The sequence below is a fragment of the Paraglaciecola psychrophila 170 genome (assembly GCF_000347635.1).
Lineage (GTDB): Bacteria > Pseudomonadota > Gammaproteobacteria > Enterobacterales > Alteromonadaceae > Paraglaciecola > Paraglaciecola psychrophila.
Map to the genome: position 1 here is coordinate 4844404 of NC_020514.1, position 57671 is coordinate 4902074.

60 protein-coding genes and 2 pseudogenes (1 of these 62 running past the window's edge) are annotated in these 57671 nt (G+C 40.1%); 45 read left to right on the forward strand and 17 right to left on the reverse strand.

Annotation, left to right across the window (positions count from 1 at the left end):
* The first annotated feature begins 672 nt into the window (after positions 1-672).
* A complete protein-coding gene (locus C427_RS21230; protein ID WP_007641336.1) occupies positions 673-1551 on the forward strand; it encodes a GGDEF domain-containing protein in 879 nt (292 codons plus the stop codon).
* Between the two features lie 113 nt (positions 1552-1664).
* Here the strand turns inward: C427_RS21230 and add are convergent, their stop codons facing one another.
* From add to C427_RS21245, 3 genes are all read right to left on the reverse strand, one after another.
* Positions 1665-2672 carry an adenosine deaminase gene (add, locus tag C427_RS21235; RefSeq protein WP_007641337.1) on the reverse strand — a complete coding sequence of 336 codons (1008 nt, stop codon included), beginning with the start codon at positions 2670-2672 and terminating at the stop codon, positions 1665-1667.
* Positions 2673-3011: 339 nt separating this feature from the next.
* Positions 3012-4706 carry an NAD-dependent malic enzyme gene (locus C427_RS21240; protein ID WP_007641339.1) on the reverse strand — a complete coding sequence of 565 codons (1695 nt, stop codon included), beginning with the start codon at positions 4704-4706 and terminating at the stop codon, positions 3012-3014.
* Between the two features lie 78 nt (positions 4707-4784).
* Positions 4785-7418 carry a penicillin-binding protein 1A gene (locus tag C427_RS21245; RefSeq protein ID WP_007641340.1) on the reverse strand — a complete coding sequence of 878 codons (2634 nt, stop codon included), beginning with the start codon at positions 7416-7418 and terminating at the stop codon, positions 4785-4787.
* Between the two features lie 137 nt (positions 7419-7555).
* On the opposite strand from C427_RS21245, the gene pilM reads away from it, so the two are divergent.
* The 9 genes from pilM (at position 7556) to C427_RS21290 (ending at position 16404) form a co-directional block, all read left to right on the forward strand.
* Positions 7556-8629 (forward strand): type IV pilus biogenesis protein PilM, encoded by a 1074-nt coding sequence (gene pilM / locus C427_RS21250; RefSeq protein ID WP_007641341.1) that lies wholly within the window; start codon positions 7556-7558, stop codon positions 8627-8629.
* On the forward strand, positions 8617-9201 hold the full coding sequence (locus C427_RS21255; RefSeq protein WP_007641344.1) for a PilN domain-containing protein: 585 nt from the start codon (positions 8617-8619) through the stop codon (positions 9199-9201). Before pilM ends, C427_RS21255 begins: the two co-directional genes overlap by 13 nt.
* Complete coding sequence (locus C427_RS21260) at positions 9198-9815, forward strand: type IV pilus inner membrane component PilO (RefSeq protein ID WP_007641345.1); 618 nt, start codon at positions 9198-9200, stop codon at positions 9813-9815. Before C427_RS21255 ends, C427_RS21260 begins: the two co-directional genes overlap by 4 nt.
* On the forward strand, positions 9812-10351 hold the full coding sequence (locus tag C427_RS21265) for a pilus assembly protein PilP (RefSeq protein WP_007641346.1): 540 nt from the start codon (positions 9812-9814) through the stop codon (positions 10349-10351). Before C427_RS21260 ends, C427_RS21265 begins: the two co-directional genes overlap by 4 nt.
* Positions 10344-12107: a type IV pilus secretin PilQ gene (locus tag C427_RS21270; RefSeq protein WP_007641347.1), complete on the forward strand. Its 1764-nt coding sequence runs from the start codon at positions 10344-10346 to the stop codon at positions 12105-12107. The genes C427_RS21265 and C427_RS21270 overlap by 8 nt, the downstream gene beginning before the upstream one ends.
* 229 nt (positions 12108-12336) lie before the next feature.
* Positions 12337-12852 carry a shikimate kinase AroK gene (gene aroK / locus C427_RS21275; RefSeq protein ID WP_007641349.1) on the forward strand — a complete coding sequence of 172 codons (516 nt, stop codon included), beginning with the start codon at positions 12337-12339 and terminating at the stop codon, positions 12850-12852.
* A 39-nt stretch (positions 12853-12891) separates the two neighbouring features.
* Positions 12892-13959: a 3-dehydroquinate synthase gene (aroB, locus tag C427_RS21280; RefSeq protein WP_007641351.1), complete on the forward strand. Its 1068-nt coding sequence runs from the start codon at positions 12892-12894 to the stop codon at positions 13957-13959.
* A gap of 71 nt (positions 13960-14030) precedes the next feature.
* The gene (locus C427_RS21285; RefSeq protein WP_007641352.1) at positions 14031-15497 is read left to right on the forward strand and encodes an SPOR domain-containing protein; all 1467 of its coding nucleotides are present in this window, start codon (positions 14031-14033) and stop codon (positions 15495-15497) included.
* 73 nt (positions 15498-15570) lie between these two features.
* Positions 15571-16404 carry a Dam family site-specific DNA-(adenine-N6)-methyltransferase gene (locus tag C427_RS21290; RefSeq protein ID WP_226991245.1) on the forward strand — a complete coding sequence of 278 codons (834 nt, stop codon included), beginning with the start codon at positions 15571-15573 and terminating at the stop codon, positions 16402-16404.
* A gap of 22 nt (positions 16405-16426) precedes the next feature.
* Here C427_RS21290 and C427_RS21295 read toward each other — a convergent pair whose 3' ends face one another.
* Positions 16427-16750, reverse strand: coding sequence for a hypothetical protein (locus C427_RS21295; protein ID WP_007641354.1), 324 nt, complete (start codon positions 16748-16750; stop codon positions 16427-16429).
* Positions 16751-16910: 160 nt separating this feature from the next.
* On the reverse strand, positions 16911-17555 hold the full coding sequence (locus C427_RS21300) for a TorF family putative porin (RefSeq protein ID WP_007641355.1): 645 nt from the start codon (positions 17553-17555) through the stop codon (positions 16911-16913).
* Positions 17556-17875: 320 nt separating this feature from the next.
* On the opposite strand from C427_RS21300, the gene rpe reads away from it, so the two are divergent.
* The 8 genes from rpe (at position 17876) to C427_RS21340 (ending at position 26410) form a co-directional block, all read left to right on the forward strand.
* The gene (gene rpe / locus C427_RS21305; RefSeq protein ID WP_007641356.1) at positions 17876-18547 is read left to right on the forward strand and encodes a ribulose-phosphate 3-epimerase; all 672 of its coding nucleotides are present in this window, start codon (positions 17876-17878) and stop codon (positions 18545-18547) included.
* Positions 18548-18596: 49 nt separating this feature from the next.
* Positions 18597-19601, forward strand: coding sequence for a tryptophan--tRNA ligase (gene trpS / locus C427_RS21310; protein WP_007641357.1), 1005 nt, complete (start codon positions 18597-18599; stop codon positions 19599-19601).
* 24 nt (positions 19602-19625) lie between these two features.
* Entirely contained in the window at positions 19626-20258 is a 633-nt protein-coding gene (locus C427_RS21315; RefSeq protein WP_007641358.1) for an anthranilate synthase component II, read from the forward strand.
* Positions 20259-20406: 148 nt separating this feature from the next.
* On the forward strand, positions 20407-21570 hold the full coding sequence (locus C427_RS21320) for an HDOD domain-containing protein (RefSeq protein ID WP_007641359.1): 1164 nt from the start codon (positions 20407-20409) through the stop codon (positions 21568-21570).
* Positions 21571-21826: 256 nt separating this feature from the next.
* Entirely contained in the window at positions 21827-23047 is a 1221-nt protein-coding gene (locus C427_RS21325; RefSeq protein WP_007641362.1) for an aspartate aminotransferase family protein, read from the forward strand.
* Between the two features lie 10 nt (positions 23048-23057).
* Positions 23058-24092 (forward strand): arginine N-succinyltransferase, encoded by a 1035-nt coding sequence (gene astA, locus C427_RS21330; protein WP_007641363.1) that lies wholly within the window; start codon positions 23058-23060, stop codon positions 24090-24092.
* A 2-nt stretch (positions 24093-24094) separates the two neighbouring features.
* Positions 24095-25567: a succinylglutamate-semialdehyde dehydrogenase gene (gene astD, locus C427_RS21335; protein WP_007641370.1), complete on the forward strand. Its 1473-nt coding sequence runs from the start codon at positions 24095-24097 to the stop codon at positions 25565-25567.
* 24 nt (positions 25568-25591) lie between these two features.
* A complete protein-coding gene (locus tag C427_RS21340; RefSeq protein WP_007641371.1) occupies positions 25592-26410 on the forward strand; it encodes a DUF1338 domain-containing protein in 819 nt (272 codons plus the stop codon).
* A gap of 101 nt (positions 26411-26511) precedes the next feature.
* On the opposite strand, the gene erpA is transcribed toward C427_RS21340, so the two are convergent.
* On the reverse strand, positions 26512-26856 hold the full coding sequence (gene erpA, locus C427_RS21345) for an iron-sulfur cluster insertion protein ErpA (protein WP_007641372.1): 345 nt from the start codon (positions 26854-26856) through the stop codon (positions 26512-26514).
* Positions 26857-26969: 113 nt separating this feature from the next.
* Entirely contained in the window at positions 26970-27728 is a 759-nt protein-coding gene (locus C427_RS21350) for a DUF6776 family protein (protein ID WP_007641373.1), read from the reverse strand.
* Between the two features lie 132 nt (positions 27729-27860).
* Between C427_RS21350 and C427_RS21355 the strand changes: the two are divergent.
* From C427_RS21355 to C427_RS21400, 12 genes and pseudogenes are all read left to right on the forward strand, one after another.
* A pseudogene (locus tag C427_RS21355) lies at positions 27861-29565 on the forward strand (chloride channel protein).
* An 8-nt stretch (positions 29566-29573) separates the two neighbouring features.
* Positions 29574-30002 carry a CopD family protein gene (locus C427_RS21360; protein WP_007641375.1) on the forward strand — a complete coding sequence of 143 codons (429 nt, stop codon included), beginning with the start codon at positions 29574-29576 and terminating at the stop codon, positions 30000-30002.
* 46 nt (positions 30003-30048) lie between these two features.
* On the forward strand, positions 30049-30234 hold the full coding sequence (locus C427_RS21365) for a hypothetical protein (RefSeq protein WP_007641376.1): 186 nt from the start codon (positions 30049-30051) through the stop codon (positions 30232-30234).
* Between the two features lie 143 nt (positions 30235-30377).
* Positions 30378-30932, forward strand: a complete 555-nt coding sequence (folE, locus tag C427_RS21370) for a GTP cyclohydrolase I FolE (protein WP_007641377.1) — start codon at positions 30378-30380, stop codon at positions 30930-30932.
* Positions 30933-31947: 1015 nt separating this feature from the next.
* Positions 31948-32967, forward strand: a complete 1020-nt coding sequence (locus tag C427_RS21375) for a 5'-methylthioadenosine/S-adenosylhomocysteine nucleosidase family protein (protein ID WP_007641380.1) — start codon at positions 31948-31950, stop codon at positions 32965-32967.
* Positions 32968-33115: 148 nt separating this feature from the next.
* Positions 33116-33325 carry an ATP-binding cassette domain-containing protein gene (locus tag C427_RS28365; RefSeq protein ID WP_015431314.1) on the forward strand — a complete coding sequence of 70 codons (210 nt, stop codon included), beginning with the start codon at positions 33116-33118 and terminating at the stop codon, positions 33323-33325.
* Between the two features lie 83 nt (positions 33326-33408).
* Positions 33409-33645, forward strand: a complete 237-nt coding sequence (locus C427_RS28925; protein ID WP_015431315.1) for an ATP-binding cassette domain-containing protein — start codon at positions 33409-33411, stop codon at positions 33643-33645.
* Positions 33636-33893, forward strand: a complete 258-nt coding sequence (locus tag C427_RS21385; RefSeq protein WP_007641382.1) for a hypothetical protein — start codon at positions 33636-33638, stop codon at positions 33891-33893. The genes C427_RS28925 and C427_RS21385 overlap by 10 nt, the downstream gene beginning before the upstream one ends.
* Before the next feature lie 82 nt (positions 33894-33975).
* Positions 33976-34158, forward strand: a complete 183-nt coding sequence (locus C427_RS21390; RefSeq protein ID WP_007641384.1) for a hypothetical protein — start codon at positions 33976-33978, stop codon at positions 34156-34158.
* A 67-nt stretch (positions 34159-34225) separates the two neighbouring features.
* The gene (locus tag C427_RS28370) at positions 34226-34360 is read left to right on the forward strand and encodes a hypothetical protein (protein ID WP_007641386.1); all 135 of its coding nucleotides are present in this window, start codon (positions 34226-34228) and stop codon (positions 34358-34360) included.
* Positions 34361-34365: 5 nt separating this feature from the next.
* Positions 34366-34701, forward strand: a complete 336-nt coding sequence (locus C427_RS21395; RefSeq protein WP_034899997.1) for an ABC transporter permease family protein — start codon at positions 34366-34368, stop codon at positions 34699-34701.
* 17 nt (positions 34702-34718) lie between these two features.
* Positions 34719-35120 carry an ABC transporter permease family protein gene (locus C427_RS21400; protein ID WP_034900000.1) on the forward strand — a complete coding sequence of 134 codons (402 nt, stop codon included), beginning with the start codon at positions 34719-34721 and terminating at the stop codon, positions 35118-35120.
* Between the two features lie 79 nt (positions 35121-35199).
* Here the strand turns inward: C427_RS21400 and C427_RS21405 are convergent, their stop codons facing one another.
* Positions 35200-35922, reverse strand: a complete 723-nt coding sequence (locus C427_RS21405) for a YebC/PmpR family DNA-binding transcriptional regulator (RefSeq protein WP_007641388.1) — start codon at positions 35920-35922, stop codon at positions 35200-35202.
* A 136-nt stretch (positions 35923-36058) separates the two neighbouring features.
* Positions 36059-37165 carry a cell division protein ZapE gene (gene zapE / locus C427_RS21410; protein WP_007641390.1) on the reverse strand — a complete coding sequence of 369 codons (1107 nt, stop codon included), beginning with the start codon at positions 37163-37165 and terminating at the stop codon, positions 36059-36061.
* A gap of 184 nt (positions 37166-37349) precedes the next feature.
* On the opposite strand from zapE, the gene C427_RS21415 reads away from it, so the two are divergent.
* From C427_RS21415 to C427_RS21425, 3 genes are all read left to right on the forward strand, one after another.
* The gene (locus C427_RS21415; RefSeq protein WP_007641396.1) at positions 37350-37787 is read left to right on the forward strand and encodes a ZapG family protein; all 438 of its coding nucleotides are present in this window, start codon (positions 37350-37352) and stop codon (positions 37785-37787) included.
* A 66-nt stretch (positions 37788-37853) separates the two neighbouring features.
* Positions 37854-39218: a DegQ family serine endoprotease gene (locus C427_RS21420; RefSeq protein ID WP_007641397.1), complete on the forward strand. Its 1365-nt coding sequence runs from the start codon at positions 37854-37856 to the stop codon at positions 39216-39218.
* A 108-nt stretch (positions 39219-39326) separates the two neighbouring features.
* Positions 39327-40379, forward strand: coding sequence for a trypsin-like peptidase domain-containing protein (locus tag C427_RS21425; RefSeq protein ID WP_081589053.1), 1053 nt, complete (start codon positions 39327-39329; stop codon positions 40377-40379).
* Between the two features lie 21 nt (positions 40380-40400).
* Here the strand turns inward: C427_RS21425 and murA are convergent, their stop codons facing one another.
* The 7 genes from murA to C427_RS21460 are packed head-to-tail and all read right to left on the reverse strand — an operon-like array spanning position 40401 to position 45029.
* Positions 40401-41663, reverse strand: coding sequence for a UDP-N-acetylglucosamine 1-carboxyvinyltransferase (murA, locus tag C427_RS21430; RefSeq protein WP_007641400.1), 1263 nt, complete (start codon positions 41661-41663; stop codon positions 40401-40403).
* Positions 41664-41710: 47 nt separating this feature from the next.
* Positions 41711-41968, reverse strand: a complete 258-nt coding sequence (locus C427_RS21435; protein WP_007641401.1) for a BolA family protein — start codon at positions 41966-41968, stop codon at positions 41711-41713.
* Positions 41969-41996: 28 nt separating this feature from the next.
* Entirely contained in the window at positions 41997-42302 is a 306-nt protein-coding gene (locus C427_RS21440) for an STAS domain-containing protein (protein ID WP_007641402.1), read from the reverse strand.
* Positions 42299-42970, reverse strand: a complete 672-nt coding sequence (locus tag C427_RS21445; protein ID WP_051075203.1) for an MlaC/ttg2D family ABC transporter substrate-binding protein — start codon at positions 42968-42970, stop codon at positions 42299-42301. The genes C427_RS21440 and C427_RS21445 overlap by 4 nt, the downstream gene beginning before the upstream one ends.
* A gap of 3 nt (positions 42971-42973) precedes the next feature.
* On the reverse strand, positions 42974-43441 hold the full coding sequence (gene mlaD / locus C427_RS21450; protein ID WP_007641410.1) for an outer membrane lipid asymmetry maintenance protein MlaD: 468 nt from the start codon (positions 43439-43441) through the stop codon (positions 42974-42976).
* An 11-nt stretch (positions 43442-43452) separates the two neighbouring features.
* Positions 43453-44232: a lipid asymmetry maintenance ABC transporter permease subunit MlaE gene (gene mlaE, locus C427_RS21455; RefSeq protein ID WP_007641411.1), complete on the reverse strand. Its 780-nt coding sequence runs from the start codon at positions 44230-44232 to the stop codon at positions 43453-43455.
* Positions 44229-45029 carry an ATP-binding cassette domain-containing protein gene (locus tag C427_RS21460; protein ID WP_007641412.1) on the reverse strand — a complete coding sequence of 267 codons (801 nt, stop codon included), beginning with the start codon at positions 45027-45029 and terminating at the stop codon, positions 44229-44231. Before C427_RS21460 ends, mlaE begins: the two co-directional genes overlap by 4 nt.
* A 418-nt stretch (positions 45030-45447) precedes the next feature.
* Between C427_RS21460 and C427_RS21465 the strand changes: the two genes are divergently transcribed.
* From C427_RS21465 to C427_RS21515, 11 genes and pseudogenes are all read left to right on the forward strand, one after another.
* Positions 45448-46404, forward strand: a complete 957-nt coding sequence (locus C427_RS21465) for a calcium/sodium antiporter (RefSeq protein WP_034900002.1) — start codon at positions 45448-45450, stop codon at positions 46402-46404.
* A 24-nt stretch (positions 46405-46428) separates the two neighbouring features.
* Positions 46429-47388: a KpsF/GutQ family sugar-phosphate isomerase gene (locus C427_RS21470; protein ID WP_007641414.1), complete on the forward strand. Its 960-nt coding sequence runs from the start codon at positions 46429-46431 to the stop codon at positions 47386-47388.
* Entirely contained in the window at positions 47388-47942 is a 555-nt protein-coding gene (gene kdsC / locus C427_RS21475) for a 3-deoxy-manno-octulosonate-8-phosphatase KdsC (RefSeq protein WP_007641415.1), read from the forward strand. The genes C427_RS21470 and kdsC overlap by 1 nt, the downstream gene beginning before the upstream one ends.
* Positions 47939-48505 carry an LPS export ABC transporter periplasmic protein LptC gene (gene lptC, locus C427_RS21480; RefSeq protein WP_007641418.1) on the forward strand — a complete coding sequence of 189 codons (567 nt, stop codon included), beginning with the start codon at positions 47939-47941 and terminating at the stop codon, positions 48503-48505. Before kdsC ends, lptC begins: the two co-directional genes overlap by 4 nt.
* On the forward strand, positions 48468-49016 hold the full coding sequence (lptA, locus tag C427_RS21485; RefSeq protein WP_007641419.1) for a lipopolysaccharide transport periplasmic protein LptA: 549 nt from the start codon (positions 48468-48470) through the stop codon (positions 49014-49016). The genes lptC and lptA overlap by 38 nt, the downstream gene beginning before the upstream one ends.
* Positions 49016-49741: an LPS export ABC transporter ATP-binding protein gene (gene lptB, locus C427_RS21490; protein WP_007641420.1), complete on the forward strand. Its 726-nt coding sequence runs from the start codon at positions 49016-49018 to the stop codon at positions 49739-49741. The genes lptA and lptB overlap by 1 nt, the downstream gene beginning before the upstream one ends.
* Before the next feature lie 179 nt (positions 49742-49920).
* Positions 49921-51413 (forward strand): annotated as a pseudogene (locus tag C427_RS21495) (RNA polymerase factor sigma-54).
* A 25-nt stretch (positions 51414-51438) separates the two neighbouring features.
* A complete protein-coding gene (gene hpf, locus C427_RS21500) occupies positions 51439-51726 on the forward strand; it encodes a ribosome hibernation promoting factor (RefSeq protein ID WP_007641429.1) in 288 nt (95 codons plus the stop codon).
* 34 nt (positions 51727-51760) lie between these two features.
* Entirely contained in the window at positions 51761-52204 is a 444-nt protein-coding gene (gene ptsN, locus C427_RS21505) for a PTS IIA-like nitrogen regulatory protein PtsN (protein WP_007641431.1), read from the forward strand.
* Complete coding sequence (gene rapZ, locus C427_RS21510; protein ID WP_007641433.1) at positions 52205-53050, forward strand: RNase adapter RapZ; 846 nt, start codon at positions 52205-52207, stop codon at positions 53048-53050.
* Positions 53051-53053: 3 nt separating this feature from the next.
* Complete coding sequence (locus C427_RS21515; protein ID WP_007641434.1) at positions 53054-53329, forward strand: HPr family phosphocarrier protein; 276 nt, start codon at positions 53054-53056, stop codon at positions 53327-53329.
* Between the two features lie 211 nt (positions 53330-53540).
* On the opposite strand, the gene C427_RS21520 is transcribed toward C427_RS21515, so the two are convergent.
* Positions 53541-56039: an ExeM/NucH family extracellular endonuclease gene (locus C427_RS21520; protein WP_007641446.1), complete on the reverse strand. Its 2499-nt coding sequence runs from the start codon at positions 56037-56039 to the stop codon at positions 53541-53543.
* Positions 56040-56577: 538 nt separating this feature from the next.
* On the opposite strand from C427_RS21520, the gene mgtE reads away from it, so the two are divergent.
* Positions 56578-57671, forward strand: the 5' portion of a protein-coding gene (mgtE, locus tag C427_RS21525; RefSeq protein ID WP_007641453.1) for a magnesium transporter. It continues 262 nt past the right edge of the window; the window shows 1094 of its 1356 coding nt (coding positions 1-1094); it begins with the start codon at positions 56578-56580; its stop codon lies off the right edge, out of view.

Consider the following 57671-nt stretch of genomic DNA (forward strand, 5'->3'; position numbering starts at 1 on the left):
GGTAATTATATCGATTCTAACGCCAGCCAATGTAACTGCGATGATCTTTGGTTATTCACAGTGAGGAGCAACCATGAAAACATTTTTACTTTTGTACATCACTTTAGCTTTTATTAGCCAATTTCTATTATTCAGTCCTCTACGGAATATGCTTTTTACTTTATTAAGTGTGGTGTGCATACCCATCATTACTGCATATGCCCTAAAGTGGTTTTTTAGTATTTCGATCAGACCGAGGCCTTATCGCTAATTAGGTTTTCACTCTTCGTAACACCTATATTGTTTATGGAAGCCCTTTCTCAATTTGCCTCTTATTATTTTATTCTTACTTTTTCATGCAAATTTTTTATTACCAACCAATGACTCAAATGTTAGGGCTCTATGTTAGATGTTTGCAAGTTACACCTTTAACAACATCAAAAAAAACCTGAAGATTAAAATTAAATATAATTAAAACAATAAGTTAAAAATAGAAGATTACCAGAAGGTAGTAAGGTGAATTTTTCTTTAGAGTGTTTGATATCAGGTTGATGCCGTAAACACACTAAGGATTTATTGATGACTCCAGCTAACAATTCAAGACAAGATAACAGCCATAAGTCGGACTCATGTTCAGTGATTGAGAAATTCTCTATTTCCCTTTCCAACGAAAAAATAGGTGCATTTATCAACATGATAAATGTTATTGCGGAAGGTATTTTTATTGTCAATGCTGATGGTGTCATAGAAGTCATCAACCCAATGGCAGCGAAATTTTTTGGTGATTCCCAAGACGCTTTAGTTGGGCAGCGGTGGTTTCACTTTTTACACGATCGCCATCGGGAACAATATGAGTATATCTTCCTAAACTGGAAAGATAATAAAAATCAGCCGTTAAGTCATGGTCCCAAAGAAGTGTTATTAACCCGAGCGGATAGCACTTGGTTGGAGGCGGACTTATCTATTTCTTGCTTACCGGAATCACTAACTCAAGGCAGCCCAATGTTTGTTGGGGTGTTACATAACTTAACAGAACATAAGGCAGAATATAGCGAACTGCGTAAGCAAGCCAGTACCGACCATTTAACGGGTTTGGCGAATCGTTATAATCTTGAAAAAACGCTGAACAAAAGCTGGAATGACAGTATTGTGAATGGCCAACCCATTAGTTTAATCCTCATAGACGTGGATTATTTCAAACACTTCAACGACCAGTTTGGCCATGTTAATGGCGACAAATGTTTGCAAAAAATAGCGAAGGTTATCGATACTTGTTTGCCTTCGAACGATAGCTTAGCAGCACGCTATGGTGGAGAAGAGTTTGCCGTTATTCTGCCCCGTAGTCATGCGGCAGATGCCGTGTTAGTTGCAAAGCAAATACAACAGCAAATCAACATCATCAATTTTAGTGAGTTAGGTCTACCTTTAACTCTCAGAGTCAGTGTCAGTCAAGGTATTTCATGCGAACACAGTGGTCAGTATCGCACTCCCGAGGCCCTTATCTGCTCAGCAGATACCGCGTTGTACCGCGCTAAAGCAGAAGGAAGAGACAGAATTAATCTCAGTTTGTAACAGTTGACGTTCCTTGGCCAAGAGGACAGAATAAAATTTTAAACTGCCCCTTGGTCTTTTCACCCTCTCTCTAAAATAAAAATCTCAATAACCTTAGAACCAACATCAAACTGTTAAGAGTGTTCGCTTACATAGCGTTGTAATTGCTGCAAATAACCGTTCTGGGTCGCATCATCTAACCAAGCGACTTTAAAAGCATTGCCCACAAGGGTTACAATTTGTTCCTGAGAAAATTTGCCTTCTTTTTGTAATTGGACCAAGTTTTCATTTAAGTACGCCCTAAAATAAGCAGGATCATCAGAATTAATCGTAACTAACATATCTTTTTTAAGCATTTTGTGGATTTCAACAGAGGTAAGCGACTGCACCACAAACTGATTAGAAACAGGGCACACAGTTAGCCCCAATTTTTTATCTTTGATTAGCTCGCACAACTCCTCGCTTTCTAGTGAGTTAATCCCATGATCGATACGATCTACCTGGATATCACTAATACACTGTTTAATATGTATCAGGCTATCTTGCTGATTAACATCGCAGTGCATAGTGAGCTTTAAGCCCATTGCTTTTGCTTCTCTAAATACATCATAAAATTTTATCGGGGGGTTGTCTCTCTCATCAGAATCTAGTCCCACCCCTACCAATAAGTTACGATAAGGTTTAGCTAACTCTAAATGTTGCATCGCAGACTCAGCACTCATTTCTCGTAAAAAACACATAATTAATTGGCTTTTAATACCCAGTTTTTTTTCTGCATCAACTTGGGCTTGGTGGATACCAGTTATCACGGTATCAAAGCTGACACCTCTGGAGGTATGAGCTTGTGGGTCAAAGAATAGCTCTGCATATATGGTTTCTTGGCTTCTGGCTTTGACCAAGTATGCGTAGGTCAATTGGTAGAAATCATCCTCTTCCACCAGCACATTCATGCCTGCATAATAAATAGCTAAGAATGATGGCAAGTCATAAAAATCGTAGGCAGCCACTAAGGCCTCAGGTGTTTCATAGGCCAACACAACACCGTTTTTGTTGGCTAGTGCAAAGCTTAACTCTGGTTCGAGCGTGCCTTCAAGATGCACATGTAGTTCTGCTTTAGGCATTTTTTCTATAAAATGTTGCATGTCATACTCGCTGAATATTTATTAAGTGTTAACAATCTAAGCAACTTTTATACCCATAAGCTCACACGCTATTTTACTGTGCTAACGAGCAATATGATGCGTTGTTATGAGAAAAAATCACAATAAAAGACGAAAATGCACTGTTTAAGTGCGGTAAATTTTAGAACAAGTTACCCACCAGGTACTCAAGTACTGACAACCGCTAATTGAGTCTGTTCGAGATTCAAAAAATCCAGTAACAACATACTTGTTCGATACGAAGAAAGAATAACTCAAGGTATGAGTTAACTAGAAGACAAGAGAAACACCCTCGTTGGGTGTTTCTCTTGTGCACTCAGATTAAATACTGACTCGCTTATAAAGTCGATATTCTGGCATCCAGAAATTCCGCTCAATACGCTCTGCTAATATTTCATCTGACACTTCCAATGCTAAATTTTGTTGCATCGCTATTTTTGCCACATCAAAGGCAATTTTTTTACTCAACTGTGCGATTTCGCCTACTGCGGGGAGTAACTCACCTTGTCCTGTTGCTGCAAGGGGCGATGCTTCGGCCAATGCTGCACTGGCTGCCATTAACATTTCGTCGCTGATCAAACTGGCTTTGCCAGCAATCACACCTAAGCCAATACCGGGGAAGATATAGCTATTATTACACTGAGCAATGGGATAGATTTTGCCTTGGTATTCAACAGGATTGAAGGGACTACCTGTGGCAACAATGACCTTGCCATCAGTCCATTCAATAACCTGCTGTGGTGTTGCTTCAACTTGGCGTGAAGGATTACTTAAGGGGAAAATAATCGGTAATTCACAGTGTTTTTTCATGCTACGGATAACTTGTTCCGTAAATAGCCCTGCCTGCCCAGACACACCGATTAAAATATCCGGTTGAGCACAATTAACCACATCTAGCAGTGACGCAAACTCACCACTATAAGACCATTCTTTAATTGCATCAGATGGCTGGACCAGACGTTGTTGGAAATCTCGCAGACCTTGCATGCCTTCGGTAAGCAAGCCAAATCGGTCGATCATAAATACTTGACCTCGTGCTTGAGCGTCTGAAATTCCTTCTCTACACATTTGTTGAATAATTTGCTCTGCAATACCACAACCAGCGGACCCTGAACCAACAAAGGCCACTTTCTGTTCAGACAATTTAGATTTTTTGCTTTTGCAAGCGGCCAATATGGTTCCCACTGCAACTGCGGCGGTGCCTTGTATGTCGTCATTAAAACAGCAAATTTTGTCTCTATAACGTTCGAGTAAAGGCATAGCATTAGGTTGAGCAAAATCCTCAAATTGCAGCATAACTTCAGGCCATCTGCGATGAATAGCCTTAACAAACATATCTACAAATTCGTCATACTCTGCTTGACCAATACGGTTGTGGCGCGCCCCCATATACATAGGGTCGGCTAACAACTTTTCATTATTGGTGCCTACATCTAACATAACGGGCAAGGTATAAGCAGGGCTAATACCACCACAGGCGGTATACAAAGATAACTTACCAATCGGAATACCCATACCGCCTATTCCTTGGTCACCCAAACCTAAGATACGTTCTCCATCAGTCACAACGATAACCTTCACCTTACGCTTAGTAGCGTTACGCAAAATATCATCCATTTGATGACGTTCAGAATACGAAATAAACAATCCACGAGAACTACGGTAAATATCCGAAAACTGCTCACAGGCATCACCCACTGTTGGGGTATAGATAATGGGCATCATTTCGTCGATGTGTTCTTTAATTAATCGGTAATACAAGGTCTCGTTATTGTCTTGAATAGCACGCAAATAGATATGCTTATTGATTGGCTCATCAAAGCTGGAATACTGCATATAAGCTCGGTCAACTTGCTCTTTGATGGTCTCGTAACGGGGCGGGATCAGGCCAGTTAAATTGAACGTAATGCGTTCATCAGAACTAAATGCGCTACCTTTATTCAGCAAAGGTGTTTCTAATAGTGAGGGCCCAGAGTGAGGAATGTACAGCGCATTTTTTGTAGCTGAATTTGCCATTAACGTATTGTCCTGTTTGTTCATATTGTTATTTCAGTTCTTTCTGACCACATAGGCCAGTGAAGGCGTGTTGTTTCTTTAAAATATATCTTCAATCTGCTTTTTACTTTGCTCACCTTGATCTGCAGAGTCAATAATTTCTGCTTCAGCCACAAAACTCTGTGGCTCGGTGCCTTGAGTAAAGTATTCAAACATCGATGTTTTATCTGTTCTATTAGTAAGTTTGCCGGTGCCCTTGTCGATGCGCACAGTAAGTAAATCTGTGGGCATAGGCAATAAATGCTCAGGTTTACCAGCCAATGCATGTTGCATAAACCTTATCCAAGCGGGTTGCGCTGCATGTGCACCTGACTCACTGCCGATGAGTGCGTTACCAATGTAGTTGAATTTTGTGGGGTTTTTGTTCACTAAATTTTGATTTTGTGTGGTGCGACCTAAGCGCCGATTGTTATCATCAAACCCCACCCATGCAGTGGCCACCAAGTCTGGTGTAAACCCACTAAACCAGGTATCACGCACATCGTTGGTGGTACCCGTTTTGCCGGCGATGTCACTACGACGGTCCATCAACATTGCGGCACGCCATCCAGTACCACGATTATCCCAAGCACCATTAATTTGAACAGCAGAGCGCATCATTTCTGCAACCAAGAATGCATTTTCTGCACTGATAACCCTAGGAGCAGAGAGAATATTTTTAACAGGCTCATCAACCTGTTGCGCAACCCCAAATTCGGCAGCTAACCGTGCTTCAAGATCGTCAGGATCTGCATTAACGTGGTTAATCTGGGACTCCGCTACACAAGGATTGCAAGCATTGACTGGATTAGCTTTCCACAGTACTTCACCCATCTCATTTTCGATGCGTTGAATAAAATGAGGCCGAATTAAGAAGCCACCATTAGCAATGACTGCCATAGCGGTCGCCACTTCTAGGGGGGTATGGGAGCCAGAACCTAGAGATAAGGTCTCATCTAAAGGGATATCATCTTTACTAAAACCAAAGCGGGTAAGATGTTCAGCAACATTGTCCAGCCCTACTGCCCTTAGCAGACGTACTGATACGACGTTTTTTGATTTAGTTAACGCCACTCGCATTCGGATTGGGCCATCGTACTCGGCAGGAGAGTTCTCAGGACGCCACGCATTTCCTGAACCTGATTGCCATTGCGTGATAGGTGCGTCGTTTATCAAACTTGCCAAGGTGTAACCATTTTCTAATGCAGCTGAGTAAATAAAAGGTTTAATATTCGAACCAACTTGCCTTTTGGCTTGAGTTGCACGGTTAAATTGGCTTTGATAAAAACTGTATCCCCCCACCACAGCTTGCGCCGCCCCGTTTTTGGGGTCTAGTGCTACAAAGGCACCACTTGCTTGCGGATATTGAGCAAGCTGCCAATGCAAATCGTCTTCTCTTTGTCGAATTAAAATCAGTGCCCCAGCTTGCACTATATCACTGGCTATTTTGGGATCTTGCCCTTGTTTTGCATCATTAATAAATGGTCTGGCCCAATCTAAGCCATCCCAATCAATAATACTGTACTTGCCTTGTCGGTTAAAAATAATGATGTCTTGTTCATTTACTTTAACAACGATAGCGGGATGCATTGATTCAAAGGTTTTTACATCTTGTAAGTAACTTAACATTTGTTCTTCGGGCCAAGGGGCTGGGTTATTGAGTTCAGAATTTGCAGACTCTAAAAGCTGCCCGTTTTGATCATCAGTTTCATTTGATGCCCAAAGTTGTTTAACAACTCCATGATAACCATGACGTTCATCGTAATCATGTAAATTTCTACGCACAGCTTGTTGCGCCGCGGCTTGCAAATCAGATGAAGCAGTAGAGTAAATTTGATAGCCACCCGTTTCAGCCTTGTCTTTGCCGTACAACCCGATCATTTCACTATAAATAATATCTGCCAAGTAGGGTGCATCTAGGTTTATTTCTGCACCGTATTTTTTAGCGGTCACAGGCTCGTTAACAGCTTGCTCAAATTGCGCCTGAGTTATGTATTCTTCATCCAACATACGTAACAAAACGATACGTCTTCTAACCATTGAACGCTCAGGACTACTGATAGGATTGAGTGCAGAGGGTGCCTGAGGTAATCCTGCAATAGTGGCAATTTGTGCTAATGTTAGCTCATTCAGTGACTTACCGTAATAGACTTGTGCCGCCGCACCAAAACCAAAGGCTCGGTGGCCCAGTTCTACTTTATTTAAATAAAGCTCTAATATTTCTTGTTTGCTTAATAGTTGCTCCATATGCCAAGCTAAGATAATTTCACGTATTTTGCGGATGTATTTTTTCTCGCGGGTCAGGAAGAAGTCTCGGGCCATTTGCATAGTTAGGGTACTACCGCCCTGCCCTTTTTCCCCTGTGACGACTAAATTAACTAAAGCGCGCATCATGCCGATAGGATCTATACCCGGGTGGTCATAAAATCTGCTGTCTTCGGTGGCGATAACAGCTTGTTTTAATTGTTCCGGAATCTGCTCAAGAGTAAGTGGGATCCGGCGTTTCACTCCATACTGGGAGATAAGTTTGCCATCTTGAGTAAAAATGCGCATCGGTGTTTGTAATCGAACATCTTTAAGAACGTCGACGTTAGGTAAGTCAGTTTTAATATAAAAATAGGTACCTAATAAGGTAGCTGTACCAACGAAGGATGTGACTAAAATGACTATTAATGCGGGTTTAAGTAATTTCACAGATAGATAATACCAAGGCAACTTCTAATAAATGATCTACATTTTATACCTATGTACAGTTATTAGAACCATAAAATACAAAAAATTACGTAATAATGATGCTGTGAATTATTCCTATTCAAATGGATGTCTAACAATTGAAAAAATTATTTGGCCTTTTTGGCACTAACATACAAAGAATGATTGGCCTTGATATAGGTACTCGGTTTATTAAAGCCGTAGTACTCGAAAAGTCAGGTGAACAATATAACTTGCAAGCCTATGCCTGCGAGCCAATTCAAGGTAATGCTTTTGCAGAGCGTGAAATTAAAGATTTCGAAGCAGTTAGCCATGCACTTAAAAAAGTGAAGCTCGCTCTCAAAGGCAAAAACAAGTTAGTTGCCATAGCGGTATCAGGCTCGACTGTGCTAAATAAGATTGTTTACATGGATCCCGGTCAGACTGATCACGAACTGGAAAGCCAAATTGAATTGGAAGCCGATAGTTTGATTCCTTATCCATTAAACGAAGTATACATCGACTTCGAGGAGATAAGTGACAGCCAAACCACGAATAATAAAGTCGAAGTGTTACTCAGTGCGGTACATAAAGAATTAGTCGACCGCAGGATCACCTTATTGGGTGAAGTGGGTTACGAAGCCAAAATCGTTGATGTAGAAAGTTACGCCCTAGGTGCAGCTGTTGCCTCTTTCTACCCAAGTGAAGCTGAAAAAACAGTTTGCTGTATCAACATCGGCGCCAGTCATTTACAAATGTGTGCAGTTAAAAATGGCAAGGTTATTTATACCAAAGACCACAACTTTGGAATGGACGCATTGATTCAAGACTTGACGATGCTCTACAGTCAAGAACGTTCTCAAATTGAACAACAATTAACAGATGGCACATTACCTGAAACATGGAAACAAGATGCTTACCCCATGTTCTTAGCTAACTTACAACAGAATATTAACCGAGCATTACAATTGTATACTAGTGTATCTGGCGAAGCTCGCCCCAGCAATTTGTTAATATGTGGAGGCGGTGACCACATAAAATCCTTACCTGAAGACTTGACTGCAGATTTAGGTATTGAAGTAACTTGTTTCAACCCATTTACTGACATGGTGATAGCAGATAGTGTCAATCAAGGAGATTTAGAACATGTCTCTGGACAACTTATCATTGCTGCAGGTCTAGCCAGTAGGAGCTTTCAACCATGGCACATATAAATTTACTGCCTTGGCGCGAAGGTCGTAGAGCTGAGCATAAAAAGAATTACCTGACTTTGCTAGCGGCACTTGCACTAAGTGCTCTTGGAATCATGTTTGCTGCCGGCAATGTATTGAATAAAATGACAGAAAACCAAAATTATCGAAACAATTATATTGAGCAAGAAACAGCTTTATTAGATCAACAAATTGAACAAATTAAGAATATTAAAAAAGACAAGGAAGCGATTGAACAAAGAATGGCTTTGATTGAGCAACTTGAGTCTAGCCGAAACGCAGTACCGATCGTTTTAGATGAATTAGTTCGACTGGTACCTCACGGCTTGTCTTTTCGAAGTTTTTCCCGCCAAGGTAACCTAATTGAAATACTCGGAGTCAGCGAGTCAAATAACAGATTGGCAGATTTTATGCGCCAGCTCGAAGAATCGACTGTATTTAGTAGCGGAGAATTATCATCAATCAAAGCAGATACATCTGCTTTAGAAGCTGTCAGTGATTTTAAGCTCACATTCACCATTAATCCTAGTGTTGCTCCGGATTTCTCAATCATTAACGAGGAGCCAAGCAAATGAAATTTGATGTTAATAAGTTAAAAGAGATCAATGATTTAGATTTTGAACAAGTCGCTACTTGGCCCTTTGAAGTTAAATCTCTAGTCGCTATGTTTGTGGTTATTATCAGCTTAGTAGGTGGATATTATTTTTTAGTAAAAGATAAATTGCCGATACTTGAAGTGGCACAAAATAAAGAGAAAAAACTAAAACAAGTCTACCAAGGTAAGTACCGTATTGCGGTTAATTTGGAAGCCTACGAACAACAGTTAGGCAGATTAAAAAGCGACTTTTCCTCTATGTTAAAGTCATTGCCTACAAGTAATGAAACGCCCGGATTATTGGATGACATCACGTTAGTAGGCACATCAGCCGGACTCACTTTTAGGTTATTGAATTGGCAAAGAGAAATTCCAAAAGAATTTTATTCAGAATTACCGATTGAAATGGAAGTGTTCGGTGGGTATCACAATTTTGGACAATTTGCCTCAGAAATAGCCGGATTGCCGCGTATTGTTACGGTGCATGATTTTGAAGTCACCCAAGAAGGCAATACTCTGAAGCTTAGGGTACAGGCAAAGACTTACAGGACATCAAGTGATCAAGACTCAAAAACAGTGGGTAAAACCCAATGAAACATCTTAAAATTGTGTTGTACGCATTACTGTTAAGTGGCTGTGAAGCCAAGGTTGACGATTTACAGGTTTTTGTTTCTGAAGTGAAACAAACCACCACAGTTAATATCGAGCCTTACCCAGAATTTGAGAGCAAACCTACTTTTATCTATTCTGCTGATAGTTTACGCAGCCCATTTCAACGCCCAAGAAATACAGGTGCTGGAGTCGAAATAAACGTGGCGGCCCAACCAAATTGTGCTCAGCCTGATTTTAATCGCAGTAAACAGCCTTTAGAGAAGTTCGGTATTGATGCGTTATCGATTACCGGTGTATTTCAATCTAATGGTAAAAAATGGGCACTTGTTCATTCGAATACCGGAAGTTTATTTAAAGCTACAATTGGCGATTACCTAGGATTGTTTTTTGGGAAAATCGATTCTATTCAAAATGGCACAGTTTCTTTTACTGAAATGCTGCCCGATGGGGCTGGCTGCTGGCAGAAAAAGCAAGCCACACTCACTATGCAATCGAAGGCAGGAGAAAATAATGTCTGAGCGTTTTATTTTTAACAAAAAACTTAATCGAACTAACTCGATCCGGTATTGGTTAATTGCATTAGGTTTAAGCTTATTGGCATTTAAATCATTAAGCCAAGACGCGGTTGTATTAGTTGACCCTGAACCTCAGGTAGACAACATTTTTCGCTCTGAATTGTTGGACTTACAATTTTCGCGTTTACCCAGCGGTGGCGCAAAAACGTTAATGATGTTTAGTAATGATAATTTTCAATTGCAGTTAAGTGAAACCGGCAAAACTCTAAGCTTAGTTTTACCCAGAACAAAATTATCTGACGAACAATTATTTAAACTTGATGTGGTGGATTTTGCAACACCCGTTAATGCCATTGAAACATTCCAAGATGCTGAACAAACCAGAGTTGAATTTTCACTTCAGGACAAAATTTCGTTTCGTCATCAGAAAACTTCGAACCGTTTAAGTATTGAAATCGAAAGGCGTATCAAAGATGTTCCGCTAGAAAGCCAGCAAACTAGTTTTGCAGGCGAACCCATTTCACTTGATTTTCAAGACATACCCGTTCGCCAAGTGCTGCAAATCATTGCCCAGGTTAACGGTTTTAATTTAGTTACAACTGATACTGTTACAGGGAACGTGACGATTAGCTTATCCGGTGTTCCTTGGGATCAGGCATTAGATATGATTTTAAAAATCAAAGGCTTGGACAAAAGGCTTGAAGGAAACATTTTACTTATTGCGCCCACTGAAGAGCTCACAGCTCGTGAAACTCAGCAGTTGCAGTCAAAACAACAAGTAGCTGAATTAGCGCCTTTAGTTTCGACAAACGTGCAAATCAATTATGCAAAAGCACAAGACCTAGCAGCCATTATGAAAGGCACGGAAAATAGTATTTTAACCCCAAGAGGTAGCGTCGCAGTTGATGAAAGAACCAACACACTGTTATTACGTGATACACAGACATCAATCGATGAGGCGAAAACCTTAGTCGCAGCCTTAGACATCCCTATTAAACAAGTACTGATTGAATCTCGTATGGTGACTGTAAGAGACAACGCCAGCGAATCATTAGGTGTGCAATGGGGACTTAGCAATACAATGAGTAATGGCGCAGTATCAGGATCATTAACAGGTGCTGATTCCATCGCCAGCGGTGTTGTTCCCTCTATAACAGATAGACTCAATGTAGCGTTACCAGTGCAAAGTCCAGCGGGTCGTATTGGTATCCAAATAGCTCGCCTATTAGACGGCACCATTATTGATTTGGAATTATCAGCTCTTGAGTCTGAAAACAAAGGTGAAGTCATTGCAAGTCCCCGCATTACGGTGGCTAACCAACATGAAGCCTATATAGAACAAGGTACAGAAATTCCTTATGTAGAAGCAACGTCTAGTGGTGCTACTTCGGTTGAGTTCAAAAAAGCGGTATTAAGTTTAAAAGTCACACCGCATATCACACCAGATAATCGGATTATTATGGATTTAGTAGTGACTCAAGATACGCGAGGCGACACAGTTTCCACTTCTACTGGTGATGCGGTTGCCATTGACACCCAAGAAATAAGCACCCAAGTGTTAGTTGAAAATGGCGAAACCATAGTGCTCGGCGGAATTTTCCAACAAAGTTCTTCAAACGATGTGCGAAAAGTACCCCTTTTAGGAGATTTACCTTTAGTAGGATACTTATTCAAAAACACCTCTGAAATATTAGAAAAACGCGAGCTACTCATTTTTGTGACACCTAAAATACTAACCGATGAATTGAGAACCAATTAACATTTAGCGATACAGCCATCTTATTTCTATACAAAAAAAACAGTTTAATCACCCGATTAGGCTGTTTTTTTTATTATTCCTGCTGCATAACCTTTACAAAGCTTGCAAAATTCACCGTAAAACTGAGATAATCGTTGTCTCGAAATTTTCGACGAGGTCTGGTTAATCCATAGAAGGGTAGCCGAACAGAACTTTCTACCCCTTAAACATAGTTGTGAAATAAGCAAAAATGGCTGAAAAACGTAATATATTCCTTATAGGCCCCATGGGTGCTGGTAAAAGCACTATTGGCAGGCACCTAGCAGAAGAACTTCATTTAGAATTCTTTGACTCTGATCAAGAAATTGAAAGACGCTCGGGCGCAGATATCGCCTGGATATTCGATCTTGAAGGAGAAGAAGGCTTTCGTCTACGTGAAGAAAACATCATTAACGACTTAACTGATAAGCAAGGCATTGTTTTGGCAACGGGCGGTGGCTCGGTGGTCAGTAAAAATGTTAGAAACAGATTGTCAGCTCGAGGCATAGTGGTATATTTGCAAACTACCATCGATAAACAAGTCGCTAGAACTCAGCGTGACAAGCGTCGTCCATTGTTACAAAAGGATGACCCTGAAACGGTTTTGCGAAATCTAGCTGAAGAACGCAACCCGCTTTATGAAGACGCCGCCGATTATATTGTCGATACCGATGATCAAAGCGCTCGTGCTGTAGCTAATCAGATCATCATTAAAATAGGTCTGTAACTCTTCTTTTTAATATAGCAATAATAGGGCTAGCTACTTATGGCAACACTAACAGTTGAGTTGGGTGAGCGTAGCTACCCTATATTGATTGAAGCCAATCTGTTTAATCATCCTGAAGTCTTGACCACACATCTGACCACAAAAAAAGTAGTTGTGGTGACCAATGATGTGGTCGATACACTTTATTATCCGGTTGTCAGTCAAGCCTTAAAAGGCTACGAAGTCAGTAAGATTGTCATACCTGATGGCGAACAATACAAAAACTTACAAATCTTTGAAATGGTGATATCCAAGCTCCTGGAGATGTCTGCGGGTCGTGATACTACATTAATCGCGTTAGGCGGAGGTGTGGTGGGTGACTTAACTGGTTTTGTCGCCGCCAGTTTTCAACGTGGTATGCCGTTTATCCAAATTCCTACTACCTTACTATCCCAAGTTGATTCATCAGTTGGTGGGAAAACAGCGGTCAATCACCCGTTGGGTAAAAATATGATTGGCGCATTTTACCAGCCTAAAGCAGTATTGATCGATACTAATAGTCTAACCACGTTGCCTGACCGCGAGTTTGCTGCTGGCATGGCTGAAGTCATTAAATACGGCGTGATTTACGACGCCGACTTTTTTATATGGTTAGAAGAAAACCAACAATCCATCAAACATAAAAGAATTGCAGCGCTGCAATATATGATTGCCCGTTGCTGCGCCATTAAAGCAGAGATAGTCGCGATTGACGAAAGGGAGTCTGGCTTAAGGGCAATATTAAATTTAGGGCATACATTTGGCCACGCCATTGAAGCTGAAAAGGGTTATGGCATCTGGTTGCACGGCGAAGCTGTCTCAGCAGGCATTGTTCTTGCTTCAGTAGTAGCAACTAAGATGAATTGGCTCGAAGCGTCAGAATTCAGTCGTATCGAATCTCTACTGCAAGCATTTGATTTACCTACAGTTGCACCTAGTGACATGGCATATGATGACTTTGTTCGGCATATGCGTCACGATAAGAAAGTGCAAGATGGGCAACTGTTTTTTGTCATTCCTAAAGGAATTGGCAAAGCGGTAGTGACAAATGAAATCTCTGAAGAGGTGCTACGCGCTATTCTTTCTTAGGATTAATTTTTGCCCGTTGCATCGACGTTTTTGAGTTGATACAACGAGCATCGCAACCTAGGTAAATGAAAATGGCAGCGTCAGAACTGAACAACAGATTAGACTATTTAATTAGTTACTCTTCACAACTTGTGTTTGTGTGCAGCGATAAAATACAACAGCAGTCACAAGTTGTTGAAAGTTATTTAGCTCATCAAAATGAACAATCTGACTTAGCTGTACTCACTGCAAATGAATTAACCCCTTTAGTCATCTACCGAGAAAAGTTGTTTCGTCAACTCATTAGCCAAAGCCAAACAGCAGACTTTAATCGACCTCTTAATCAGTTATTAGCTCCCTTGAATGAACACAACGGTCCAATATTGGTAAGTGTTTTTCAGGCGGAAAAATTGCCTAACAAGCTGGTTAAAGAACTATGGGATCTAGTATTACAAAGCCGCTTTGCTGGCAACAAACAACATCTCAATGTACTGCTTATGGGTCTCTCTGATTGGGCAGAGTCGGCAAAATCTGGCCTTGGGGCTAAGTCCAAAGGTCAACCCATAGTGTTAAATAGTCACACAGAAATTCAACCCGATGAGTCCCATGAGTTTTCTGATTTAGAGTCTTTTATTCAAGATAAAAGAAAAAAGTTTGCGCAACGTATTGAAGATCGTCATTACCAGTCTTACGAGTCTCAACCTATTTATAAAAAATGGTGGTTTGCCATTTTATTTGGACTCATTTTTTTAACCCTTTTTAGTGGAATATTAGGCTGGCAATATCCACAAAAAGTGAAGGCAGCACTGTCATATATGAATATTCAGCTATCAACCCAAGAGCAACCTGTTGCGCGTTCTGAGGTGCTCAAATTGGATGTTAAAGCCTCTGCTAATAAGGCCCAAGCAGCACCCCAAGCTGTTGCAGAAATAACTACAGTAGAGAGTAAACTTAGTTCGACTAAAACTACCATTAAAGATCTATTGGTAACTGATTGGAATACCGCCAGCGCTAAACTTAAGAAGCAATCAAATAAAGTACTTTTACTAACTACTAGCAATGATGAAAAAGTGAATAGTCAGACAATTCAATCTTCAGAGCCAGAACAAGCTGTATTAGATAAAGAGGTAAAAGCACAAACTGACATAGTTAACGACTATCAAGTTGAAGATATAGTGAAATTTGAACCGCTATCCTCACAAAAAAGATTACTATTAGGCAAAGTTGAAACCGTCATAATTGACGATTTTATGGTTCCAGAGCCTGATTTGTTATTGGCATTACCTGATAAACACTTTCTGATTCAAATAGCAGCGATGGCTAATATTAGTATCTTACAAGATTACATAAAAGGTGAGCGGTTAGGCAAACAACTGTGGTTATACAAAACTCAGCGTTATGGTGGGGATTGGTATGTGTTATTAAAAAATCAACATTTTCCCACAATAGAAGCTGCCAGAGCAGAAATAATCAATTTGGCAGATGCAATGTTAAGAAATACTCCTTTTGTTAAGAGTGTTGGACAAGTCAAACAAGAAATAAGTGCCTCTAGGCCTTAAGCTATTTGTTGTTTTTGTCTAGTACCGTTACAATTCGGCCCCATAAACTAGCGGCTCCGACTTGGTTGAAACATTGGCAGTTACAAAAGATAAAAAAAACAGAGCCTTTTTGAAGTGGGCCGGTGGAAAGTTCAGTCTTATAGATGACATAAACGCGAAACTTCCAGAGGCTAAAAAGCTTATTGAGCCTTTTGTCGGTGCAGGTTCGGTATTTCTGAACACCAATTATTCTAAATATCTGCTAAACGATATTAATCCTGATTTAATTAATTTATACAATATCGTAAAACACCAATCTAGTGATTACATAACCGACAGTGCCAAGATGTTCACTTCAGTTTATAACGAAGAACAACGTTATTATCAGATAAGGCAAGAATTTAATGACAGTGCGGATATCTATGAACGGGCAGTCTATTTTCTTTACTTAAATAGACATGGCTACAATGGGTTATGTCGTTATAACAACAGTGGGAAATTTAATGTCCCTTTTGGCAGGTACAAGGCTCCTTACTTTCCAGAAAAAGAGCTGTGGTATTTTTCAGAGAAATCTCAACTAGCGACTTTCACCTGTGACTCTTTTGAAAAAGTGTTCGCCAGAGCTCGAAAGGGATCGGTTATATACTGTGATCCTCCCTATGCACCCATTAGCAAAACGGCGATGTTCAATAGCTATGCCGCCGGTGGATTTACTTTGGATAACCAGATTAAACTAGCATCGTTAGCTCGTCGTACCGGTCACACTCGCAGTATTCCAGTGTTAGTCAGTAATCATGACACTGAGTTTACTAGGGATATATATCAAGGGGCTGATATGACTCAACTTCAAGTCAGTCGTTTTATCAGTCAAAATGGCAGTACTAGATTAAAAGTGGCAGAACTATTGGCACTTTATCGGGCCGATTAACTCCACTTGATTTTGAGTGGAACTAGTTTGTCTGGGCAGGATTTTTTGCTACGCTATTCCCTGAACGTGACAGTAACTCAAGTAAATCAATAAAGTGGAATTGATATGAGCTTGATCGCCCCGAAAACCATTCAGACCAACTTACACCTTGTTGTTGATTGGCAGCACATCTATTAACAGGATGGCTAACAGGTAATTCATGATCAAGAGCAACATTTTCTAGATTTCCACAAAACACATTTTTATCATCTAACGAGCTCTGAGAAACACTTAACATAGCAGCGGCTACTAAACCGGTTAAGGTCAAACCATAGAGGGTAAATAACGATTTTGACTTCCTGTTCATAGTGTTATCCGCGTTGAAATATTTTGTGACATTATACCTGTAATTCAACAATCAACAAATGTACTCCAACTCATAAGTTAGGCACTTTGTCGTTAATATTAGGGAATAAAAGAAGGCGCAATACATGCGCCTTAGAAATAATTAACAGCTTACAGCAAGCTTACAAGTCGAATGATTTACTAAGTGAGAAATACACAGCTTCATCGTCATCAAGATCAGAACCACTAAATATCACTCCAACACCGACATCAAATCCGCCAATTTCTGTACCATAGCCGACTTCGATATATTCACCTTCAGAATCTTGACCATATGTACCAAAAGTACCACTAAAACCATTACTTTCAAATGTAACGGTAAAAATAGAATAATCACCTTCAGTCGCGGCTTCATCACCCACAATACCGTCCCACTTACCTTGGCTATAACCAAGACTAATTAATCCATACCCAGCACTTAAATTGACTTCGTTATATGCAGAGTCAAAATCACCTGTGTATTGATAAGTGGTCACACCTAAACCCAAAGAAAGACCACTGTCCAACTCGATTCCATAACCACCATATAGATCAACTTCTAAGCCATCAGCCACATCCGCAACCCAGGTACCAACGTAAAATCCGTCATTTTCATAATCTAAACCTGCACTAGCTGAACCACCACTAGTCTGTTGGATACCGCGAAAATGATATTGAGAAACATAACCAATGTTTGCACTAACGCTGCCTTCGGCCAAAGCCACTTGACTAACACTAGATGCGGCTAAAACAGCAGCGGCGATAACAGTAAATTTTAAATTTTTCATGTGTGAACTCCGATTGTATTTATAATATTTTTCAGTGATTTAACTAAGTTTTCTATCATATTATTTTTATTTTATTCACTTCATAACGCAAAACTAATGCCTAAATGCAGCAAACTAAATAGCACGCTCAATAAAACGTTTATCCACTTGTTTTTATTAGTTATTTCCTAATGAATATGATTTAAAATCGTACAACTTTTCAATCTTTTATCAGTCATGTCGCACCATAAAAGAACAATTAGTCAATATTGGTGCAAAGAGGGCGCTTTTGTCTGTTTCGATTTTTCTGTAGAATATTGTTTTTGTTTGCAAGGAAAGAAATGAAACCTTATTTGATCGCTCCCTCGATTTTGTCCGCCAACTTTACCAAGTTAGGTGAAGAAGTTGACAATGTGCTGAATGCTGGTGCAGATGTCGTTCACTTTGACGTCATGGATAACCATTATGTACCCAACCTGACAATTGGCCCTCTAGTGTGCAAAGCTTTACGCAAACATGGTGTGACGGCTGATATTGATGTTCACCTGATGGTACAACCTGTGGACGATATGATTAAACAATTTGCCGATGCTGGAGCCAGCTATATCAGCTTTCATCCTGAAGCATCACAGCATGTGGATAGAAGTTTGCAACTGATCATCGATTCAGGCTGTCAGCCTGGCTTAGTATTCAACCCTGCTACACCATTACAACATCTCGATCATGTGATGCATAAGTTACATCATATTTTATTAATGTCTGTTAACCCCGGTTTTGGCGGTCAATCTTTTATCCCACAAAGTTTAGATAAGCTAAAACAGGTTCGTGCATTAATTGATCAATCAGGTTTTGATATTCGATTAGAAATTGACGGCGGCGTAAAAGTCGATAATATTCGCGCCATTGCAGAGGCAGGAGCTGATATGTTTGTAGCGGGCTCCGCAATTTTTGGTCAAACAGATTATCAAGCAGTTATTAGTCAAATGCGTTCTGAACTTGCTTTGGCTAATTAGCCTTTTAACCAACTTTTTTCAACTAACTGTATAAGTAGATCTAATTAACATGACAAAACCAATTGTACTCAGCGGCTGTCAGCCTTCAGGTCAACTCACCATTGGCAATTACATGGGTGCGCTTCGCCAGTGGGTCAATATGCAAGATGATTATGACTGTTTGTATATGTTGGTTGATTTACATGCGATCACCGTAAGACAGGACCCAAAAGCCCTACATCAAGCTTGTTTAGATGGTTTGGCACTATATATAGCTTGTGGAATTGATCCCGCTAAAAGTACTGTTTTTATGCAATCTCATGTTCCTGAGCATGCCCAATTAGCTTGGTTGATGAATTGTTACACCCAGATGGGTGAACTTAACCGCATGACGCAATTTAAAGATAAGTCGGCGAAAAATGTGTCTAACATCAATGCAGGCTTGTACTCTTATCCAGTATTAATGGCGGCAGATATTTTGTTATATCAAGCTAACCAGGTACCTGTAGGCGATGATCAAAAACAACATCTAGAGTTGGCGCGAGATATTGCCACACGTTTTAATAATGTTTACGGCAAAACGTTCAGCATACCCGACCCTTATATCCCCGAATTTGGTGCCCGAGTGATGAGTTTACAAGATCCAACAAAAAAGATGTCTAAGTCAGACGATAACGCCAACAACTTTGTCGGCCTGTTAGAAGATCCCAAAAAAATAGCGAAGAAAATTAAGCGTGCAGTAACAGACTCGGATGACCAAGCTCGTATTTATTTTGATACAATAGATAAACCCGGTGTATCTAACTTGTTGAGCCTATTGTCATGTGCTACAGGCACCTCAATCGAAGCCCTCGTTCCAAGTTATGAAGATAAAATGTACGGGCATTTAAAATCTGATGCAGCCGATGCAATCGTTGCTTTAATAGAACCAATTCAGCAAAAATATCATGCGTTGCGAGATGACCAGACTGAACTGAATAGAATAATGCATGAAGGTTCTGAAAAGGCCAGCCAACGTGCAGCCATTACCTTAGCTAACGCATACGAAGCGGTAGGCTTTGTTAAACGTCCTTAAATTAATCAGTGGTTGAGGCAGGCCATGCTTCTGTTGATTGACAACTATGATTCATTTACCTACAACTTAGCTCGCTATTTTGAGGAGTTGGGACAAGAGGTATCTGTGGTCCGCAATGATGAAATTGATTGTGATAAAATAGGAACTTTGAACCCTGACTTTTTAGTTTTTTCGCCTGGTCCATGCACACCTGATAGTTCAGGGATAACACTAGAGGCGATAAAAATCTTCGCAGGTCTTATCCCGATGTTAGGTGTCTGTTTAGGGCATCAAGCAATAGGTCAGGTATTTGGTGCCAACGTCATTAAAGCCCAGCAGATAAAACATGGAAAAACCTCACAGATTTATCATTCCCACTCTGCTTTGTTTAAAGATGTTCCTATGCCGTTTGTCGCTACACGTTACCACTCTTTAATCTTAGACGGCGTCAGTATCCCTGATGACTTTAAAGTAACCGCATGGTGTAGCGATAACGCTAACGGCAAAAATAAAGTTTCAGACAACAATAAAACAGAATTAAGAGAAGTAATGGCTATCGAACATAACACACTCCCCATTTTTGGTGTGCAATTTCACCCAGAGTCCTTATTGACCGAATTTGGACATCGCATACTTAATAATTTTCTTAAAAGCCAACATATCTCTGAAGCACGGTAGAAGCCCATAGAAATATTGTCACATTAATGTAAAATTAATTTTTGTATTGTAATTATTCTCTTATATAGCTGATAACGTTAATTACATTCAAAAATTCAAACATCAAAACATCAAAACATCAAAACATTTTTATAAGATTAGAATAATAATGAGCATACTCACAAACACGGAAGAATTAATAAAACAGCGTTTTGAAGCGTTATTTTTAGATGTGAAGGCAGCACAACATAGCGCTATCAATGAGGGTAAACCCGAGTTAAGTGTCATCGAGATTGAGCAAAGTAAAACAGCTCGATCTTTATTGCGGGTTGAAAAACAAGCGATCCGTGAAAAAGATTTAAATATTAAGTCAGATCTTAGCTTCTTAAACACCATCACTGACCAAATCAATATTGAAGTAGCAAAACGCCTAAATGAAAGTATTCAAGATACAGACCATCTATATTCTAAAATCATAGGCATAGACAGATCATTACCCGAATTGCTTGATCTGGTTGGCATTAAAGCAGCGACTATTTCAAAAGTTGAACCTATTGCCACCGAATTGCCATGGTTTTTCAATGACTTAATGAAGTTTGTTAATCAACCTAAATATCGGCGTATAGATAATAAAGGAAAAACGGTAGTAGTTGAAACTATGCGAGTGGGCCTAAGCTTTTTTGGTTTAGAGAATCTAATGACTATACTTACATCTCTAGCCTTTAAACGCTCACTGCCTCAAATCACTGACCCTTACCCACAAATAAAATTAAGGATTTGGGAGGAAGCATTAGCAACAGCAATTTCCTGCAAACAAATAGCTTCTGTGGTGGGTGTCAATCAAGACCATGCTTTTTGCATAGGTATATTACAAACGACGGGCAAAGTGGTGGTATCAAAGTTATACTTCAGGCTCTTCGAAAGCGTGTTGCGAGAAGCCTTATTGGAAACTCACAATGCACAAAAGCATGAAGAACACTCTGCTTTGACCAGAATTACACCATCAGGTCCATTTCTGAACCATTTAATTGATACACACGCACTAAAGATTAGTGCCAAATTAATTGATAAAATGGCGATGAAGAGAGTCATGATAGCCAATGCAATGTTTGAAGTGGCAAATAATGAATCTGCAGTAAACCTATCGCCACTAGCGTTGGTATTAAAGCAAGGCAAAGCCTATGCTCAGTATCGAATGTTAAAAGGGCATAAGCTGATTGATTTACAGCAGTCTAAAGATTTCATACGCACCCTGCGTATGCCTAAAGGCTCTTTAGAATTACTGAAAACAACAGATATGCACTCACTTGACTTAAGTATCAATAACGATTAATTATTTTAAGCATATTCATGCAATCTCTTTAAAATAATTAAATACCCCAATACGGGTATGCGCCATTGGGGTTGCTTGAGGCTGCGAGTGAGAACTATATTATCAGCGACTAAATAGTTATTCACTATTCATGCAAAACTAGATGAATCCCTTTGAAAACGCAGCTTTACATTTAATATGCATAAAGACATGTGTCAAACCTTCTGCCATACTAACTCCCTTTTTTAAGCCAAAATATGACACTGAAGGCAATAGAATGAATGTAACTCGCGACTTGTTTAATGAAGTAATGGTTCCTAACTACAACCCAGCGGCAATAATCCCGGTAAAAGGATTAGGCTCTCGCTTGTGGGATCAAGCAGGTACCGAATACATCGATTTTGCTGGAGGTATAGCGGTCAACGTATTAGGCCATTGCCATCCCGAACTTGTCTCAGCTCTGACAGAGCAAGGCCAAAAACTTTGGCATTTAAGTAACGTTCTTACTAACGAACCAGCGCTTCGCTTAGCCAAAAAACTAACCGATGCTACTTTTGGTGAAAAAGTATACTTTGCCAATTCTGGTGCTGAAGCCAACGAAGCAGCATTAAAGCTAGCTCGACGTTTCGCTCTTGACCATTTTGGCGCACAGAAAGATCAAATTATTTCTTTTAAGCAAGGCTTCCACGGTCGTACCTTCTTTACTGTCACCGTGGGTGGACAAACCGCTTACTCAGACGGTTTTGGTCCTAAACCAGGTGCTATCGAACATGCAGACTATAATGATTTAGCCAGTTTTGAAGCATTAATATCTGACAAAACCTGTGCGGTTATGATGGAACCATTGCAAGGTGAAGGTGGCATAATTAGTCCTACTATTGATTTTGTCAAAGGTGTGCGTGCTTTGTGTGACAAACACAACGCACTACTTATTTTTGATGAAGTACAATCCGGTGTTGGTCGTACAGGCGAGCTTTATGCTTATATGGGGCTTGGTGTGGTACCCGACATTCTCACAACGGCTAAAGCGCTTGGTGGCGGCTTCCCAATTGGCGCCATGTTAACCACCACTGAAATTGCCAAACATTTAAAGATAGGTACTCATGGCAGCACTTATGGTGGTAACCCACTAGGTTGCGCGATAGCCGAAAAAGTATTGGATATTGTAAACACACCCGAAGTGTTGAATGGAGTGAAGCATAAAGAACAACTTTTCCGAAAGGGATTAGAAGCCATCAATGATCAATACCACTGTTTTGAAGAAATTCGCGGTAAAGGCCTTTTATTGGGTGCTGCTTTAAATAAAAACTTTACGGGTCGCGCTAAAGAATTTTTAGTTGCCGCCGCAGAAGAACATTTAATGTGTTTGATTGCAGGTGCTAATGTAGTGCGTTTTGCTCCATCACTTATTATACCTGATGAAGATATTCAAGAAGGGCTAGTACGTTTCGAACGAGCTGTGGCAAAAGTAGTTGGCGCCGACGTTTCATTTAAGTGAGTAAGCGAACATGAAAATTATTCGCCCAATCCATCCTGATGATTATTCGTCACTGAATGAAATTGCCCAAGAATCTGGGGTAGGTTTTACGTCGTTGCCAGTAAACGAAGTTTTGCTTAGAAGTAAGATAGACAAGTCAGTACAAGCCTTTGCCAAAGATGTTGCCGAGCCAGCAGATGAAAGCTATTTGTTTGTAATGCAAGACCAGGACACCCAAGAAGTGGTGGGGACTAGCGGTATTGTGGCCGGTGTAGGTTTGAACGATGCATTTTATCATTACCATTTAAGTAAGGTGGTGCATGCATCACGAGAGCTAGAAATCTACAATAATGTTGATATTCTTACCCTATGTAACGATTACACGGGGGTCTCTGAAATATGTACATTATTTCTGCGCCAGGGTGCAAGAGAAGGCTTAAACGGTAGATTGTTATCCAAGTTTCGTTTTTTGTTTATGATGGAACATAGAAACCGTTTTGCTGAGACTATCATAGCCGAAATGCGCGGAATTAATGATGAAAATGGCCAATCACCTTTCTGGCAGTGGTTAGAAGAACATTTCTTTTCAATGGACTTCCCTACAGCAGACTACCTCACTGGTATTGGTCAAAAACAGTTCATCGCTGAGCTTATGCCAAAATACCCCATTTATGTCAACCTGCTAAGTAAACAAGCCCAGGCCGTGATTGGTCAAGTACATGAAAAAACCAAACCCGCATTACAACTTCTTGAACAAGAGGGTTTTAGTTGCAGAGGTTATGTAGATATTTTTGACGCGGGTCCCACCGTTGAAGCTAATTTAGAACATATCCGCAGTGCGCAAGCTAGTAGAAAAATGCAGATCAAAGTGACGGGTAACATTGATGACAGTCAACCAACATTTTTTGTTATCAATACTACTGTTCAAGACTTTCGTGGAGTGTGCACAACACTGCTTATCGATATAGATACTGAACTTGCTACTATTGGTCAACAGGCCGCCGCCGCACTCGGTGTAAGTGATGGCGACTATATTCGCTTTGCACCTACTCATTTCAGGACATAATCATGAATACGCACACACATTTTATCGCTGACAACTGGTTAGCTGGTGAAGGTCACGACATAAAATCAATTGATCCTGCAAAGAAAAACGTCATTTGGCAGGCTAAATCGGCATCTCAAGAACAAGTTAATTCAGCCGTCAAGGCTGCCCGCTCGGCATTTGCTTCTTGGAGTAATCTGACGTTTGATGAGCGCTTAGTTTTTGTTAAAAAGTTCGCAGAATTACTCGCCCAGAATAAACAAGCTATTGCTTTGAGTATTGCTCAAGAGACGGGCAAACCATTATGGGAAACGGCAACTGAAGTAGGCGCTATGATAGGTAAAATTGCTTTGTCAGAAAAAGCTTACCATGAGCGAACCGGTACAGTAGAAAATGCCATGCCCTTAGGTAAAGCATTTATTCGCCACAAACCCCATGGCGTAGTCGCGGTATTTGGTCCATACAACTTCCCAGGACATTTACCCAATGGACATATCGTTCCTGCACTATTAGCAGGTAATACTATTGTTTTTAAGCCAAGCGATCTTACGCCTTTGGTAGCAGAAAAAACCTTAGAACTGTGGCAGCAAGCTGGTTTACCTGCTGGGGTATTGAACATGGTTCAAGGTGAAGTAGAAACAGGCAAAGCACTTGCCTCTCATAGTGGATTAGATGGCCTGTTTTTTACCGGTAGTTCGCGTACTGGTAGATTGTTACACGAGCAATTTGCTGGGCATCCTGGAAAAATATTGGCCTTGGAGATGGGTGGAAATAACCCACTAATAGTCAAAGATGCGGCGGATATCAAAGCTGTAGTGCACGATATTATCCAATCAGCCTTTGTCACTTCTGGTCAACGTTGTACTTGCGCGCGCCGTTTGTTTATTCAACAGGGTGAAGCTGGTGATGTCATTATGAATAAATTGATTGAAGCCACTAACAACATTCAAGTTGGGATGTATGATGCCGAAGCACAGCCTTTTATGGGCGCAATGGTTTCACAACATGCCGCGTCTTTAATGGTCAAAGCACAACAACAGTTGCTCACCCTTGGGGCGAAATCCTTAGTCGAGCTTAAGCATCTAGATATTGAGTCTGGTTTTGTTAGTCCAGGTATTATTGACGTGACTGACATCATTAAGGATATGCCAGATGAAGAACATTTTGGTCCTTTACTTAAAGTCATTCGTTATACTGACTTTGACCAAGCCATTGATGAGGCCAACAATACTAGCTTTGGATTATCCGCAGGGTTATTGGCCGATAATCAAGCAGACTACGAACATTTTTATCAGCGTATTCGTGCTGGAATAGTTAACTGGAATAGGCCTATTACTGGCGCCAGTGGTGCAGCACCTTTTGGTGGGATTGGCGATAGTGGCAATCATAGAGCGAGTGCTTACTACGCTGCTGATTACTGTTCTTACCCAGTTGCTTCAGTAGAATTAGAAAAAACAACACTACCTGATACGTTGAGTCCAGGATTAAGTATTTAATTTTAGAACGAGAGTTTTAGCGCTATGCATAACAAAATTGATAGATTGTTTAGCCATTTATGGCAAGATTATCTAATTATTACGCCTTCGGCAAAAAAAGTTCATGACTTGTTGGAAGGATACGAGTCTAAACATTTGGGTAAAACGTCTAAATTAGTTAATGACCATATTGCACTGCGCACTTTTAATATAGAAAAAATCAACTTGGATAAACTTGCAGCACATTTCCTAGCACTAGGTTACACCGAGCAAGGCCAATATGAGTTTGTAGAAAAAAAGCTACGTGCTAAACACTTTGAACATACAGATGATACTCATCCCAAAGTATTTATTAGTGAACTTATAGTTGAAGATATGCCTTTTGATGTGCAGCAAATTATTCTGAAAATGACGGATAACATTTCTGATGATGCTGCGGCGCAGGACAACTTCTTGTATTCAGGTACACATTGGCAAGTCAGTCCACAAGAATATGATGTTTTAGCTGCACACTCTGAATATGCAGCTTGGATGTCAGTTTGGGGATTTAGGGCGAATCATTTTACTGTGAGCTTAAATCACATGGGGCATTTTCAATCTCTGGCACAAATAAACACCCTATTAAAAAGTGAAGGTTTTATACTTAATTCTTCAGGCGGTGAAATCAAAGGGGGTCCAGAGGTTTTATTGGCTCAGTCATCTACTATGGCAGACAAAATAGAAGTACAGTTCACTAATTGCAAGAAATTAGTACCTAGCTGTTTTTATGAATTCGCTCAGCGTTACAAGATGCCAACTGGAAAGTTATACCAAGGTTTTGTAGCCGCTTCTGCAGATAAAATATTTGAAAGCACCAATATTTGAACGTACAAATAGCTAACTACGAAAACGTTATAACAATATAATAAAAAAGCCAGTTGTGTAACAACTGGCTTTTTTATGTTTCAGGAATTGTTAAACTCACACTAGACGGTAAACGAAGCACCACAACCACATGTGGTTGTTGCGTTAGGGTTCGTCACTAAAAAGCGAGAACCTTCTAATCCTTCAGTGTAATCAACCTCTCCGCCCACCAAATATTGTAAGCTCATGGGGTCAACCACTAAAGTTACTTCGTTTTTATCTATTGTGGTGTCACCTTCATTGACCTTTTCATCAAAGGTAAATCCGTATTGGAAGCCAGAACAGCCTCCACCGGTCACATACACACGTAGTTTAAGATTTGGATTTTCTTCTTCTTCCACCAACGTTTTTACTTTTCTAGCGGCAGCATCAGAAAATTCAATAGGTAACGCGATTTGCACTGTCATAACTTGCCTCAGTAAAAAATTGAATGACTTTTATTGGGTAGATTATCTAGTACTTGACTAATATGGTCAAGTATTCACTAAGACTAATTAATTCAGAATCAGTTCTGTTAAGCCTAGTAGGGGTTAATGACCCAATCGAATACGGTGGTTAACTCGCCTTTCTTGCGTTTAAACTGAAACATATCAGCATGTACGGATACTTGCTCTGGTTGAAAACCTTCTGGTAAACTTATCTCTCCGGCAATGACCTGAAAATATTTAAAGCTAAAGGTCAAACTTTTTTGCTCTTGATCAGACAACATAGAATCCAATGTATATTGCTTAGCTTTACCATTTTCACTGCCGATTAAAGTAACTTTTAAATTACCTTTAAGGGTATTTTTGGTTTTATTTTGTTGCATCAAAACTAATTCAAATCGAAAAGAATTATCACTCAACGCAGGCTCTAGATTAAACCCCTCAATCAGAAAACCTTGTTCATTCAATTCTGGTGCCATTACTTGTTGATAAAAAGCGAGTTGGGTGCGCAAGTCTTTTTCAACGTCAATGCTTTTTCCAATTTCAATAAAGTGTTGCTGTTGAGTCAGCTTTGCAACCTCGAGTTCAACCCCTAGGATGTTTAAATTTTTAATCAGCTTTTCATTTTCCAACTTAAGGTTATAAATGCTTTTTTCATGTGTGGATATTGTCATTTGTTGTTGAGTGTAATTCGCATTACCCCAGAAAAAACCTAGATACACAGTGACCGCAATCATCACTATTAGAATCAAATAAAATTGAAATGCGCCAAATTTATTTTTAAGTTCAGAAATAATCAATTTATGCCCTTTTAAAAGCGGTAAAACTTTGCCTCGTTGATATAATGTTATCATTTAGTCCTTTAAAATAGTCGATTGATTTATCAAACATTTAATTTTATGGCTGTATGAAAAAGATTAACTCTATAAAATACAGTGACTTGTGATAGAATGTTTTAAATCTCAGTTATCAGCCCATTTGTAATTGTGAACCTCAACACTTTTAGACAAGAACTAGCCACACCACGCACGTCTATACAGCTGTGTATTATCGGTATTGTGGGTGGAATTTGCGCCGCATCCTTAATTATTATATTCCGTTTAAGCGTTGAATGGCTGCAAAAATTATTCTTACCTGAGGTAAATGATTTCGGCGCTTTAGACCCACTCATGCGTTTTTTTCTTCCTTGTATAGGCGCCATAGCTATAGTGCTAATTGCTTATCTGACAGGATTTAAACACTATCGCATGGGGATCCCTTTTGTTATCCATAGAATCAAACACTACTATGGGCATATTCCTTTTAGAACAGCGATTAACCAGTTCTTTGGGGGAACTTTAGCTTTAGTCAGTGGTTTTTCGGTAGGCCGAGAAGGGCCATCTGTGCATTTAGGTGCATTCGGCAGCAGCTTTTTTGGTCAATGGTTGAAGTTTCCTCATAACAGTATTCGCATTTTATCTGGATGTGGTATTGCAGCCGGTATCTCTGCTTCTTTCAACACACCATTTGCAGCCGTAATTTTTGTTATGGAAGTTGTGTTGCGAGAATACAAAATCCATATTTTTATTCCCGTTATGCTGGCTGCAGCTTGCGGCACAGTATTAACACGTATTTTTTTTGGTGAGGCACAAGAGTTATCTTTTATTCAATTCAACGAATTCAGCCGCTGGATTTACATATACTTGATCATCTTTGGTATCTTACTAGGCTGCCTTGCGTCATTGTTTAATAAAACATTGATGCTGGTCATCAGCGGTTTTAGCCGTATAAATATGGTTCGTCGCTTATTAATTGCGGGGCTCATTACCGGCGCAGTAGGATATATTTTACCAGATGCGTTAGGTGCACATTTCCACTCTGCACACGTTTTAATCGCACAAAATGAAAATATTCAGTTGCTAATCGGAGTGGTCGCGGCCAAGTTTTTATTAACTATCTTTGCAATCGGCCTAGGGATCCCTGGAGGCATAATCGGCCCAGTGTTTGTTATAGGGATGCTAAGTGGTGTTATTCTTGCCTTCCCACTAGGTTTTTTATTAGATGACGTCAGTAACTTAAATGGCAGCTTTTCTCTGTTGGGAATGGCCGGGCTGATGACGGCAGTTATTCATGCACCATTAGCGGCATTATCAGCAGTTATGGAGTTATCCTACAGTCCAGAGATGATTCTCCCAACGATCCTGGTGATAGTGCCTGCGTATGTGACTTCTACACAGTTTTTTAGGTAATAGCTCTATTTTTACTCAGCAATTAGATTATCAAAAGTTACCTTATACCATTTCTTCCGTTATGGAATCGCTGCAAAAGACTGGCGTATTAGCTGTTATGAACAAGGAATTTAAACTTTTTAAGAAAAATAATGAAGGTATTGAGGATAACAACAACAACGAGCAGCTAATAAGCATATTGGATAAGGAACATCATAACGCCATAGTTCAACATTCAGTTGATATACAAGGGACTGCTACATATTCATTAATTGAATATGACAAAGGAAAAGACGGTGAAGCAATGCGCTTAAACTTTATTCCAATGCAAGGGGTCAATTTTCAAGCTACGCTAGCTGAAGTTTATAGCTTATTAGAAGTTAACAGAAATGGTGCGGTATATATATTTTCAACCTCAGAAGAAATATTAGGTATTATTACTTGGAAAACACTCAGACACCACCTACATAAAGCAAGTTACTAGGAAGCACAATGATGTTACTTTGGATAAAAGCACTACACGTATTTTTTATGGTTGCTTGGATGTCAGGCTTGTTTTATTTGCCTAGACTGATGGTCTATCACGCACAGACAGATATACAGGAAGTGAAAGATCAGTTCAAAATAATGGAAAAGCGACTCTGGTATTTTGTTACACCTTTTGCCTTATTGACCTTAGTATTTGGGGTATGGTTAATCAATTTATATGGAAAAGAATGGTTTGTTACATCCAAATGGCTACATATTAAACTAATTTTAGTCACTGTGTTATATGCTTACCATGGCTACTTGTTTGTATTAGTAAGAAAATTTTCTAAAGATGAAAATACACATTCTTCACGCTTCTTCCGTTTTTTAAATGAAGCACCAGTTTTGATTGTTTTAGCTATTATCGTTCTAGCGATTGTAAAATATTTCTAAATTTTTGCTCAATACCAATACTCTATAAAAATTCAGGAGAGTCGACATGGATGTCAATCATAAACGACTCAAGCATTTAGCTGTCCAGACTGACGCGGCATTTGAAGAATATAAACAGAATCCAGCATCTGAAAATCACGCTCAAGCCTATGAAGATGCCAAATCTGCCCTCGATCACTATATGCTACAAATCCGTCAATCTATGCTGCAAATAAGTAAAAACTATAAATAATTTAGCATTCCAACAGACATAAATATGGCGCTGGTATTTAATACTATCCTCAGAAAATGTTATGATCGGAGAATCCAGTTATGGGTTATTCCAGTACCAAATACTCATACTCATTAATACCACTGTTCTAAGAGTCAAATTACATGTCAGATAAATTAGCCGGCCACTATTCAGATATCCTTTCAATCTTAGGGGAGGATGTTAGCCGCGGTGGATTAGTAGATACGCCCCAACGCGCGGCCAAAGCAATGCAATTTTTAACTGATGGTTATCAAAAAGATTTAGATGGCGTTGTAAATGGGGCTATTTTCGAAGCAGACACAGATGAAATGGTCATTATACAAGACATCGAGTTCTACTCATTGTGTGAACATCATATTTTACCTTTTATCGGACGTTGCCATATTGCCTACCTACCCAATGGCAAAGTGTTGGGGTTATCAAAGTTTGCTCGCATTGTTGATATGTTCGCTAGACGTTTACAAATCCAAGAAGGGTTAACCAAACAAATTGCCGATGCCGTGCAAAAAGTGACTGGCGCTACAGGTGTAGGGGTGATTATGGAAGGTAAACACATGTGTATGATGATGCGCGGTGTACAAAAGCAGAATTCTTCTATGATAACTTCAGTGATGTTAGGCTCTATGCGCACATCTGATGCCACCCGTAATGAATTTTTGCGCTTAATCGGTAAATAAACCTATGAAAGGCAAAAACGTGTTTAACATCTAGGTTCAATTTCCAGCTGTTTGTGAATGTTAGAGCCTTCGATTTGTTCTCAGACTTACAAATTCCTGTAGCCATAGTTTGACTGATTTTTTCTCAGCCTTTTCTTGTCCGATTTCGCCCAATAGAGGCAATACGACATAGGTATCCAGCCTGGTGATTTTTCGTCGAAAGGGGCAATTGAAAAGTATTTTACCCCGATGTCCCTGTGGCTTTCCTTATATAGGTTTGTAATCTCTTTCAAAGGCTCCTCTGTCCCAGCAGCGGCTAATGCAGCCAGGGAGTCAGCGAAGCACTGGCGGATCCGTGACTGGCGAGACTAATGCATACGCTTAACAACATTGGCTATATGCCGCACTTCAAGCTCGGTAACGGGCACACGCTGGGAGCAGCAAGATGCACAGCCATCTTTACAGCTGATATTTTTTTTGCTTTTACGCTTTGTTCTATTGAGTGAGAAACAATCTGATTGGTAAGTAACTGATAAACTGTACTAACTCAAAAGCTGATACCTTATTGTCGGGAACCGTTACGCAAGAGAAACAACCTCATCGCCAATTTTTAAATCGAAGTTTGCTGTAACGTTTGCCTTTGACTTGGTTTTCATCCAAGAGCCAATTCCGTATCTAAGTTTAGTAATTATACAGGGCTTCGTTGCTGAATTTTCGTTATTCTAAATGGGAAACCCTTGGATTCAACCAATAACACATTAGAAATAACATACAATCATTTAACATTGGTTATAGACCAAAGGTTCAACCTCAGTGCATGCACCACGGATTACATTGAGGTTGAATTTGAAAAATAAATAGGCCTTAATAACCTGCCGCAAATTATTGGCATGAATTTTTCATAAATTTGCGCCGGAGACAACAAGCTCTCTAAGCTGGTGCAGTTAACATTTTATAATGACGACTTAACCAGGTTTCTACTATTGCTTTGCACTTTTAAGGGGCATAAGCACATTTCATATACGAGAAAGACACTATGTTTAAAAAAGTCAGTATCCATTTATTTGTTATTTTTAGCCTCTTATTAATTATTCACAATACTTTTGCAAAAGATAATAGCGCTTACGGGCCAAAAGAATTTTCAGATGAAAATAAATGGACCGCGATTGTTGCCGCCTACGCCCCAGAAATTAAAGCTATTGATGAAGCGTTCAGTCAACTGGCGGATGCTCAAATTAATGAAACAATGATTATCAAGGGGGTCAAATACCAACTGGGTTCTTACAAAGGAGAGCCTGTGGTGATATTTACTACAGGTATAAGTGTACCTAATGCGGCTATGACTATGCAGATGGCATTGGATTATTTCCCTATAGACCGAGTGGTAATGATGGGTATAGCTGGTGCAGTTAATCCTGATTTTCAACCCGGTGACATCTCCGTACCAGAGCGTTGGTACTTCCATGATGAATCCGTCTATGTCAATCCTGATCCTAAAAAAGCCGGTAGTTTTGTATTACCTGATTATTATGAAAGTGCACTTGAAAGATACAAAGAAAGGCGCAGGCAAGATCCCCATTCACCCGCTTATGAAAACTTTGGCTTCATTCATCCAGAAGAAATGACGATAGTTAAACAAGGCTGGGATAAGCCTAAACAAATGCCCTACTTTAGCGCCACACCTGAATTAGTCGAGTTGGCTAAAAAAGCAGTCAAAGCGGTGAGTCCTATTAATATGCCTTCCGGAAAACCTATTCAAATCAAAGTAGGCGGTAATGGTGTCACAGGCTCAGTGTTTCTTGATAACGCCGAGTACCGCAATTGGTTACAACGCGTGTACAACGCTCAAGTTACTGAAATGGAATCAGCTGCTGTTGGGCAAGTCTGTTTTGTTAATGACGTAGATTGGGTAATTATTCGATCTATTAGTGATTTAGCGGGCGGACAACACGGCAAAAATGTTGAAAATGTGTTTGATGGTATTGCTTCAGGTACCGGTACAAAATTAATGATTGGTCTACTTGATCAAATTGTTGCAACACAATTAGCCCAATAACTGGCCAATAATATTTTTTGAAACAATTGAGCTTATATAGGGAATTTTACAAAGGGTAAACTGAATTAAACTACTCGTATGATTGAAAGGATACGGAGTGTAATTATCAGTCAAACAGATTAGAAAACAATATGCTGAAGTTCTCGCAGTGGATGATTTATCTTTTGAAGTTAAATCGGGAGAAATTTTCGCTTTGCTTGGGCCAAATGGTGCAGGTAAATCGTCCACAATTTGTATGTTAATCGACTTAACTTACACTGATACTGGAATGAAGTTTGCAAATATTGAAGGACAAAAGATACCCAAATTAGTCAGTGGCGACATTGGGTATTTACCCGAAGAACGATGGATATATTAAGAGAGCAACATCCAAGACACCCTAGTTTATATGGGTCAGCTAAAAGGGATGTCAAAAGTAAATGTATCACAGCATGCTGAAATGTGGCTAACCAGCTTCAATTTAGCAGAGCGACAAAAGACCAACTGAAAACCCTATCTAAAGGTAATCAACAAAAGGTGCAATTGATAAGTACCATCGTTCACCGACCTAAAATCGTATTTCTTGATGAACCTTTCTCTGGTTTAGACCCCGTTAACCAGGAAAAAGTCATATCATTTCTGCAGTTGTTAAGACAACAAAGTACCACCATTATTCCAGCGCCCAACAAATGTCTTTAGTAGAAAAATTAGCCTACAGGTTTATTTTGATGAATAAAGATAAGGCAACATTATATGGTTCGATTAAAAATATTTGCCAAGTAGCGCAACTAGGAATCAATTTAACGGTGAAATTTAGTGATCCAGTCAGCATTGAATCTTTTTTACTAACCGGGCAAATCTTGCAGGTCATCAGTACTGATAACATCACCATTCAACTCATTTTGGCACCGTCATACCATGTTCCTCAGTTTTTACAAATATGTTAACCGAGCATCAAATTGAAAGCTTACAAACTGAACAACCCAGTTTACATGACATATACATTAACAGTGTCGAAGGAGTCGCATAATGGATAAGGTGCTTTCAGTTACGCGCTGGGAATTTATGCGCAACTTTAAATGGAAACAGGAATTAATAGGCTATTTTTTAATGTTATTAATCTATGCAGCAATTTTTGCTGTTCAGATGTGGAGCCAATCAAGCACCCAGAAAACCGTTAGTTTAGCCGTTATAAGTCAAGTTAGAGACTGAACTAAACAGTAAATTTGTACTGTCTTCGCCAGATATTAGCATCGAAGAGCAACAACTATTCGAGAAGATGGCTGAATTATCGCTGGAAAATATATTAAAGGTTGAGCAGTCAGAAGAGTTTATTCTGTATATTGCTCAGCAAAGTTTTTGGCAACAAGAATTAGAACAAGCACTGGTTGCTGAACAAAAAATATATTGTTAAGGGCGATGGACATTAGCCCGGAACAATTAGAAAAATTACAGAACCCGATATTCATGACGTTTGTAAATCAAGCAGAAGAAGTGATGGGCAGCAGTGTAAAAGTGCTTGGACTGCTTGCAGCCATCTTAAGTGCGATGACCGTTTTAACTAGCTTTGGTTTATCACTCACTTCTGTGACACAAGAAAAACAACACTGTATTATCGAACAATTACTCACCTGCATAAGCCATCAAGAATGGGGCGACGGCAAAGCATTAGGCCTGTGTCTGTCGAGTATTAAAAGACTGTTGACCACATGTTTTATGATGGCAATTGTGTTTACTGGCGTCGCCGTTTTTTAGACGGTGGTAGCGAAATTATGAATGTGTCATCCACAGTAGTAATACAGATTTTAATTTTTTGTGTAACAGGTGTGCTGTTTTGGAATTATGTAATTGTTGGTTTTGCTGCGACCATAGATGACCCTAATCACTCAGGGAAAACTGGGTTGATGTTGCTACCCATGTTACCGGTTATGTTAGTTTTTATTGTTATGGGAGAACCCAATGGCCAGGTAACCAAAGTATTGTCTTTAGTGCCTCTTACCTCTGTCAGCTTTATGCCTATGCGTATCGTTTCAATGAGTGTGCCAGTCTGGCAAGTCGGTTTATCATTGGTATTCTTAGTGGTGGGCGTCTACTACGTTCGTTTATTTGCCGCCAGAGTGTTTAGACCCAACATCACCTTGTTTGGTAAGGAGCCAGATTGGGCGGATATTTAGCGTTGTATGTTAAAAAGCAATCCATAGTGATTCATTAAAAGCTGAACAAAAGCTCAGCTTTTAATGATGATGGCATAGTTTAACGCTCAATCACTGCATTGTGATACACGTGTTGCACATCGTCACAGTCTTCTAGCATATCCATAAATTTATCAAAAGTAGCTACATCATCACCACTAACAACAGATTCTGTTTGTGGAATAAAGGTGATTTCATCTGCTTCAAATTCAATATCGGGGCTATCATCGGTCAGTGCAGTCCGAGTATTATTGTATTCTGTGTGAGGAGCATAAACAGTGACCATTCCTTCTTCACACTCTACTTCGGTGACATCAACATCAGCCTCCATCAACGTTTCGAGTACCGCATCTTCATCATCGCCTTTAAAGGCAAATACAGCTTGATGATCAAACACATGACCTACTGAACCTTCGACACCTAATTTAGCGCCTGTTTTAGTAAAACAATTTCGTACATCAGTTATAGTACGATTGTTGTTGTCGGTTAAACAATCAACAATCACCATACACCCACCAGGACCGAAGCCTTCATAACGAGCAGGTACATAATCTTCACCCGCGCCGCCCGCTGCTTTGTCAATTGCCTTGTCAATAACATGACTGGGAACTTGGTCTTTTTTAGCTTTTTCGATTAGCCGACGAAGCGCCAAATTTGCTTGGGGATCTATGCCACCATTTTTAGCAACTACATAAATTTCTTTGCCATATTTAGAATAGACTTTGGTTTTCGCTCCAGCGGTCTTAGCCATAGAGATTTTGCGTACTTCGAACTTTCTTCCCATTTATGTATTCTCTTCTAATAGTTATTCACTTCTAACGGGTTTAGCGCTACTGGCTTACCCCGATTAGATTTAATATGAAGGATTTTACAGATATTCAAGTCAGATAACAAAACCCATTCGACAATTCACCTTTTTGTTAAGGAACATGCTGTGATGCAAGGTATTCATGAGATTGCATTTCTTTTAACCTACTTAAGCAACGTCTAAATTCAAAATTAAGTTGGCCATCTAAATAAAGAGTTTCCATGGACACCTCAGCTGACATAATCAACTTAACATTTCGCTCATAAAATTCATCCACCATAGCAATAAAACGCCGAGCAATATCATCGGTGGTTCGTCCCATCTGCTCTACATTAGCAATTAATACAGTGTGATATAGGCGACTTATTTCCATATAGTCAGTTTGGCTTCTGGGGCCATCACAAATATCACGAAACTCAAACATCACAACCCCGTCAGCATAATGTAACGTTGGGATCATCCGACCTTCAACTTGTATTTCTTGATTTTCAGACCCTAGTTCGGGGGCTAGTTGTATAAAATATTTATGCAAATTTTGATTGGATTTTTCATCTAATGGATAATGAAAAATCTCCGCCTGCTCTAGGGTTCTCAGGCGGTAATCCACACCACTATCTACATTAACAATACGTGTATTTTGATTGATTAATTCAATCGCTGGTAAAAACCTTGCTCGCTGCAAACCATTACGATACAGCTCATCTGGTAAAATGTTTGAAGTGGCAACTAACACTATCCCATGACCAAAAAGCTCTTCCATCAAGGTGCCTAAAATCATTGCATCTGTTATGTCAGAAACAAAAAACTCATCAAAACAAATCACTTTGGTCTCTTTGGCGAACGTTTTTCCTATTGTTTTTAATGGGTCTGGTTGACCTTCTAATGTTTTCAGTTCTTGATGCACTCTATGCATAAAGCGGTGAAAATGGATGCGCATCTTTCTTTTAAAAGGTAAACATTCATAAAAGGTGTCAACCAGGTAGGTTTTGCCGCGCCCTACTCCTCCCCAAAAATATACCCCTTGAATACTAGGTTTACGCATCCCTTTACCAAACTTACTCTGTAACTTTACTCTCCACGTAAGCTTTATCTCAGGATGTGTTAATTCATCATACAATCGTTGTAATTCTTTAACTGCGTTTTCCTGCGCGGCATCATATAGAAATTCAGGGTGTTGTAGATCGCTTTGATATTTTTGCCATGGTGTAAACTCAATCATTCTTTGGTACTTTTCCTTTCACATGTGGGTGTTTTTAACACTTGAATACAAATAAAATGACCGCATTGAAAATGCTGGGCGTATAATAACAAATATAGCAAGTATGCTCATGGTCAATACTCTATAAATTATTAAAAAAGTAGTGATCCAAATAGGCAAAAATAAGTTTTAAATAGGAGATGTTATGGATTTATTGGTGGGATTATTGTTGTTAGCAGTTGGCGGAATCATTGGTTTTTTTGTTGCGAAATATGTCAACAAGGATAATCAACGTTCCACAGATAAAGCCGAGAGTGAGCAAACAATTCAAGAATTAATGAACCAGCAAGCTGCTGAGCATATTAAAGAAACCAAGCAAATTGCAGAAAACCTAAACGCTCAATCAGCCATATTAAAGCAACAGATTGACGCTTATGAGCAGCTACTAATTAGCCAAAAGGCTGGACCAGAACGAAGTTCATTGAGCTATTTTGGCGAGCACACAACCGCTTATTTGCGTAATAAAAGCACCAAACCTACACGAGAAAAATTGAATGCAGATATACAGCCCTTAGATTTTTCTTCACAAAGTTCAGGGTTATTCTCTGGCACAAAAGAAGTGCCCGCCAAAGAAAGCAAATAATGAACTTTTCGACACCAAGATAGTCCTTGTATTGTTTTTAAATTTAGATGTTGGAGATGATAACCGATGAATAAAGTTGTAAATCGTTTTTTAGTGGTTTGTTGCGTAGTGACTGCGAGCATGTCGGTCAGCTTAGTGTCCAACGCTGCAATACCCTTCTTTTCAAGTGATAAAGTAGAAGTACCTAGTCTAGCGCCGATGCTAGATGAAGCCACTCCGGCTATTGTCAGTATTTCTGTTGAAGGAACGCAAGTTTCACGGCAACGTGTGCCTGAAATGTTCAAACACTTTTTTGGAGGAACAGAGGAGCAAGTTCAAGAAAGACCTTTTAAAGGACTTGGTTCTGGCGTCATTATTGATGCGAAGAATGGCTACGTGGTAACAAATAATCACGTGGTAGACAACGCTGACGAGATTATCGTTAAGCTAACTGATGGTCGCGAGTTTAAAGCAAAGAAATTAGGTGCCGATGACCAAAGTGATATTGCGTTACTAAAAATAGAGCCTGATGCATTGACTGCAATGCCTCTCGCTGATTCAGATGAGTTGAGAGTGGGCGATTTTGTTGTGGCTATTGGTAACCCTTTTGGTCTGAATCAAACAGTAACTTCGGGGATTGTCAGCGCGCTTGGTCGATCGGGTTTAAATATTGGTGGATATGAGAATTTTATTCAAACTGATGCGGCGATCAATCGTGGCAACTCAGGTGGAGCGTTAGTGAGTCTTCGCGGTGAATTAGTTGGGATTAATACTGCTATCTTTGGACCTAACGGCGGCAACGTAGGCATTGGTTTCGCCATACCAAGCAATATGATGAAAAGTTTAGTCGACCAGATTATAGAGTTTGGCGAAGTACGACGTGGTTTACTTGGTATCGGGGGCCAAGATATCGACTCTGACCTGGCCGATGCGATGAACTTAGATGTCAACCAAGGTGCATTTGTAACTGAAGTTTCGCCCGACTCAGCAGCAGAAAAAGGTGGTATTCAGGCCGGTGACATCATTACAGAAATTAATGACAGATCCGTATCGAGTTTCCAAGAGTTAAGAGCAAAAGTCGCCAGCAGAGGCGCAGGTGCTGAACTTGAATTAACAATATTACGTAAAGGCAAACGCGAAAGGATTAATGTTGTACTTGGTGATGCAACCCAAAATCTGGTGGTTGCCAAAGAAATTCACCCAGCTTTAGAGGGTGCAACTTTAACCAACGGTAAATCTGAACTAGGCGATAATGGGATAGTTATTTCAAATATTGAATCACGTTCTCCAGCGAGTCGGATTGGTTTACAAGATAGTGACGTAATAATCGGCATTAACCGAAAGAAGGTAGATAACATTGTTCAATTACGAACTGAACTAGAAGAGGCAAAAGGCGTCATTGCACTCAATGTTAAGCGCGGTATCTCTTCTTTGTATTTGGTGATCCGTTAATAAAAACTGATGATTGATAGCATCACTAAGTCTTAGTGATGCTATCAACTCACTGATTTCAATGTTATTATTAATATCACCTGAAGTAAAAAATATTTAATATTACCTGTGTTAAAATCCTTATCTTTTTTACTAAAATCTATTCTTATAGGCGTGATAATTTCTTCGATCATCCTATTGCTGGTCCCCGATTTACGTCAAGGTAGCGGTCTACCACTGACGTTATTCACTGAGCAAGAGAGCTCAAAAAAACTTAGCTTTAATCCAGCAGTCAACGCAGCAGGTCCCGCGGTAGTTAACATCTATAGTCAAAGCATCGAAAGGAGCGGCTATAATCGTCGACAACCAATTGAACGAACCAGCCTGGGTTCTGGAGTGATTATGACTTCGACTGGTTATATACTGACTTGTTATCATGTCATTGCAAATGCCAAGCTTATTTTGGTGGGATTACAAGATGGACGTCTCGAAGAAGCTCACATAATTGGTTACGATCCGATAACAGATTTAGCGGTACTCAATATATCAGTTGAAAATTTACACCCTGTTCCGCAACTAGATGATCCTAAAACTCTAGTTGGAGACGTAGTGTTAGCCTTGGGTAACCCCTACAACCTAGGACAAACAGTCACCAAAGGTATTGTTAGCCGGATTAGTAATAACGAGCTAAATAATTATTTCGATTATATTCAAACAGACGCAGCACTTAATGAGGGCAACTCTGGTGGAGCACTGGTAGACAGTGAAGGCTTTTTGATAGGCATCAACAATGCTAATTTCAAAACTCGTATCAGCCGGAGTCGAGTTGAATCAGTTGATGGCGTGTCTTTCGCCGTACCTTACAATCTAGCCAAGAAGGTCATGGGTGAGATTATCGCTACGGGTAAAGTTACTCGTGGAGCATTAGGGTTTGTAGGTCAACAATCTGGACCATCAAGCGCTGGGATTATGGTTACAGCTGTAGGTCAAGGAAGTCCAGCCGAACAGGGTGGTTTGCAGATTAGAGACCTTATATTGTCTGTAAATGACATTTCTGCCAATAGTATTCGCGATACATTAGATTACATTGCCGATACTGTGCCAGGTGACACTGTCACTTTTGAGGTGAACAGAGATGGCACAGTTCTGAAATTGGATATGCTAGTTGCAGAATTACAATAACGTTAATGGTTACTTGTTTAGTTATCCACTAACTCTTTTGATGTTGGCACCTAAACCATTTAACTTTGTCTCGATGTGTTCATAACCTCGGTCTAAGTGGTAAATACGATCTACTGTGGTTTCCCCTTCAGCAACCAGTCCTGCGATCACTAAACTTGCCGAAGCCCTCAGATCAGTTGCCATAACTTGAGCACCCTTTAAAGATGACTTGCCATTGCATATAGCGCTATTGGCTTGCAAAGAAATATTGGCACCCATTCGCTGTAATTCAGGTACATGCATAAAGCGATTTTCAAAAATATTTTCAGTCACCACACTTGTTCCTTCAGCCAAACAATTAAGCGCCACAAACTGCGCTTGCATATCAGTTGGAAATCCAGGATGAGGCGCCGTTTTAATATCAACACTAATAAGTTGTCTATCTGTCATATCCAACTCAATCCAATCATCACCAACAGTTAATTTGGCACCGGCCTTAGTCAATTTATCTAGTACTGCTTCGAGGGTCTTTGGCGCCGCTTGCTCACAACGGATCTTTCCACCCGTGACAGCAGCTGCGATTAAAAACGTGCCCGTTTCGATTCTGTCTGGCAATACTCGATAACGACACCCTGATAAAGATTCAACTCCCTGAATCACAATTTTATCAGTTCCCGCATTTGATACTTTAGCGCCCATCGCATTTAGGCATTGAGCCAAGTCAACAATTTCGGGCTCTTTAGCGGCATTTTCTAAAATGGTTTCACCTTGCGCCAAACACGCAGCCATCATTAAGTTTTCGGTGGCGCCAACGCTTACCACATCCATAAATATGTGAGCGCCACGTAATTTTCCATTCACAGACGCCCTGATGTAACCATTATCCACATCAATTTTGGCCCCCATTTGTTCAAGACCTTGAAGATGTAAATTCACTGGACGTGCGCCTATGGCACAACCACCGGGTAACGACACATTTGCCTGCCCAAACTTAGCTAGAAGTGGTCCCAACACCAGAATGGATGCGCGCATGGTTTTGACTAATTCGTAAGAAGCATTGAAGTTATCAATAGAACTAGGGTCAATTACCACCGATTGCCCATCTTGACGATAAGATTTAGCACCTAGCTCATTTAACAAAGATAGACTTGTGTGTATGTCTCTCAGCTCTGGAACATTATCGAAATAACATGTGGAGTCTGCAAGAATGCTTGACATTAGAATAGGCAATGCAGCATTTTTGGCACCTGAAATAGTTACAATCCCATTCAGCGGTGGGCAAGCTTCAATAATTAATTTGTCCATAGATACACTCTATTTGATATGGCTAAGATGAGGGGGAGTGATAGATACTATTGAGGAAGATTAAACATTTTTTCGCGTTTCCATTGGCTTTCAGTAAAAGTCTTAATAGAAACGGCATGCATACTACCTTCAGCAATTTTTGCGACTAAAGGTGCATATACAAACTGCTGTTTTTTGACCCGACTCATAGTTTCAAATTGATCACTCACGGCGATCACTTGAAAATGAGATCCATCACCACTTACATGCGCTTCAGCCAAGCTTAATGTTTCAAGCAAAAGAGCTTCGATTTGTTGATTATCCATTACATGTCCAGATGAGTAAAATAGGCAGCTATTGTACCGACAAAAAACTGTCTACGTCGCTTATTTTTGCAAGCTTTATCAGGCTTTTTGGGATACCTATTAGCTCAAAATGCACATTTTGTTGTTGATTACCTTTTAAAAAGTTCATCAACCAAGCTAACCCTGCAGTATCAGTGTGACTCACACCTGACATATCTAGGGTCGAGGAGCCTTGCTTGTTTGCTCTTTTTTCTAATGTTGCCAGTGCCACTGACCTTGGGATAGTGTTTCGGTTCAACTCACCTTTTAAAGTGAAATAACCTGTGGGTGACTCAATCACTTGCAATTTAGTCACTCACTTTCCTTTTTGTCTGTGTCAATGTTAATAGGTCTACTAATAGTATTATTCATTAAATCGATTACTTTTTGAATGCCATCCTGTCGCAATATAGATTGGAACTCACTCTGCTTGCTAGACAAAAGGCTTATACCTTCGGCAACCATATCGTAAGCTTTCCACTCATTAGTTTTTTTATTTTTACGTAATTTAAATGCTAAATTTATATCTGGACGACCGGGCTCTTTAACGACCGCTCTAACCGTCACCGTTCTCTCATCAGTCACTTCTCGAACTGGCTGAAATTCGACGTCCTGTCCATCATAATAGGCCATAGCCAGTGCATAAGTAGTAATTAAATATGAACGAAATACACTGATATATTCTGGAATTTTTTCTCTTGGTACTTTTTTATAATGCTTACCTAAAACCTTTAATGCGGAAAAATTATAATCCACATAAGGCAGCAATTCCTCTTCCATAACCGTTCGAAGAAGCTCAGGGTTTTGTTCTATAAGCTGACGTTCCTCCTTAATCCTGCTGAAAGTTTTGGTTGCTACATCTTCCAACATGACATAAGGATTTTGATCTTGCGCTGGTACTGCGCCGGAGCTAAAAATTAACAGTATACCCAGTAGTAGAAGTGCACATTTATTTATCACGTTATTTTCTCCAATCAACGGCATCAATTAACCGTCGTTGCTACTAAATAAAAATTGACCAATAAGGTCTTCTAATACTAAAGCTGATTTTGTGTCTTCTATGTAGTCACCCTCAGCCAAGTTTTCAATGCCATCAATTACAAAACCTGGTTGAAAACCAATATATTGCTCTCCTAATAAACCTGAGGTAAGTATAGATACCGAACTGGTTTCTGGAAACTGGTTAAATTCTGAGGAAATACTCATGGTCACCAATGGGGTGAAGTCGCTATTATTAAGCGTAATGTTGTCGACTCTGCCTACTGTTACCCCACCTACTTTGACTGCTGAGCGGACCTTTAACCCTCCGATGTTGTCAAACTTTGCATACAGTATGTATGTATCTTCACTGCTCGACATGCTTTGATTGGCGACTTTGAGTGCTAACATCAAACCTGCTGCTATCGTCAAAGCGACAAATACACCCACCAATAATTCCGATTTTCTAGATTTCATTCCCATTTCCTTTACTCAATTCCAAACATTAATGCAGTCAATATAAAATCTAGCCCAAGTACCGCTAACGAAGAAAATACCACTGTTTCTGTTGTTGCCTTACTTATACCTTCAGAGGTAGGTACAGAATCATACCCTTTAAAGGTGGCGATCCAGGTAATCACAAAAGCAAACACTATAGTCTTTATAATGCCGTTCACCACGTCCTTATTCCAATCCACCGTGGACTGCATGATAGACCAATAACTGCCAGTATCTACGCCTAACCAATCCACACCTACCAGATGCCCACCTAAAATGCCAACCGCACTAAAAATTAGCGCTAACATTGGCATCGAAATAATGCCTGCCCAAAGGCGCGGCGCAATTATTCTTCGAAGTGGATCAACCGCCATCATTTCTAAACTGCTGAGTTGTTCAGTCGCTTTCATTAAACCGATTTCAGCTGTGAGTGCCGAACCTGCGCGTCCCGCAAACAATAAAGCGGTGACCACTGGACCTAATTCTCTAAGCAATGATAAGGCGACCATCGGCCCTAAGCTGCCTTCAGCACCATAGCTAACTAAAATGGTGTAGCCTTGCAGCGCCATTACCATGCCAATAAACAAACCTGAAACCACTACAATAAGCAGTGACTGAACACCGACTACATGTATTTGTTTGATAATCAGTGGGATCATCTTTAAAGGTTGAGGTTTGGCAATAATAGCGCCAAACAACATATATGTGGCTCGACCGAACATTTCTAAGCGGTTAAGTGTGTATTCCCCTAAATTTACTAACCAATTCATGATGTCCTACCCAAAAAAGCTTCAGCCGTATTTGTCGCAGGATAATGAAAAGGAACAGGACCGTCTGCTTGCCCCTGTAAAAACTGTTGCACTAGTGGCGAATCACTGTTTTTGATTTGTTCAGGAGTACCGCTGCCGATAACTCTTTGTTCTGCCAAAATATAAATATAATCTGCAATAGTTAATACTTCAGTCACATCATGAGTCACAACAACACTGGTTAATTGCAAGGCATCGTTTAAAGCTTTGATCAATTTTACTAAGACCCCCATTGAAATAGGATCCTGCCCTCCGAATGGCTCGTCATACATAATCAACTCTGGATCCAAAGCAATCGCTCTTGCGAGTGCTGCTCTGCGTGCCATGCCTCCGGATAATTCAGCAGGCATCAATTCTGCCGCACCTCTTAAACCCACCGCTTGTAATTTGAGCATGACCAATGTGTGAATAACGGATTCGGATAATTTTGTATGCTCCCGTAACGGGAAAGCGATATTGTCAAACACCGACATGTCGGTAAATAATGCACCACTTTGAAATAACATACTCATTTGTCTGCGCACTTCAAATAGGCGGTTGCGACGCATCCCTGGAATAGACTCCCCCTTAAATTTAATATCACCTTTATCAGGCACCAATTGGCCGCCTATCAACCGCAACATAGTGGTTTTTCCAATGCCACTGGGGCCCATAATAGCGGTGGTCTTACCTTTTTTAATTTGTAGTGAAATATCGTCGTAAATAATTCGACCACTACGGCTAAAGGTTAGATTGTTGATTTCAATCAAATTTTCCATTCAGATACAAACATTCCATTTTAGTTAATCGTGCGAAGTATAAAACACCCAGAAATAAAGTGTGTATTGTATTAGTTTTCTGCATAAAATAACAAAGTCAAAAAGTAACAAGTTATATTTCATTTAATACAACTATCGCTGAATATCAGCTTAACACTCATCATCGATGTTAGTTTATTGGTGCATTTTCAGGCTGTCATTTCTAGTCAGAATAAATCAAATATATTATACACACTTGCTTTCGTAACAGTTGGTACATATATCAACTTGTTATACGTATATATGTTGATCTAGACCCTTAGATTGGCAAAAGTATTGCGAAAATAATTTATTTTAACATTCATATGCAAAACCTTAGCTTTTTGCGACAATTGAATCCGATTATTTTTAACCCCTATAAAACTAGAAGTGAAACTTTGTGATTTTAGAAGCTTGTTATTTCCTGATTTGGCTTATTATTTTGAGCTGGGGCGCAGATAGATTTGTCTTTGGCGCCTCAGTGCTAGCTAAAAACATAGGCGTATCGCCTATGATCATCGGCCTGACGATAGTTGCCATGGGTTCATCGGCTCCAGAAATTATGGTAGCAGCCACCGCATCATTCAATGGCAACACCGATACTGCAGTAGGTAACGCTCTTGGTTCAAATATTACTAACATCGCCTTAGTGTTAGGCTTGACCGCACTGCTTAAACCTCTATCGATTGCTTCAAGCACGCTAAAAAAAGAGATGCCCGTATTATTACTGGTCACCTTACTCGCTGTATATTTTTTATCCGACTTTCTATTACTCAAGATTGAAGGGATCATCTTAATCACCTTATTCTTTGTTGTTATAGGCGGACTCACTTGGATATCTTTTCATATGGAAAAAGGAGATCCTTTACAACCAGAAACTGAAAATGAAATTCCCTCCGGTGTAACAACTTCTCGGGCAGTGATGTGGTTAATAGTGGGCATGATACTATTGCCTCTGAGCGCTTATTTTATGGTAGATTCTGCGGAAGTGATAGCACGATACTTTGGCTTAAGTGAATTAGTAATTGGCTTAACTATTATCGCTATTGGTACAAGTTTGCCAGAATTGGCTGCCTGTATTGCAGGTGTGTTAAAAAATGAAGATGATTTAGCTTTGGGTAATATCATTGGCTCAAATATTTTTAACATCTTGGCAGTACTGGCAATGCCAGGCCTCATTGCACCCGGAGTGGTAGATGAGAATGCTGCAACACGTGACAGTTACGTAATGTTAGCGCTAACGATACTACTCATCGTATTTAGTTTTAATTTAAAAGGAAGCCGATGTATCAATCGCATAGAAGGTTTGTGTCTAATTACTTGCTTCGGTGCTTATCAATTTTTATTATTTAGTTAATACAGCAACTCTTAGAAGTACATTATGATTAAACAATCTGCCTTAAGAGTATTGGAAATTGAACAGCGAGCTATTGCGCAATTAGCCCAATATATTGATGATGCTTTTGTAGAAGCTTGCCAGTTAATTTTACCTTGCAAGGGTAAAATTATTGTCTGTGGGATGGGTAAATCAGGTCATATTGGCCATAAAATATCAGCCACGTTGGCAAGTACAGGCACCCCTGCATTTTTTATGCATCCCGCTGAAGCTAATCATGGCGATTTAGGAATGCTCACCCAACAAGACATTTTGTTAGCCATCTCAAACTCAGGCGAAACTGCAGAACTTTTAGCTTTAATCCCGGTAGTTAAGCGCATGGGTGTGCCAATTATTGCTATGACATCAAATCCCCAGAGCACCCTTGGCAAATATGCCGATATTAATTTATGTATCAAAGTTGAACAGGAAGCTTGTTCGCTGGGGCTTGCACCTACATCAAGTACAACCGCCACCTTAGTAATGGGTGATGCACTGGCCGTCGCGTTACTTGATGCAAGAGGTTTCACTTCTGAAGATTTTGCATTGTCTCACCCAGGCGGTTCATTAGGTAGAAAGCTATTTATTAAATTAGAAGACGTGATGGTCAAAGAACAGTCTTTACCTTTAGTCTCAGGGCCACAAAACTTGCGGGAAGTTTTATTAGTTATTTCACAAAAAGCTTTAGGCATGGCTGGTGTGATAGATGATAATGGCAGATTGTTGGGTATTTTCACAGACGGTGATTTACGCAGAGTACTTGACCATAAAATAGATATTCACCAAACTCGAATCCAAGACATTATGACGCTTAATAGCATTACAGCCAAACCAGAAATGTTGGCTGCAGAAGTCCTTACTCTGATGCAAAAACACAAAATAAGCTCGCTATTTGTCACCGATCCTAATGGTAAACCAATTGGTGCTATCAATATGCAGTTGTTACTTCAAGCAGGAATTATTTAATGTCTATGTTAGTGACGCCTTACGGACCAATTGATAAAAAACTATTAGTACAGTTGCGCCAAATAAAACTATTAGCCTGCGATGTTGACGGAGTATTCTCTGACGGCCGTATTTACATGGGGCAAAATGGAGAGGAGTTGAAAGCATTTCATACTCGAGATGGTTACGGAGTCAAAGCATTACAAAAAATTGGTGTACAAGTCGCAGTTATCACTGGGCGTAATTCAAAGATGGTTGAGCAGCGTATGACATCCTTAGGAGTACAACATATTTATCAAGGTTGTGAAGATAAACAGCCAGCCTTGCAAGCAATACAAAATAAAATATCCGTTTCTATGAGTGAGACAGCAGCAATAGGTGATGATATGCCAGACTTAGGCATGTTTAAGGTGTCGCAATGCAATATATGTGTACAAGATGGCCACCCTATTTTAGCTGCCCAGGCGCACTATCAGACTCGAACAAGAGGTGGGTTTGGCGCGGTGCGTGAACTATGTGATTTAATTCTATTATCTCACGGACAGTTATACACTATTCAGAGTGCCAGTATATGAATCGAGTTACTCTGTGTATTATTGTCTTATTTGTAATAGCTCTTGCCTTGAGTCTTCCCGGTTGGCTTTCTCAAGAGGAAGTAATGGTAGACTCACAAACAGAAGAGGCCTGGGTACCAAATTACCAAGCAAGTAAGATGCGAAGCACATTGTATGATAAATTGGGTCTGATAAATCATCAGGTTTTTGCCCAAAAAATGGAAAATTTTGACCTGCTTGGGTTCACTTTGTTTAAACAACCTAGCTATTTGTTATTTGCACAATCGTTACATCCATGGAAAGTAGACGCGCAAGAAGGTACCTTGTATGAAGATCAACGTATCCAATTCGAAACCGATGTGAAAATTACCAGCCTTGATGTACAAGGTTATATACAGGTCATCCGCACCAATTTTGTCGAAGTAAACTTAGCAGAAAAGACCATGTATTCTGATCAGCCCGTCGAGATTATCGGCCCAAATTATGTGATAAATAGTAATGGCTTCACCGCTAGCTTAGAAACCCAAAAATATGAGTTATTAGACCATGTTAAAACCGTTTACCAACCGTCTGTACCGCGCTAGTTTTTTGGCAGTGTTAATATTCTCGGCAAATAGTCATGCTGGGAAAGATGACTTCACTAAAAAAATTGAGTTGGCTTCCCTGTATCAAAATGCTGATGGCATCGCCAAAAGAGCAACCTATCAAGGTAATGTTGTTATCTTACAAGGTTCTTTGAAAGTTAGTTCAGATGAATTGGAGATTGATGCCAGCCAAGGTGAAGGCAACGAAATTTTTATTGCCACTGGCAGTCCAGCTAGATATTCCCAGCAACAAGAAGATGGCAGCATAGTGACTGCACAAGCAGATAAAATTGAGTATCATCGTCAAACTCGCTCATTATCATTAGAGGGGAATGCTGAGATAAAACAAAACTCTAGCAGCGTTCAAGGCAAGTCGATCACCTTTAATATGGAACTTGAACAAATTATTGCTCAAGGTAGCGATCAAGAAAGTGGCCGTGTTATTACCACTTTTCAGCCTGTATCAAAGTCTAAAGAACCTGAAGCAGACCAACAGGATAATCAACCTTAATGGCCGTATTAAAAGCTACACATTTAGCCAAGTCTTATAAGTCTAGGCAAGTGGTACGCGATGTCAGCATTGAAGTATCGACGGGTCAAATAGTAGGTTTATTAGGACCAAATGGCGCGGGTAAAACCACCACATTTTATATGATTGTTGGGCTAGTACCTTTAGACAAAGGTGATATTTTTATTGATCAACAGAATCTTACTCTGCAACCTATGCATGTGCGTGCCAGGCAAGGCATAGGTTATTTACCCCAAGAAGCGTCGATATTCAGAAAGTTGACCGTGTATCAAAATCTGATGGCAATATTACAAACTCGTAAAGAATTATCCAAAGAACGACGAGAACAACAGGCCGACTCACTCTTGGATGAATTTAATATCAATCATATTCGCAATAGTCTAGGTATGAGCTTGTCTGGCGGCGAACGCAGAAGAGTAGAGATTGCGCGGGCCTTAGCGGCTGATCCAGAGTTTATATTATTGGACGAACCTTTTGCCGGTGTTGACCCTATTTCAGTTAACGATATTAAAAAAATAATTCAGCAATTACGGGACAGAGGCCTCGGTGTATTAATTACTGATCACAACGTGCGTGAAACATTAGACGTATGTGAAAAGGCATACATAGTGAGCCATGGCGAGTTGATAGCATCTGGCACTTCGGAAGAAGTTTTAAGTGATCAACGTGTAAGAGATGTATACCTAGGTGAACAATTCAGGCTATAGTTAAGTTTAAGAGTCAATTAAGAAATTAGCATTTTAACAAAGCTGTCAAACAGGTAAAATTGATGAGTATTTAGTTCAGATATGATCGAAATAGTATAACTTCAACAACTCAGCTGTGATTTCTAAAATGAAGAGTTTAACTCGGCTGATAACAACAACAGATTAAACATAAGAAGTAAATGAAACCCTCTTTACAGTTAAGATTTAGCCAACAACTTACAATGACACCGCAGCTGCAACAAGCTATTAAGCTGTTGCAATTGTCTACCTTGGATTTGCAAGCTGAAATTCAAGAAGCCCTCGATTCTAATCCATTGTTAGAACTAGACGAGTCAAATGATAGTGGTAGTGGCGACAAAGCCCTCGAAACTAACCACAGTGCTGAAATAAAGATGGCGAAAACACACCTGCTGAAGTGAATGCAGATAATGTCGATAGCGCCGATGCCCTGCAAAATAATGATATACCAGAAGATTTACCCCTCGACAGTACTTGGGATGAATATCTCAGCGCTTCATCGGCCCCAGCATCCATGAGCAGCGCAGGCTCAGCAGGCGATGATGATCAAGTATTTCAAGGTGAAACCACAGACAATATTCAAGATCATTTGCTTTGGCAAATGCGTTTAACTCATTTTAGTGATACCGATATTGGTATCGCGATGGCCATTATTGACTCTATCGATGAAGCTGGATATTTGACTATCAGCACAGAAGAAGTGCTAGCCAGCATGGATGATGAAGAGATTGAACTAGACGAAGTGGCAGTCGTTCTAAAACGCATACAAATGTTTGACCCTGTTGGTTCAGGTGCACGCAGCGCCCAAGAATGTTTATTAATTCAATTACGTCAGTTTGCACCAGATACACCTTGGCTAGAAGAAGCCAAAATGTTGATTACTGATTATTGCGATCTTATTGGTAGTAAAGATTATCGTACTCTGATGCGTAAAACGCGCCTCAAAGAAGAAGAGTTACGAGAAGCAATGCGTTTGTTGCAAACTCTTAATCCTAGACCAGGCACAGCCATCGTCACAGGTGAGTCGGAATACGTAATCCCTGATGTATCAGTGGCTAAGAAGAACGGTAGGTGGACAGTAGAACTTAACCCCGACAGCTTACCTAAACTCAATGTGAATCAGCAATACGCCGCGATGAGCAAAAGTGTAAAGAGCTCTTCAGACAGCCAGTTTATCCGGTCACATTTACAAGAAGCCAAATGGTTTATTAAAAGTGTCGAAAGCCGCAACGAAACACTTCTTAAAGTGTCCAATTGCATAGTGCAACAACAAATGGGCTTTTTTGAACACGGCCCGGAAATGATGAGGCCTATGGTGTTGAACGATGTTGCTGAAATGGTAGATATGCACGAATCCACTATCTCCCGGGTCACAACGCAAAAATATATGCACACCCCAAGAGGTATTTTCGAACTGAAATACTTTTTCTCTAGCCATGTAGCCACTGATGTAGGCGGAGAATGTTCATCAACTGCTATAAGAGCGTTGATTAAAAAATTAGTGGCAGCAGAAAAACCGAGCAAACCTTTAAGTGATAGCAAGATTGCACAAGTGTTGGCCGACCAAGGCATTATGGTGGCGCGGCGAACAATAGCAAAATACCGGGAGTCACTCATGATCCCACCATCTAACCAACGTAAGAGCCTGCTTTAGGCGAATTGAAGAAGGAAGAGGCGATATGCAAATTAACCTTACCGGTCATCATGTAGATATTACAGATTCTTTGAGAGACTACGTCGATACAAAATTTACCAAACTAGAACGACATTTTGATCATATAAACAATGTGCATGTGATCTTAAACGTGGAAAAGCTGAATCAAAAAGCTGAAGCCACTTTACACCTCAGCGGAACAGAGGTGTTTGCTACATCTGAACATTCAGATATGTATGCAGCCATAGATGGTTTAATCGATAAACTTGATCGACAAGTGATTAAGCACAAAGAAAAAATTAAGCGCCATTGATGACGTCAACGACTAACCACAATTAGAATTCATAATGGAAATTAAAGATATTCTTCACCCTGACTGCACTTTGTGTGCAGTTCAGGGAACAAGTAAAAAACGAATACTTGAGCTCATCAGTCAAATAGCGAATCAATATTTAATCGATATCGATCAAGCTACTATTTTGTATAGTCTTACATGCAGAGAAAAAATGGGCAGTACTGGTATTGGTAATGGCATTGCGCTGCCACATGGTCGCTTGCAAGATCTTGAAAATGTATTGGCAATTGTAGTGACCAGTGAAAAACCAATTGATTATGACGCCGTAGATAATGCGCCAGTTGATATCTTCTTTGCTATTTTGGTACCTGAAAACAAAGCGTCAGAACATTTAGGCACTTTGTCTGCTATTGCCACTAAACTCAATAATAAAGAAACCTTGAGCCGTATGCGCAAAGCCACAACAGATCAAGAATTATTTGAGGCAATAAGCTAAATGAAACTTATTATAATTAGTGGCCGCTCAGGCTCAGGTAAATCTATAGTACTGCGCTCTCTAGAAGACCTTGGCTACTATTGCGTCGATAATATCCCAGTTAACCTTTTACCCACACTCACTCACACAGTTGTAGATGAATACGACCAAGTTGCCGTTAGCATCGATGTACGTAACTTACCCAAAGACCCGAATGAGCTAGTCGAAATTCTTAATTATCTGCCCTCCACGTGGAATATGACCATCCTTTATTTAGATGCCAGCGATGATGTATTGATTAGACGTTTTAGCGAAACCAGACGGCTACATCCTTTATCCAAACAAAATAAATCATTGTCTGATGCTATCCAAGCGGAAAGCCAACTACTGGCACCTATTGCCGAACGAGCTGATTTGTATATTGACACGGATCAACTATCAGTCCATCAGCTCGCTGAATTAGTCCGTGAACGTATTCTTGGTAAAAAAAGCTCTAGACTAGTCTTGGTATTTGAATCCTTTGGTTTTAAACATGGTATACCCAAAGATGCAGATTATGTATTTGATGGCCGCTTTTTACCTAATCCACATTGGGAGCCCGACCTCAAACACTTAACAGGGTTAGACGCGCCGGTGCAGATATTTTTGGGCTCACAACCCATAGTCACTAAATTTATCTGGCAAATTCAAAATTTAATTTCCACTTGGTTACCACATTTAGAACGCAATAATCGCAGTTATGTCACTGTAGCCATTGGTTGCACAGGCGGTCAACATAGATCAGTTTATGTTGCTGAAACCTTAGCAAAAACCTTTAGCAACTCGCACCCCGATGTACAAATTCGACATCGCGAACAGAATAAGTAACGTATGCCTCGCTTCGAAAAGACACTGATTATCGTCAACAAATTAGGACTTCACGCCAGAGCAGCAACACAACTTGTTCAGCTCACAAATAAATTTGATGCACAAATCACTCTACACCAAGGCAAAAAGAAAGCCTCAGCAAATAGTGTACTAGGCTTAATGATGCTCGAAAGTCACCAAGGTAAAGAAGTAAAAGTGGTAAGTGAAGGTAAAGATGCAGCGGCTGCTCTAGACGCCGTAGAAAAATTAATAGCCACAAGGTTTAATGAAGAGGAATAATGAGGTTATACATACTCACAAATATGAGGTAGGTTTGAATTGAAAATGTCTTCTATTGTTTACATGTATTCTTTTTTTTGAAAAAATAATATAATTTTCATCAAATGATGGCGAGTACGTAGTGCACCACTAGTAATATTTGAAATTAATTTAGATATAAAAAAAGGCGATTGACATTACTATCAATCGCCCTTTTCACAGTATATAACGATTACTTTTTGCGACGTATTCCTATCATAGCCAATAGTCCTAATAAGAAAATACTCAAGCTACCACCTGAAGAACGACTTTCAACAGGCACTTCCACTTCCGGCTCTTCTTCAACTGGCGCATCGAGCTGTAAGCTAACCAATACTGGGTCATGGTCAGAACTGCGATATGCATCAGCAGCATAGAAGCTAATGATTTGAGCGTCTGACTTAAACCTTGTGTTGTAGTCCAGTGCAATTGGCTCGTCAGCATTGATGTGCCATTCAGTAACATCAATCGTCTTGGCCAAAGCGCTTTCATTCGCAAGAGCATGATCTAAGTTACCCAATAAACCATTAAACGAGTAAGAATAAGCCTCTGCGCCACCAAAAGTATTAACTACATTGGTATAACCAGCTTCTTCTAGCAATGAAATTGGATCTTCTTTTGCGTAAGAATTTAAGTCACCAATAATTAATGCAGCTGCATCAGGAAATTCGCTAGCAATAAATGTCGTTAAAGCTTGTGCAGCTCGAGTACGGGTCACATTACAACTACCTTGACCAGTTGTTTCATCGTCATCACCGGCACCACAACTTGAGCCTTTAGACTTAAAGTGATTAACACTGATAACAATAGTTTCACCATTTTCAACTAAAGCGAATTGTTGGTTTAGCGACGGACGGTTTTTAGTATCGTCAAATAATGCATCACCATTATCGTCAGACGCCGAATTTGCACTTGTCAATATGGCTGCGTCACCCTCAAGTGTCACTACAGCTGGCTTATAAATAAACGCGACGGTTATTGCATCAGTACCTATAGGTGCTCCTGGATTAAGGATTGAATAGGTACCACCACCCATCTCTGCGTTAATACCAGCCACTAAATCAGCAATAGCAGAGTCGTCATCAAAACCATTGTTCTCGATTTCCATTAAACCAACTATATCTGCATCCATCGCAACAATTGCCGATATAATTTTGGCTTTTTGACGTCCAAACTCTTCAGCATCATCTGCACCACGACAGCTTGAATCAGCAGCTGGACCACAGATATTCGAACCATCATCAATGGTTTCAAAATAATTAAGCACATTTAAGCTTGCGACTCTCAAATTACCTAGGTCTAAATCTGGCGCATCTGTACGAGGATTCGTTCCTGCGAACGTTGGATCACCGACTGGAATAACTAGGTATTCGCCGAAGCTATAATCTACCACCGCGGTAAGTGTTGAAACCGTATCACCTAAACGTAAAGAATTGACTGCAGACAAACCACCAGAAGGGTAGGGAATAGAGTCAGGATTCTGACTGCTATCGCCATCATCTAAAATAATTTGGTCTAAGGCATTAGATGCTTCTAAAGCAATGGCTTCATCTGTGCCTGGGGCATGTATATTGGTTGGTGTGTATAATCTTTTAGAGGACAACGTTGCCTGGCCATATCTGGCAAGACCGAAGTTATTAGTGACTAATAACTCTTGAGCGCTGCTGACTAACATACCTTCTAGTGCTTCGACATCATCTAAAGAAGCAAATGGCATTACTAAATCAGCAATACTAGGAGTTTCTGTACCACAACCTTGCAATATCTCTGAAGCTTCAAGTTGTGTTTTATCATAAAACTCTGATACATCACCCAATACACGCACTACTTCGCCTTCAACTGGCAGTGTGTCATTGTAAAAAACAAAGATGCCTTCAGATGTTAACGCATTATCATCCATATCGGTTGTTTCTTCTTGTACGAAGAAGCCGGACAAATTAGGTGTAGCAGCGGTGACAACCCCTTCTATTACAAGTGTTTCGCCAACCAGTGGTGATGCACTGCCAGGGCCTTGAATGGCACTGATAAGTGTTGATATTTCGGCACAGGCACCAATTAATACAGGCTCTACCTCCGCTGCTACTTCGCCACCGCCACCAAAGGTACTGGTCTCAGTAGCAAAGGTCTTAATTGGAAATTTAGTCGCTGCAGAATCATTGGTTGCTTCGTCATCTAGCGCGTTAGCCCCGCTAAATGTCCAGTTGGCAATAACAAAAGCAGCGCCATCTGGGCCTGTATCAGAATTTCGGTAAGCCCAACCATCAAGGTATTCCCAAGCTTCGCCATTTCCATCAACATTAATATCACCAAATGTATCTATAACAGTATCATTACAAAAAAGCTCAACACCATCATCGCCATTAATTTCTAACGCGTTGCCACCTACATGAGTAGGGGCAAAACCCATGAAAGTGACAAAGTTTTCACTTTCAGAAGCAACATATAGGTAGCTTCCTGCTGTAGCTGCAGCGGCTTCAAAAGTGAATTCTTGTCCATCGGTTCCTCCGCCATTATTGGCTGAGCCTAATCCGCATACCGATAAGTCAGGAATATCGTTAACCACAAATATTTCAACGGCTTTTGGGGTTCCGCCCGTTAAAGTTGCATCCATGACCCCAGTAATAACCAAATCAGTGGCTTGTAATGACGATATGTATAGGGCAGCAACCAGCGCCGGGTATTTTAATTTCATGTTCTCTCCCGAGATATTAGCGATTTTAGTAATCTATTTTGAAGCGAGTATTTTCGCCTCTTCGATTTATATATTATTATGAAAATCGACTAAGTTACTTTACAACACTTGACCAGTTGGTCAATGATTAAGAAAAAAGTCATGTTTTTTTGAATGGTTTTTTCGTATCAACAAGGCTTAGTATTGACTTCAATTACCAACAAAAACCATTCTAAAAGATAGCTTAAACCTATCTATATCAGTGTTTCATACACATTTAACCTACTACTGAATAACCAACAACACACTATTCATATTTTATATATGATTTTTACCTTAGCGAACAGCGTTCTAAAATTAACGATGCAAGATAGTCATTAAAGTATAAAGTTGTGAGTGAGCAACGTGTCATCAGTTGTGTTTAATTTTCCTGTTCTGCATATTTCATACTCCAATAGTGAAATATGTGCTGACCAACTAGTGGTCATGGATTAAACTAGTGACTCATAATCAAGCACTACCTCCTTTTATTGTTCCAGCGAGTAAGTTTATCTAAGCCATGCCAAATACCTTCGAAGCCAAGAGCAGTCACAACCAACTTCATGACATCAATGAAGCCTTAGGTAGCGGTCAAACAGAGCTCGCCAAAGAGATGTTGCACCAGTTGCAACCCGGTGATCTTGCTTTGCTTTTAGAATCAAGCCGCAGTCGCAATCGTTTAGATATTTGGCAACTTATCCAGCCTGATCTATACAGTGACGTGCTCGAAGAACTATCTGATGATGTACGTAATGGCATTATCAGAAAAATGCTACCAGAAAAAGTTGCCGATGCCCTAGAAGAGATGGACACCGATAACTTAGTCGATACTTTACGTGGTTTGCCTCAGGAAGTAGCTCAAAATTTATTGGCTGCCATGGATGAACAAGACCGTTCCAGAGCCGAGCTGGGGTTATCTTATGGTGAAGAAACCGCTGGTTTTATCATGAATACCGATGCTATTACACTTCGCCCTGGCATTAATGTAGATGTGATCCTGCGATATTTACGCCTCAAAGGTGATATGCCCGAGCACACAGATACATTATATGTAGTAGATCGCGACTATAGATTAATGGGTGGCGTGGCACTCACTCGGCTCATAACTGCAGCTGCTGCTACACCAATAGAGTCTTTAATGAAAACTTCTGAAGCCATTCCTGCCAGTATGATGGATAACGAAGTAGCCAGTTTATTTGAGCGTTACAACTGGTTATCTGCCCCTGTAGTAGATGAAAATAATCAATTGTTAGGGCGTATCACTATTGATGATGTGGTTGACATAATTCGTGAAGACGCAGAACACTCAATGATGAGTATGGCCGGTTTGGACGATGAAGAAGATACCTTCGCACCCGTTATCAAGAGTACTCAGCGCCGCTCAATTTGGTTAGGTGTGAATCTGCTGACTGCCTTAATGGCAGCTGCGGTAAGTGACTTATTTGAAGCCGCTTTAAGCCAACTGGCCGTGTTGGCAATCCTCAACACTATTGTTCCCAGTATGGGCGGGGTAGCGGGAAATCAAACCCTTACCCTAGTTATACGCGGAATGGCTTTGGGCCACGTAAACTCAGCTAATGCCAGATGGTTGATTAGCAAAGAATTAGCGATTGG

Coding starts and splice junctions, on each gene's coding strand:
- C427_RS21390 (WP_007641384.1), top strand. CDS start 33,976: ATGGATAAGGTGCTTTCAGTTACGCGCTGGGAATTTATGCGCAACTTT.
- C427_RS21325 (WP_007641362.1), top strand. CDS start 21,827: ATGAATGTAACTCGCGACTTGTTTAATGAAGTAATGGTTCCTAACTAC.
- C427_RS21375 (WP_007641380.1), top strand. CDS start 31,948: ATGTTTAAAAAAGTCAGTATCCATTTATTTGTTATTTTTAGCCTCTTA.
- C427_RS21415 (WP_007641396.1), top strand. CDS start 37,350: ATGGATTTATTGGTGGGATTATTGTTGTTAGCAGTTGGCGGAATCATT.
- C427_RS21395 (WP_034899997.1), top strand. CDS start 34,366: ATGGACATTAGCCCGGAACAATTAGAAAAATTACAGAACCCGATATTC.
- C427_RS21460 (WP_007641412.1), bottom strand. CDS start 45,029: ATGGAAAATTTGATTGAAATCAACAATCTAACCTTTAGCCGTAGTGGT.
- C427_RS21385 (WP_007641382.1), top strand. CDS start 33,636: ATGTCTTTAGTAGAAAAATTAGCCTACAGGTTTATTTTGATGAATAAA.
- C427_RS21405 (WP_007641388.1), bottom strand. CDS start 35,922: ATGGGAAGAAAGTTCGAAGTACGCAAAATCTCTATGGCTAAGACCGCT.
- ptsN (WP_007641431.1), top strand. CDS start 51,761: ATGGAAATTAAAGATATTCTTCACCCTGACTGCACTTTGTGTGCAGTT.
- C427_RS21350 (WP_007641373.1), bottom strand. CDS start 27,728: ATGATAACATTATATCAACGAGGCAAAGTTTTACCGCTTTTAAAAGGG.
- C427_RS21420 (WP_007641397.1), top strand. CDS start 37,854: ATGAATAAAGTTGTAAATCGTTTTTTAGTGGTTTGTTGCGTAGTGACT.
- C427_RS21315 (WP_007641358.1), top strand. CDS start 19,626: ATGCTTCTGTTGATTGACAACTATGATTCATTTACCTACAACTTAGCT.
- add (WP_007641337.1), bottom strand. CDS start 2,672: ATGCAACATTTTATAGAAAAAATGCCTAAAGCAGAACTACATGTGCAT.
- C427_RS21255 (WP_007641344.1), top strand. CDS start 8,617: ATGGCACATATAAATTTACTGCCTTGGCGCGAAGGTCGTAGAGCTGAG.
- hpf (WP_007641429.1), top strand. CDS start 51,439: ATGCAAATTAACCTTACCGGTCATCATGTAGATATTACAGATTCTTTG.
- C427_RS21400 (WP_034900000.1), top strand. CDS start 34,719: ATGAATGTGTCATCCACAGTAGTAATACAGATTTTAATTTTTTGTGTA.
- kdsC (WP_007641415.1), top strand. CDS start 47,388: ATGTCTATGTTAGTGACGCCTTACGGACCAATTGATAAAAAACTATTA.
- lptB (WP_007641420.1), top strand. CDS start 49,016: ATGGCCGTATTAAAAGCTACACATTTAGCCAAGTCTTATAAGTCTAGG.
- C427_RS21240 (WP_007641339.1), bottom strand. CDS start 4,706: ATGGCAAATTCAGCTACAAAAAATGCGCTGTACATTCCTCACTCTGGG.
- zapE (WP_007641390.1), bottom strand. CDS start 37,165: ATGATTGAGTTTACACCATGGCAAAAATATCAAAGCGATCTACAACAC.
- C427_RS21340 (WP_007641371.1), top strand. CDS start 25,592: ATGCATAACAAAATTGATAGATTGTTTAGCCATTTATGGCAAGATTAT.
- mlaE (WP_007641411.1), bottom strand. CDS start 44,232: ATGAATTGGTTAGTAAATTTAGGGGAATACACACTTAACCGCTTAGAA.
- C427_RS21265 (WP_007641346.1), top strand. CDS start 9,812: ATGAAACATCTTAAAATTGTGTTGTACGCATTACTGTTAAGTGGCTGT.
- C427_RS21445 (WP_051075203.1), bottom strand. CDS start 42,970: ATGCCGTTGATTGGAGAAAATAACGTGATAAATAAATGTGCACTTCTA.
- C427_RS21435 (WP_007641401.1), bottom strand. CDS start 41,968: ATGGATAATCAACAAATCGAAGCTCTTTTGCTTGAAACATTAAGCTTG.
- C427_RS21260 (WP_007641345.1), top strand. CDS start 9,198: ATGAAATTTGATGTTAATAAGTTAAAAGAGATCAATGATTTAGATTTT.
- aroB (WP_007641351.1), top strand. CDS start 12,892: ATGGCAACACTAACAGTTGAGTTGGGTGAGCGTAGCTACCCTATATTG.
- C427_RS21270 (WP_007641347.1), top strand. CDS start 10,344: ATGTCTGAGCGTTTTATTTTTAACAAAAAACTTAATCGAACTAACTCG.
- astD (WP_007641370.1), top strand. CDS start 24,095: ATGAATACGCACACACATTTTATCGCTGACAACTGGTTAGCTGGTGAA.
- C427_RS21295 (WP_007641354.1), bottom strand. CDS start 16,750: ATGAACAGGAAGTCAAAATCGTTATTTACCCTCTATGGTTTGACCTTA.
- aroK (WP_007641349.1), top strand. CDS start 12,337: ATGGCTGAAAAACGTAATATATTCCTTATAGGCCCCATGGGTGCTGGT.
- C427_RS21320 (WP_007641359.1), top strand. CDS start 20,407: ATGAGCATACTCACAAACACGGAAGAATTAATAAAACAGCGTTTTGAA.
- C427_RS21360 (WP_007641375.1), top strand. CDS start 29,574: ATGATGTTACTTTGGATAAAAGCACTACACGTATTTTTTATGGTTGCT.
- C427_RS21520 (WP_007641446.1), bottom strand. CDS start 56,039: ATGAAATTAAAATACCCGGCGCTGGTTGCTGCCCTATACATATCGTCA.
- astA (WP_007641363.1), top strand. CDS start 23,058: ATGAAAATTATTCGCCCAATCCATCCTGATGATTATTCGTCACTGAAT.
- C427_RS21515 (WP_007641434.1), top strand. CDS start 53,054: ATGCCTCGCTTCGAAAAGACACTGATTATCGTCAACAAATTAGGACTT.
- C427_RS21300 (WP_007641355.1), bottom strand. CDS start 17,555: ATGAAAAATTTAAAATTTACTGTTATCGCCGCTGCTGTTTTAGCCGCA.
- C427_RS21470 (WP_007641414.1), top strand. CDS start 46,429: ATGATTAAACAATCTGCCTTAAGAGTATTGGAAATTGAACAGCGAGCT.
- murA (WP_007641400.1), bottom strand. CDS start 41,663: ATGGACAAATTAATTATTGAAGCTTGCCCACCGCTGAATGGGATTGTA.
- erpA (WP_007641372.1), bottom strand. CDS start 26,856: ATGACAGTGCAAATCGCGTTACCTATTGAATTTTCTGATGCTGCCGCT.
- lptA (WP_007641419.1), top strand. CDS start 48,468: ATGTTAAAACCGTTTACCAACCGTCTGTACCGCGCTAGTTTTTTGGCA.
- C427_RS21285 (WP_007641352.1), top strand. CDS start 14,031: ATGGCAGCGTCAGAACTGAACAACAGATTAGACTATTTAATTAGTTAC.
- lptC (WP_007641418.1), top strand. CDS start 47,939: ATGAATCGAGTTACTCTGTGTATTATTGTCTTATTTGTAATAGCTCTT.
- C427_RS21230 (WP_007641336.1), top strand. CDS start 673: ATGATAAATGTTATTGCGGAAGGTATTTTTATTGTCAATGCTGATGGT.
- rapZ (WP_007641433.1), top strand. CDS start 52,205: ATGAAACTTATTATAATTAGTGGCCGCTCAGGCTCAGGTAAATCTATA.
- mlaD (WP_007641410.1), bottom strand. CDS start 43,441: ATGAAATCTAGAAAATCGGAATTATTGGTGGGTGTATTTGTCGCTTTG.
- C427_RS21365 (WP_007641376.1), top strand. CDS start 30,049: ATGGATGTCAATCATAAACGACTCAAGCATTTAGCTGTCCAGACTGAC.
- folE (WP_007641377.1), top strand. CDS start 30,378: ATGTCAGATAAATTAGCCGGCCACTATTCAGATATCCTTTCAATCTTA.
- C427_RS28370 (WP_007641386.1), top strand. CDS start 34,226: ATGGCTGAATTATCGCTGGAAAATATATTAAAGGTTGAGCAGTCAGAA.
- trpS (WP_007641357.1), top strand. CDS start 18,597: ATGACAAAACCAATTGTACTCAGCGGCTGTCAGCCTTCAGGTCAACTC.
- rpe (WP_007641356.1), top strand. CDS start 17,876: ATGAAACCTTATTTGATCGCTCCCTCGATTTTGTCCGCCAACTTTACC.